The organism is Stenotrophomonas sp. YJH_SMC_133 (assembly GCF_059370655.1).
In genome coordinates this window covers 57,040-112,287 of record NZ_JCAFTW010000011.1, presented here as the reverse complement: position 1 = coordinate 112,287, position 55,248 = coordinate 57,040, and the positions used below count along the sequence as shown (strand labels likewise).

General features: G+C 67.6%; 54 protein-coding genes (2 of these 54 cut by a window edge). 25 read left to right on the top strand and 29 right to left on the bottom strand.

Going from position 1 to position 55,248, the window contains the following annotated elements; genetic code table 11:
• The 3 genes from olsF to AC5P78_RS16430 form a co-directional block, all read left to right on the top strand.
• Positions 1–725, top strand: partial view of a bifunctional ornithine lipid synthase OlsF gene (gene olsF / locus AC5P78_RS16440; RefSeq protein WP_049459460.1) — the 3' portion only. 991 nt of this gene lie to the left of the window's left edge; the window shows 725 of its 1,716 coding nt (coding positions 992–1,716); its start codon lies off the left edge, out of view; it ends in the stop codon at positions 723–725.
• A complete protein-coding gene (locus AC5P78_RS16435) occupies positions 722–1,522 on the top strand; it encodes a UDP-2,3-diacylglucosamine diphosphatase (protein WP_049459459.1) in 801 nt (266 codons plus the stop codon). The genes olsF and AC5P78_RS16435 overlap by 4 nt, the downstream gene beginning before the upstream one ends.
• Positions 1,523–1,672: 150 nt before the next feature.
• Positions 1,673–2,731, top strand: a complete 1,059-nt coding sequence (locus AC5P78_RS16430; RefSeq protein WP_099524181.1) for a metal-dependent hydrolase — start codon at positions 1,673–1,675, stop codon at positions 2,729–2,731.
• A 50-nt stretch (positions 2,732–2,781) separates the two neighbouring features.
• Here the strand turns inward: AC5P78_RS16430 and AC5P78_RS16425 are convergent, their stop codons facing one another.
• From AC5P78_RS16425 to AC5P78_RS16405, 5 genes are all read right to left on the bottom strand, one after another.
• Positions 2,782–3,792 (bottom strand): glycosyltransferase family 2 protein, encoded by a 1,011-nt coding sequence (locus AC5P78_RS16425; RefSeq protein WP_049459457.1) that lies wholly within the window; start codon positions 3,790–3,792, stop codon positions 2,782–2,784.
• A complete protein-coding gene (locus tag AC5P78_RS16420) occupies positions 3,789–5,522 on the bottom strand; it encodes a DUF3292 domain-containing protein (RefSeq protein ID WP_223846472.1) in 1,734 nt (577 codons plus the stop codon). Before AC5P78_RS16420 ends, AC5P78_RS16425 begins: the two co-directional genes overlap by 4 nt.
• A gap of 255 nt (positions 5,523–5,777) precedes the next feature.
• Positions 5,778–6,605 carry a class I SAM-dependent methyltransferase gene (locus AC5P78_RS16415; RefSeq protein ID WP_043035378.1) on the bottom strand — a complete coding sequence of 276 codons (828 nt, stop codon included), beginning with the start codon at positions 6,603–6,605 and terminating at the stop codon, positions 5,778–5,780.
• A gap of 57 nt (positions 6,606–6,662) precedes the next feature.
• The gene (gene dusB / locus AC5P78_RS16410; RefSeq protein ID WP_012479176.1) at positions 6,663–7,658 is read right to left on the bottom strand and encodes a tRNA dihydrouridine synthase DusB; all 996 of its coding nucleotides are present in this window, start codon (positions 7,656–7,658) and stop codon (positions 6,663–6,665) included.
• Positions 7,659–8,071: 413 nt separating this feature from the next.
• Positions 8,072–8,989 carry a LysR family transcriptional regulator gene (locus tag AC5P78_RS16405; RefSeq protein WP_043035379.1) on the bottom strand — a complete coding sequence of 306 codons (918 nt, stop codon included), beginning with the start codon at positions 8,987–8,989 and terminating at the stop codon, positions 8,072–8,074.
• 91 nt (positions 8,990–9,080) lie between these two features.
• Between AC5P78_RS16405 and AC5P78_RS16400 the strand changes: the two genes are divergently transcribed.
• A complete protein-coding gene (locus tag AC5P78_RS16400; RefSeq protein ID WP_043035380.1) occupies positions 9,081–10,301 on the top strand; it encodes an MFS transporter in 1,221 nt (406 codons plus the stop codon).
• 111 nt (positions 10,302–10,412) lie between these two features.
• Here AC5P78_RS16400 and AC5P78_RS16395 read toward each other — a convergent pair whose 3' ends face one another.
• Positions 10,413–11,378 carry a ribokinase gene (locus AC5P78_RS16395; RefSeq protein ID WP_043035381.1) on the bottom strand — a complete coding sequence of 322 codons (966 nt, stop codon included), beginning with the start codon at positions 11,376–11,378 and terminating at the stop codon, positions 10,413–10,415.
• A gap of 25 nt (positions 11,379–11,403) precedes the next feature.
• Positions 11,404–12,702, bottom strand: a complete 1,299-nt coding sequence (locus AC5P78_RS16390) for a NupC/NupG family nucleoside CNT transporter (protein ID WP_005408115.1) — start codon at positions 12,700–12,702, stop codon at positions 11,404–11,406.
• 193 nt (positions 12,703–12,895) lie between these two features.
• On the opposite strand from AC5P78_RS16390, the gene AC5P78_RS16385 reads away from it, so the two are divergent.
• From AC5P78_RS16385 to AC5P78_RS16365, 5 genes are all read left to right on the top strand, one after another.
• Complete coding sequence (locus AC5P78_RS16385; protein ID WP_323157296.1) at positions 12,896–13,867, top strand: aldo/keto reductase; 972 nt, start codon at positions 12,896–12,898, stop codon at positions 13,865–13,867.
• A 304-nt stretch (positions 13,868–14,171) separates the two neighbouring features.
• Positions 14,172–14,366, top strand: a complete 195-nt coding sequence (hemP, locus tag AC5P78_RS16380) for a hemin uptake protein HemP (protein WP_005412278.1) — start codon at positions 14,172–14,174, stop codon at positions 14,364–14,366.
• 153 nt (positions 14,367–14,519) lie between these two features.
• Complete coding sequence (locus tag AC5P78_RS16375; protein ID WP_414498580.1) at positions 14,520–16,763, top strand: TonB-dependent hemoglobin/transferrin/lactoferrin family receptor; 2,244 nt, start codon at positions 14,520–14,522, stop codon at positions 16,761–16,763.
• A gap of 4 nt (positions 16,764–16,767) precedes the next feature.
• On the top strand, positions 16,768–17,367 hold the full coding sequence (locus tag AC5P78_RS16370) for a ChuX/HutX family heme-like substrate-binding protein (RefSeq protein ID WP_005408118.1): 600 nt from the start codon (positions 16,768–16,770) through the stop codon (positions 17,365–17,367).
• A gap of 73 nt (positions 17,368–17,440) precedes the next feature.
• Positions 17,441–18,367, top strand: a complete 927-nt coding sequence (locus AC5P78_RS16365) for a DUF6607 family protein (RefSeq protein WP_111151159.1) — start codon at positions 17,441–17,443, stop codon at positions 18,365–18,367.
• A gap of 107 nt (positions 18,368–18,474) precedes the next feature.
• Here AC5P78_RS16365 and AC5P78_RS16360 read toward each other — a convergent pair whose 3' ends face one another.
• Both AC5P78_RS16360 and AC5P78_RS16355 read right to left on the bottom strand, forming a co-directional pair.
• A complete protein-coding gene (locus AC5P78_RS16360; RefSeq protein WP_099526900.1) occupies positions 18,475–20,991 on the bottom strand; it encodes an ABC transporter permease in 2,517 nt (838 codons plus the stop codon).
• Positions 20,988–21,635, bottom strand: a complete 648-nt coding sequence (locus tag AC5P78_RS16355; RefSeq protein ID WP_024957309.1) for an ABC transporter ATP-binding protein — start codon at positions 21,633–21,635, stop codon at positions 20,988–20,990. The genes AC5P78_RS16360 and AC5P78_RS16355 overlap by 4 nt, the downstream gene beginning before the upstream one ends.
• 75 nt (positions 21,636–21,710) lie before the next feature.
• Here AC5P78_RS16355 and AC5P78_RS16350 point away from each other — a divergent pair, with 75 nt between their 5' ends.
• The 3 genes from AC5P78_RS16350 to AC5P78_RS16340 all read left to right on the top strand — a co-directional run bounded on the left by AC5P78_RS16350 (position 21,711) and on the right by AC5P78_RS16340 (position 24,584).
• On the top strand, positions 21,711–22,355 hold the full coding sequence (locus AC5P78_RS16350; protein WP_012479183.1) for an arylesterase: 645 nt from the start codon (positions 21,711–21,713) through the stop codon (positions 22,353–22,355).
• A gap of 87 nt (positions 22,356–22,442) precedes the next feature.
• Positions 22,443–23,156: a response regulator transcription factor gene (locus tag AC5P78_RS16345; protein ID WP_002811889.1), complete on the top strand. Its 714-nt coding sequence runs from the start codon at positions 22,443–22,445 to the stop codon at positions 23,154–23,156.
• A gap of 156 nt (positions 23,157–23,312) precedes the next feature.
• Entirely contained in the window at positions 23,313–24,584 is a 1,272-nt protein-coding gene (locus tag AC5P78_RS16340) for a sensor histidine kinase (protein WP_495217300.1), read from the top strand.
• Positions 24,585–24,895: 311 nt separating this feature from the next.
• Here AC5P78_RS16340 and AC5P78_RS16335 read toward each other — a convergent pair whose 3' ends face one another.
• Entirely contained in the window at positions 24,896–25,597 is a 702-nt protein-coding gene (locus AC5P78_RS16335; RefSeq protein ID WP_114619022.1) for an SGNH/GDSL hydrolase family protein, read from the bottom strand.
• A gap of 212 nt (positions 25,598–25,809) precedes the next feature.
• Here AC5P78_RS16335 and AC5P78_RS16330 point away from each other — a divergent pair, with 212 nt between their 5' ends.
• From AC5P78_RS16330 to AC5P78_RS16290, 9 genes are all read left to right on the top strand, one after another.
• Positions 25,810–26,205 (top strand): diacylglycerol kinase, encoded by a 396-nt coding sequence (locus tag AC5P78_RS16330; RefSeq protein WP_049418807.1) that lies wholly within the window; start codon positions 25,810–25,812, stop codon positions 26,203–26,205.
• Positions 26,206–26,234: 29 nt separating this feature from the next.
• Positions 26,235–26,984, top strand: a complete 750-nt coding sequence (locus AC5P78_RS16325) for a TerC family protein (protein WP_049418805.1) — start codon at positions 26,235–26,237, stop codon at positions 26,982–26,984.
• A gap of 222 nt (positions 26,985–27,206) precedes the next feature.
• Positions 27,207–28,367, top strand: coding sequence for an MFS transporter (locus tag AC5P78_RS16320; RefSeq protein WP_005408128.1), 1,161 nt, complete (start codon positions 27,207–27,209; stop codon positions 28,365–28,367).
• A 539-nt stretch (positions 28,368–28,906) separates the two neighbouring features.
• Positions 28,907–29,527 (top strand): LemA family protein, encoded by a 621-nt coding sequence (locus AC5P78_RS16315; protein ID WP_012479189.1) that lies wholly within the window; start codon positions 28,907–28,909, stop codon positions 29,525–29,527.
• A 3-nt stretch (positions 29,528–29,530) separates the two neighbouring features.
• Complete coding sequence (locus tag AC5P78_RS16310) at positions 29,531–30,418, top strand: TPM domain-containing protein (protein ID WP_043035668.1); 888 nt, start codon at positions 29,531–29,533, stop codon at positions 30,416–30,418.
• Positions 30,418–30,912, top strand: a complete 495-nt coding sequence (locus AC5P78_RS16305; RefSeq protein WP_060380614.1) for a TPM domain-containing protein — start codon at positions 30,418–30,420, stop codon at positions 30,910–30,912. The genes AC5P78_RS16310 and AC5P78_RS16305 overlap by 1 nt, the downstream gene beginning before the upstream one ends.
• 51 nt (positions 30,913–30,963) lie before the next feature.
• Positions 30,964–31,851, top strand: coding sequence for a prolipoprotein diacylglyceryl transferase (gene lgt, locus AC5P78_RS16300; RefSeq protein ID WP_012479192.1), 888 nt, complete (start codon positions 30,964–30,966; stop codon positions 31,849–31,851).
• Positions 31,848–32,642 carry a thymidylate synthase gene (locus AC5P78_RS16295; protein ID WP_057498746.1) on the top strand — a complete coding sequence of 265 codons (795 nt, stop codon included), beginning with the start codon at positions 31,848–31,850 and terminating at the stop codon, positions 32,640–32,642. The genes lgt and AC5P78_RS16295 overlap by 4 nt, the downstream gene beginning before the upstream one ends.
• Positions 32,643–32,647: 5 nt before the next feature.
• Positions 32,648–33,139 carry a dihydrofolate reductase gene (locus tag AC5P78_RS16290; RefSeq protein ID WP_414498528.1) on the top strand — a complete coding sequence of 164 codons (492 nt, stop codon included), beginning with the start codon at positions 32,648–32,650 and terminating at the stop codon, positions 33,137–33,139.
• A 125-nt stretch (positions 33,140–33,264) separates the two neighbouring features.
• Here the strand turns inward: AC5P78_RS16290 and AC5P78_RS16285 are convergent, their stop codons facing one another.
• The 10 genes from AC5P78_RS16285 to AC5P78_RS16240 form a co-directional block, all read right to left on the bottom strand.
• Positions 33,265–33,927, bottom strand: coding sequence for a DUF1287 domain-containing protein (locus tag AC5P78_RS16285; RefSeq protein ID WP_062607764.1), 663 nt, complete (start codon positions 33,925–33,927; stop codon positions 33,265–33,267).
• Entirely contained in the window at positions 33,924–34,949 is a 1,026-nt protein-coding gene (locus tag AC5P78_RS16280) for a symmetrical bis(5'-nucleosyl)-tetraphosphatase (protein WP_005412296.1), read from the bottom strand. The genes AC5P78_RS16285 and AC5P78_RS16280 overlap by 4 nt, the downstream gene beginning before the upstream one ends.
• A 15-nt stretch (positions 34,950–34,964) precedes the next feature.
• Positions 34,965–35,348, bottom strand: a complete 384-nt coding sequence (gene apaG, locus AC5P78_RS16275; protein WP_005412297.1) for a Co2+/Mg2+ efflux facilitator ApaG/CorD — start codon at positions 35,346–35,348, stop codon at positions 34,965–34,967.
• A gap of 13 nt (positions 35,349–35,361) precedes the next feature.
• Positions 35,362–36,165, bottom strand: a complete 804-nt coding sequence (gene rsmA, locus AC5P78_RS16270) for a 16S rRNA (adenine(1518)-N(6)/adenine(1519)-N(6))-dimethyltransferase RsmA (protein ID WP_005408139.1) — start codon at positions 36,163–36,165, stop codon at positions 35,362–35,364.
• The gene (gene pdxA, locus AC5P78_RS16265) at positions 36,162–37,142 is read right to left on the bottom strand and encodes a 4-hydroxythreonine-4-phosphate dehydrogenase PdxA (protein WP_099498191.1); all 981 of its coding nucleotides are present in this window, start codon (positions 37,140–37,142) and stop codon (positions 36,162–36,164) included. Before pdxA ends, rsmA begins: the two co-directional genes overlap by 4 nt.
• 3 nt (positions 37,143–37,145) lie before the next feature.
• On the bottom strand, positions 37,146–38,489 hold the full coding sequence (locus AC5P78_RS16260; RefSeq protein WP_005408141.1) for a peptidylprolyl isomerase: 1,344 nt from the start codon (positions 38,487–38,489) through the stop codon (positions 37,146–37,148).
• Positions 38,486–40,987, bottom strand: a complete 2,502-nt coding sequence (gene lptD / locus AC5P78_RS16255; RefSeq protein ID WP_080334831.1) for an LPS-assembly protein LptD — start codon at positions 40,985–40,987, stop codon at positions 38,486–38,488. The genes AC5P78_RS16260 and lptD overlap by 4 nt, the downstream gene beginning before the upstream one ends.
• 89 nt (positions 40,988–41,076) lie before the next feature.
• Entirely contained in the window at positions 41,077–42,015 is a 939-nt protein-coding gene (locus AC5P78_RS16250) for a histone deacetylase family protein (RefSeq protein WP_138969801.1), read from the bottom strand.
• Positions 42,016–42,024: 9 nt separating this feature from the next.
• A complete protein-coding gene (locus AC5P78_RS16245; RefSeq protein ID WP_005408144.1) occupies positions 42,025–42,579 on the bottom strand; it encodes a cob(I)yrinic acid a,c-diamide adenosyltransferase in 555 nt (184 codons plus the stop codon).
• Positions 42,580–42,587: 8 nt separating this feature from the next.
• The gene (locus tag AC5P78_RS16240; protein WP_005408145.1) at positions 42,588–43,172 is read right to left on the bottom strand and encodes a hypothetical protein; all 585 of its coding nucleotides are present in this window, start codon (positions 43,170–43,172) and stop codon (positions 42,588–42,590) included.
• Positions 43,173–43,278: 106 nt separating this feature from the next.
• On the opposite strand from AC5P78_RS16240, the gene ubiH reads away from it, so the two are divergent.
• Together ubiH and AC5P78_RS16230 are read left to right on the top strand one after the other, a co-directional pair.
• Entirely contained in the window at positions 43,279–44,487 is a 1,209-nt protein-coding gene (gene ubiH, locus AC5P78_RS16235; RefSeq protein WP_005412303.1) for a 2-octaprenyl-6-methoxyphenyl hydroxylase, read from the top strand.
• The gene (locus AC5P78_RS16230; protein WP_005412304.1) at positions 44,484–45,665 is read left to right on the top strand and encodes a UbiH/UbiF family hydroxylase; all 1,182 of its coding nucleotides are present in this window, start codon (positions 44,484–44,486) and stop codon (positions 45,663–45,665) included. Before ubiH ends, AC5P78_RS16230 begins: the two co-directional genes overlap by 4 nt.
• A gap of 143 nt (positions 45,666–45,808) precedes the next feature.
• On the opposite strand, the gene AC5P78_RS16225 is transcribed toward AC5P78_RS16230, so the two are convergent.
• The 6 genes from AC5P78_RS16225 to AC5P78_RS16200 form a co-directional block, all read right to left on the bottom strand.
• Entirely contained in the window at positions 45,809–46,204 is a 396-nt protein-coding gene (locus tag AC5P78_RS16225; RefSeq protein ID WP_005408148.1) for an EF-hand domain-containing protein, read from the bottom strand.
• A 51-nt stretch (positions 46,205–46,255) separates the two neighbouring features.
• Entirely contained in the window at positions 46,256–47,323 is a 1,068-nt protein-coding gene (rlmM, locus tag AC5P78_RS16220) for a 23S rRNA (cytidine(2498)-2'-O)-methyltransferase RlmM (protein WP_005408149.1), read from the bottom strand.
• Positions 47,307–47,867, bottom strand: coding sequence for a nucleoside deaminase (locus AC5P78_RS16215; RefSeq protein ID WP_004154307.1), 561 nt, complete (start codon positions 47,865–47,867; stop codon positions 47,307–47,309). The genes rlmM and AC5P78_RS16215 overlap by 17 nt, the downstream gene beginning before the upstream one ends.
• Before the next feature lie 97 nt (positions 47,868–47,964).
• Positions 47,965–48,687, bottom strand: coding sequence for a DUF6348 family protein (locus tag AC5P78_RS16210; protein WP_043035678.1), 723 nt, complete (start codon positions 48,685–48,687; stop codon positions 47,965–47,967).
• 51 nt (positions 48,688–48,738) lie between these two features.
• Positions 48,739–49,392: a hypothetical protein gene (locus AC5P78_RS16205; protein ID WP_183153782.1), complete on the bottom strand. Its 654-nt coding sequence runs from the start codon at positions 49,390–49,392 to the stop codon at positions 48,739–48,741.
• Between the two features lie 43 nt (positions 49,393–49,435).
• Complete coding sequence (locus AC5P78_RS16200; RefSeq protein WP_049450144.1) at positions 49,436–51,184, bottom strand: glutamine--tRNA ligase/YqeY domain fusion protein; 1,749 nt, start codon at positions 51,182–51,184, stop codon at positions 49,436–49,438.
• Between the two features lie 259 nt (positions 51,185–51,443).
• Here AC5P78_RS16200 and AC5P78_RS16195 point away from each other — a divergent pair, with 259 nt between their 5' ends.
• Entirely contained in the window at positions 51,444–51,707 is a 264-nt protein-coding gene (locus AC5P78_RS16195) for a putative signal transducing protein (RefSeq protein ID WP_005408153.1), read from the top strand.
• Positions 51,708–51,737: 30 nt separating this feature from the next.
• Positions 51,738–52,403: a peptide-methionine (S)-S-oxide reductase MsrA gene (gene msrA, locus AC5P78_RS16190; RefSeq protein WP_049395825.1), complete on the top strand. Its 666-nt coding sequence runs from the start codon at positions 51,738–51,740 to the stop codon at positions 52,401–52,403.
• Positions 52,404–53,139: 736 nt separating this feature from the next.
• Here the strand turns inward: msrA and AC5P78_RS16185 are convergent.
• The 3 genes from AC5P78_RS16185 to AC5P78_RS16175 all read right to left on the bottom strand — a co-directional run.
• The gene (locus AC5P78_RS16185) at positions 53,140–54,096 is read right to left on the bottom strand and encodes a transaldolase (protein WP_005408155.1); all 957 of its coding nucleotides are present in this window, start codon (positions 54,094–54,096) and stop codon (positions 53,140–53,142) included.
• A gap of 50 nt (positions 54,097–54,146) precedes the next feature.
• Entirely contained in the window at positions 54,147–54,551 is a 405-nt protein-coding gene (rnk, locus tag AC5P78_RS16180) for a nucleoside diphosphate kinase regulator (RefSeq protein ID WP_005408156.1), read from the bottom strand.
• A gap of 123 nt (positions 54,552–54,674) precedes the next feature.
• Positions 54,675–55,248 carry the 3' portion of a LysR substrate-binding domain-containing protein gene (locus AC5P78_RS16175; protein WP_005412310.1) on the bottom strand. The gene runs 389 nt beyond the window's last position, so the window shows 574 of its 963 coding nt (coding positions 390–963); its start codon lies beyond the right edge, outside the window; it ends in the stop codon at positions 54,675–54,677.

Here is a 55,248-nt window from a genome sequence, read left to right as displayed (position 1 = left end):
TCCGCCAGGTGGGCGAGGGCACCGGGCGCAGCCGGGACCTGGACGATTACGACCCGCAGTACGAGCACATCGTGATCTGGGACGCGGCCGCGCAGCGCATCGCCGGCGCGTACCGGATCATGCGCGGCGCCCATGCGCTGGCCCGGCACGGACTGTCCGGGCTCTACAGCGCGTCGCTGTTCCGCTATTCCGACGATGCCATCACCCACATCGCCGAAGGCCTGGAACTGGGCCGCAGCTTCGTGGTGCCCGACTACTGGGGCAGCCGCAGCCTGGACTACCTGTGGCAGGGCATCGGTGCCTACCTGCAGTGCCGGCCGGGTATCCGCTACCTGTTCGGCGCCGTGTCGATCAGCGCGGCGCTGCCACGCGATGCGCGCGAGCAGCTGGTGGCGTACTACCAGCGCTATTACGGCGGTACCGCCGGCCTGGCCGAATCGAACCGCCCGTTCCAGTACTTCGCCGCGCCGCCGAGTTTTGGCGAGCTGGATGCAGGCGCCGCGTTCGACGTGCTCAAGGCCAACCTGGCCGCACTCGGCACCGGCGTGCCGACGCTGTATCGCCAGTACACCGATCTGTGCGAACCCGGTGGCGCGCGCTTCCTCGCCTTCGGTGTCGACCCGGACTTCAGCGATTCGATCGACGGCCTGATCGAAGTGGACCTGTGCGCGATCCGGCCGAACAAGCGCAAACGCTACCTGCGCGATGCGGGGATGCCGGCATGAGCGTGCTGGCGAACCTGTCGCCGCACCGGCGCGCAGTGTTCGTCTCCGACGTGCACCTGGGTTCACGTCATTGCCATGCCACCGAACTGGCACGTTTTCTCTCGCAGCTGCGCTGTGAGCGTCTGTACCTGGTCGGTGACATCATCGACCTGTGGTGGATGGCCCATCGCCGTGCCAACTGGCGGCAGTCGCACAGCGAGGTCATCCAGGCCCTGCACGCGCTGCGCCGTGCCGGCACCGAGATCATCTACATTCCCGGCAACCACGATGCCTCGCTGCGCCAGGTGTGCGGGCTGATGCTGCCGGCGATGCAGGTGCGCCGCCGCGCCATCCACGTGACCGCCGATGGCCGCCGGCTGCTGGTCGCGCATGGCGACGACTACGACGGCGTGACCCACTTCGGCGGCCTGCAGGAAAAGTTCGGTGACTGGCTGTACTACCGCATCCTCACCGGCAACCAGGCGCTGAATGCAGTGCGGCGCCGGCTGGGCATGCGCTACTGGTCGCTGTCGGAGTTCCTGAAAAAGCGCAGTGGTGCGGCCGAACGCTACATCGAGCGCTTCGTGCAGGCCGGGCTGGACGACGTGCGCCGGCGTGGCCTGGATGGCATCGTCTGTGGCCATATCCACCGCGCCGCGCTGGTCGAACGCGACGGCCTGGTCTATGCGAACGATGGTGACTGGGTGGAAAGCCTGACCGCGCTGGTCGAAGACCACGACGGCGCGCTGCGCCTGCTGGACCACAACGGGCAGACCTTGGTGGAGCTACCGGGCGCGCGCTTGTCACAGGCGGCGTAACCCGTTTCCGTAGAGTCGACTGTTAGTCGACTATCGCGCGCAGCGCGCGGTGTCCGCAGCCTGATGGAAGAGCAGTCGACTAACAGTCGACTCTACAGAAACGGTGTCCGGGAGTGAGACGGCACGCCCGTAAGCCGTTAGCATCGGCCCATGGATTCCCTGACCCAGATCGTACTTGGTGGCGCCGTCGCCGCTGCCATTGCTCCGCCCGGCCATCGCCGTGCGGCACTGCTGGCCGGTGCCGCGCTCGGTACTCTGCCGGACCTCGACGCGCTGTGGCTCGGCTTCACCGCCACCGACCCGGTAGCGAACATGGTCGAGCACCGCAGCTTCAGCCATTCGTTGCTGGTGCTGCCGTGGGTGGCGGCGCTGATCTGGTGGTTGTTCAAGCGCTTTGGAAATGGCCGGGTCGCGCAGTCACCGGTGCGCTGGTTCTGGGCGATCCAGCTGGCGCTGGTGACCCACCCGGTGCTGGATGCGTTCACTGTCTATGGCACCCAGTTGTGGTGGCCGCTGCGGCCACATCCAACCATGGGCTCCAGCGTCTTCATCATCGACCCTGCATACACTGTGTGGCTGCTGCTGGGCTGCGTAGTGGCCTGGTTCGGTCGTGCGCGCCCCTGGGTCGGCAAGGTGCTGGGCGTGTCACTGCTGGTCAGCAGCGCATACCTGGGCTGGGGCCTGATCGCCAAGGCGCAGGTCGACCGCGTCGCGCAGCAGAGCCTGGCCGCGATGGGCCTGGCCGATGCGCCGCGCTTCTCGGTACCGATGCCGTTCAACACGCTGCTATGGCGGGTAGTGGCGATGACGCCCAATGGCTACGTGGTCGGAGACCGCTCGCTGGTCGCCGATCATGGGCCGATGCAGTTCGAAGGCCATCCCTCCAACGTGCAGGCACTGCGCGAGGCGCAGGCGATTCCGGCGGTGCAGCGACTGCAGTGGTTCAACCGCGGCTTCATGCGTGCGCAGGTCGTTGACGGGCGCCTGGTGCTGAGTGATCTGCGCATGGGCCTGGAACCGGATTACACCTTCAACTTCGCCGTGGCCGAACAGGTGGGCGGGCAGTGGCGGCCGATCGTGCCCGAACAGCTGCGCGTGGACTACAGCAGCCCGGCAGCACGCGCCGACGCCGGGCGCCGGCTGGCCGCGATGTGGCAACGCATCTGGCACGAGCCGGCAGCATCCGCGACCGGCGCTGCGCACCCGTAGATCCACGCCATGCGTGGATGGCGCGAACAACAGCCACGCAGGGCGTGGCTCTACTGCGGCTGGCGGTTGAGCTTGATCGAACGGTTCAGCACCTGGCGCGGCACGTTGGCGATGTCAAAGCCAACGAACGCCAGCAGGAACTGCAGCCCGGAGATCAGCGCGACCATGGCGATCATGATGGTACCCACCGGCGTGGCGACATCGGCCTGGGCCGACCGTACCCAGTGGTACAGCCCGAACAGCCCCCCGAAGGCGAGCAGGCTGCTGCCGGCGATCAGCTCCAGCGACGCGATGCTGAGGTCGCGCAGGAAATAGTTGTAGGCAATGCGCTTGAGCGTGTTGCGCAGGTGCTTGAAGGTGAACTCACCCAGGATGCGACCAATGCGCAGGTTGCTGGTTTCGTCGCCGTAGTGGGCATCCATTGCCACATCCTGCACGACCGCGCGCACGGTGTTCAGTCGGAACAGCATGTCGGTCTCGAAGAAATAGCGGTCGCTGACCGCCTCGAGTTTCAGGTGGCTGGCGACCTTGGCATGGATGGCGGTGTAGCCGTTGGTCGGATCGAACACCTGCCAGTACCCGGACGAAGCCTTGGTCATGAAGGACAGCAGCAGGTTGCCCAGGCGCCGCACCGGGGGCATGCGGCGGATGTGGGTCAGGTTCCAGAATCGGTTGCCCTTGGTGTAGTCGGCATGGCCGTCGGCGATCGGCGCGACGAAGTCCATCAGCAGCGCCGGGTCCATCTGCCCATCGCCATCGACCTTGACCAGAATGTCCATGCCATCGGCGATGGCCGCGCGGTACCCGGTCTTGATCGCGCCGCCGACGCCGAGGTTGTGCTGATGGAACAGCACGGTGATGCGCGGGTCGTTGGCTTCGGCCTGGATCAGGCGGCCGCTGCCGTCGGGGCACGCATCGTCCACGCAGTAGATCGCCGTTACCGCATCATCGATCGCCGCCAGCACGGACAGCACGTGGCGGGTCACTTTGTAGCAGGGGATGATCACGGCGATCCGAGCCGGCGTGGATGCGGAGGGCGAAGTGGTGGTCATCGGATTCATGGGGCTGGGTGGGCCAGCAGGGGTTTTGCCGGCAGTTCCACCAGATCCCCCTGCAGCACCCGTGGTGCGTCGCCCTCAGGCGCTACGGTGATGTGGTGGTAGCGGTTGAAGGTGAAGTCGAACTGCTCGTCGGGCAGGGATGGGAAGTAGCGGCGGAAGTAATCCATCTGTGGCAGGTACAGCACATGGTTCACGGCGGGAATGCCAACACCCGGCAGGAGGGCCCCGAACCCACCGGGAGCCACCAGCGCGCCTTCGGTCGTGGTGGCTGAGCCGCGGGCCTGCAGGGAGTGCAGGACGGCAGTGCGGTCCATTGCGAAGATCGGGCCGGCCGGCTGCACGGGATTGAACAGGCCGTTGCCCAGCAGGTTGGCCAGCGCGGCCGTGGCCAGCACCAGGCTCGCGGCGTGAACCGACAACTGCGGGCGCCGCGCGGCGACGGCGAGTGCGGCCAGGCACAGGTAGGGAATGGCATCGGCAGCGCTGTGCAGGCGACTGAACTGGCCTTCACCGAACAGGAACTTGGCCAGGCTGCCGACCATCAGCAACGCCGCCAGAAGCAGCAGGCGCCAGCGCTGCAGGCGCACGCCGCAGTGCACCAGGATCATCGCGCAGGCGATGTTGAGCAACAGGCCGAAGGCCAGCAGTGCGCGAGCGGGGGGCACCATCGACAGGGTGGTCAGTTTGCCAACCACGGCAGGCACAGGCAGGAAGATCCAGCAGGCGATGAACAGCAGGCCGGCGGCGAGGATCAGCAGGGAGCTGCGATGGCTTTTCGCCCATTCACGCAGCCGTGCGCCATCGGCCAGCACCAGCGTGAACAGTGGCAGCAGGCTGCCCAGCACCGCGATTTCGCAATCGTTGGATGCCTTGAACAACGGCAGCGGTGCGAACCGGTAGGTCATCAGGTTCGGGAAGAGGTGCGCGAGCAGGCTGGTCAGGCCGACACCGCCACCGGCGCTCTGGCGCTGGCCGGGGTACACCGTGTTGCGCACGATCGGGATGATGTCGTGGAAGTAGCCGACGAACACCGCCAGTGCGATCGCGCCTGCGATGGCGGCATCGACCAGACGTACAACGGTGATGGCATCGCGCCGGACCGCCAGCACCAGCACCGCCAGGGCCAGCACCGAGGAAATGATGAAAGGTGGGTAGGACACCGCGATCAGCCATGCCGCCAGTGCATAGGCGCAGGCCACGATGCGCAGCGCGCGATGGCCGATGCCCAGCCATGCCACCGCAGCCCAGGGTGCCAGCGCGAAGGCACCGGCATTACTGGTCCACCAGACCTGCACGAACGGCGCGAAGAACAGCGTGGTCGAAACCAGTACTGCGGCTAGTGCCGGCATCCGCAGTTGGCGCAGGAGCAGGGCCCATCCGCTCAGGAAGGCCATGGCCATGAACATGAAGAAGAATGAATAGGCGTTCGCTGCAGGCAGCATGAAGAACGCCCAGTGGTACGGCTTGAACAGCAGCCCCCAGTCCTGCAGCGGCAGCGCCTGGAAGGTGCGCAGTGACTCGTGGTATGCCGAGTGCGCATTGAACTGCCCGAAGTCGTTGTTGACCGCGATCTGGATGTACGGCGTGAACACCATCCATTCGTCGGTGCGGATGTAGCGGGCGGTACCGAGCAGCGGCTGCTGCGGGGTCAGGCCGAGGTACTCGTAGGCCAGCGAGTAGGAAGAAGGCGTCAGTGCGAGCGCGACATACAGGATGCACAGCAGCGCCATGATCCCGGCAAGCAGGCGAACCTGGCCAGGGCGAAGTCCGCCCGTCTGGCCCGGGTCCTGGGCAGGGAAAGGCGTTCGGCCGCTGTCACTCATCATGCGCTCGCAGGTAAGGTCCATCCATGCGCGACGTACCCGCACACCGATGCCTGAGGGCAATAGAGGGGGATCCCGGCACGCGCCGTTCCGAGGCCGGGACTGCGGGATTCTAGCCGGTTGCCGCCGGAGCCGCAGGCCATCCTGTGGCGAGGATAGGCCTCAATACACCGTCGCGCGGCCCTGCACGAACGAGTAGAAGAACACCGCGTTCGGGTCGTTCTGCACCAGGCGGAACTCGCGGCGCATGCCTTCCACGGTTTCCTCGTCCACCGAGCCGGCCTGCAGCAGCTGGTCGGCGGCCGACAGCAGCAGCTGTTCCCAGAACGCGATCATCGTCTTGCGACGCGCCGGCTCGCGGTTGTCCAGGTGGATGGTCTTGATCTCGGTGTGCACGTCGCGGAAGCCGCCGGCCAGCAGCAGGTTGCCCAGCTTGGCGCCGACGAACGGGTCGCCCCCGTGGTCGTACTGGAAATCGTTGAAGGCCATCCAGTAGCGCCAGATGTGCGGCGAATACGGATCGAGCAAGAACGAGGCATTCATCACTTCGGTGATGTACACCGGCGAACCCGGTGCCAGCACCCGGCGCACTTCGCTCAGCACACGTGCGGGTGACGGCACGTGCTCCAGCACCCAGCACAGGAACGCCGCGTCGAAGCTGCGTGCCTCGAACGGCAGCTCACTGGCATCGGCCTGCTGCAGGGTATAGCGGTCGCTGCACCACGGCGTGCGCGCCAGGTTCTCGCGCGCGGTGGCCAGCTGCGTTTCGCTCAGGTCCACGCCGGTCACGTGCAGCTCGGGGAAGCGGCGCAGCAGGATCTCGGTCTGTGCGCCCACGCCGCTGCCGACTTCCAGCAGGCGCCGCGCGCCGCTGTAGTCGATCTGGCCGAAGATGCTCGATTCCAGCAGCCGGGCCTGGGTCATCAGGCGCTGCTGCTCGGTGCCGGAAAACCCGTGCAGATAGGTCGGGGAGGAAATCGGCGGGGTCATGGTGGGCTCTTGTAGCGTCGAGCTGGCTCGACTGTTCGCAAACGCGGGGCTGGTGGCTCAGGCCGCCGAAGGCAGCGCCGGTTCCCCGGCGATCAGGCGGTCGAAGTATTCGGTGGTCAATGCGATCTGGCTGGCCGGATCCTCGGCACGGTTGACCACCGCGCGGAAAGCGGCATTCTCCGGCCGGTCCTTGGCATACCAGCCCAGGTGCTTGCGCGCGATGCGCACGCCCTGCGGCTCGCCATAGAACGCATGCAGCGCGTGCAGGTGGCCAAGCAGGATGTCGCGCACTTCCGCCAGTGATGGCGGTGGCAGTTCCTCGCCGGTGGCCAGGTAGTGCGCCACTTCGCGGAAGATCCACGGCCGGCCCTGCGCCGAGCGACCGATCATCACCGCATCCACGCCGGTTTCCTTCAGGACGTAGGCGGCCTTCTGCGGCGAATCGATATCGCCGTTGGCGATCACCGGAATGCGCAGCGCGGCCTTGATCTCGCCGATCGTGGCGTACTCCGCCTGGCCGGTGTAGTGCTGGTCGCGGGTACGGCCGTGCACCGCCAGTGCCGCGATACCGCTGTCCTCGGCGATGCGTGCGATCAGCGGGCCATTGCGATGGTCGCAGTCCCAACCGGTGCGGATCTTCAGCGTGACCGGCACGTCCACCGCGTTGACCACGGCCTCGAGGATGCGCGCCACCAGCTGCTCGTCGCGCATCAGTGCCGAACCGGCCCAGGCGTTGCAGACCTTCTTGGCCGGGCAGCCCATGTTGATGTCGATGATCTGCGCGCCGTGGTCGACGTTGTAGCGTGCGGCCTCGGCCAGCTGCTGCGGCTCGGTGCCGGCGATCTGCACGCTGATCGGGGCCGGTTCGCCGTCATGGTCCATGCGGTGGATCGACTTGCGCGTGTTCCAGAAGCGCGGATCACTGATGGTCATTTCCGAGGCGGCCAGACCCGCGCCCAGCCGTTTGCACAGCAGGCGGAAGGGCTTGTCGGTGACGCCGGCCATGGGCGCCAGCACGACGTTGGGGGCAATGGTGTACGGGCCGATCTGCATGCGCCCATTGTAGGGCGCGGGCGGCGGCACGGTTGTGTCGGCGGCCTCCGGGTTCAGGCCGATCGGCACCGACCTCATGCCGTACCGGCATCAGCAGATGCTTGATGGTTGCTTCCACCGCCCCCAAGGGCGGGTGATGGTGGGGTGCTTGGTGAAGGCCAATGCCGCCGGGCTGGGGATGTGGCGAGACGGGGTAGAGTCGACTGTCAGTCGACTATCGCGCGAAGCGCGGGGTTTCCGCGGCCTGGCCGGAAAGCAGTCGACTACCAGTCGACTCTACCCGGTCGCGCTGCCCCCGGCTGCCAGGCCCGGCGTTGCCCAGGCTTGGGAATGCCTCCAGCCTAGGGAGAATCGATTATCAGTCGACCAGGCTGCGATGGCACTGCCTGCGGTCGTCCCTGATGGCCCCGCGCTCAGCGCGGCGGATCGATCTGCAACCCGGCGCCGAGACGGTCCAATGCCACATCCACGCGCGGCAACAGCTGCCGGCCCTGTGGCCACAACAGGCGCAAGGGCAGGCCGCGGCAGTCCAGCGTTGGCAGGATCGAAACCAGGCTGCCGCGTGCCAGCGCGTCATCGACCAGCCAGGTGGCCAGCTGGGCGATGCCAAAGCCGGCCTCGACCGCCGCCACCTGCGCTTCGGCACTACCGACCACCAGGCGTGCGCGGGCCTGCAGCCATGCGCTGCGATTCCCGGCGTCAGCCACCTGCCACGGCCCGATGCTGCCGTCGGCGCGGCCGAACATCACGCCGTCGTGGTCGGCCAGTTCGGAGGTCGAACGGGGCAGGCCGTGCCGTTCCAGATAGGCCGGCGACGCGCAGAAGCACAGGCGCTCGTAGCCGAGCAGGCGGCTGCCCAGGGTCGCTGGCAGCGGCTCGGGGCCACCGATGCGCACAGCCAGATCGATGCCGTCCTCGGCCAGGTCGATGAAGCGGTCGCCGAAGGTCACCTGCGGCCGCAGGTGCGGGAACGCATCGGCCAGCTGCAGCAGCAACGGCCAGACTTTGAGGCGCCCGAAGGTGGCCGGCGCATCCACGCGCAGACGCCCCACGGGCGCCCCGCCATGTGCGGCCAGCACTGATTCGGCATCAGCCAGTTCGGCCAGCACCCGCACGCAGGTGCGATGGAATCCTTCACCGGCTTCGGTCAGGCGCAATCGCCGGGTGCTGCGTTCGAACAATCTGGCTCCCAGCCGTGCCTCGAGCCGTGCGATGGTCTTGCCGACCGCCGAACTGGTTACATGCAGGCGCTCGGCGGCAGCGGTGAAGCTGCCGGCGTCAGCGGTGGCGACAAAGGCCTCGATGCCACGCAGGCGTTCGGTGGGGAGCATGGGAAATTTTGTCTTGAATAGGTGGAAAATATAGCAGTAATCGGAACTACGGGAATAAATAGTCTGGCGGCTCCAGTTCTGGTGCTCCTCCATGTCCTCCCCCGATTCTCCCGTGGCCGCTGGCCACGCCAATGTGCGCCGACAGCTTTCGGTCGCCCTGCTGGCGGTGTCCGCTTTCGTCATCGTTACCACCGAGTTCCTGATCGTCGGCCTGCTGCCGGCACTGGCCCACGACCTTGGCCTGGGCATTGCCCGTGCCGGGCAACTGGTCACCCTGTTTGCGTTCACCGTGATGCTGGCCGGGCCACCGTTGACCGCGCTGCTCGCGCACGTCGACCGACGCCGCCTGTTCGTGGCCATCCTGCTGCTGTTCGCCGGCTCCAACGCGCTGGCCGCGATGTCCACGCAGCCATGGCTGCTGGCGCTGGCACGGGTGCTGCCGGCGCTGGCCCTGCCGGTGTTCTGGGGCACGGCCAGCGAGACTGCTGCACTGCTGGCACCTGCGGAGCAGGGGGGGCGTGCGGTGGCACGGGTCTATCTGGGCATCACCGCCGCGATGCTGTTCGGCATTCCGCTGGGCACGTTGGCTGCCGATGCCATCGGTTGGCGCGGCAGCTTCTGGTTGCTGGCAGCGTTGTCACTGCTGATGGCCGCTGCATTAGCGTTGTGGATGCCCGATACGGTTGCCGGGCCGCGGCGCGCGCTGCGCGAACAGGCACGCGTGCTGCGCCAGCCCTGGCTGCAGGGCAATGTGCTGTTGTCGGTGCTGGTGTTCACCGCCATGTTCGCTGCCTATACCTATCTGGCCGATGTACTCGAACGGCTGCTGTGGGTTCCTGCCGCACAGGTGGGGTGGTGGCTGATGGGCTTCGGTGCGGTTGGATTGATCGGCAACGCGTTGGGCGGCCGCTGGGTGGATCGCGCGCCACTGGGTGCGACCTTGGCGTTCTGTGGCGTATTGGCGCTGGGCGTGCTGGGCAGCGTCGGGCTGGCCGGGCAGGGAGCATTCGCGCTCATCGCGCTGGCGGTCTGGGGCGTGGCCCACACCGCGCTGTTTCCGCTGTGCCAGGTGCGGGTGATGCGTGCAGCGCCGCAGGCACAGGCGCTGGCCGGAACCTTGAATGTCTCGGCGGCCAATGCAGGCATCGGCCTGGGGGCGCTGTTGGGAGGCGGCGCCATCGAACGCTTCGGCCTGGCATCGCTGGGTGCGGTGGGCGCGGCCGTTGCGTTGCTGGCGATTGCCGCAGGCCTGTTGCTGCGATGGCTTGCCCGGTCTCGTGCATCCACGCATGGCGTGGATCTACCCCATTGAACGTGCCGCCGTGGTGCTTGCAGTAGATCCACGCCATGCGTGGATGGAAGACCCACAAAAAAGCCCGGGCATCTGCATGCCCGGGCTTCTTCATCCACGCACGGCGTGGATTTACTTTGCTTCGGAATCGGCCGGGGTGAAGCGCGGCATTGCTGCAGCGGCGCCTTCCTTCTCGGTCGAACGGCCGGCGAACTGGTTGGCGAAGCGCACATGGCGGGCAAACGGGGCGTCGGCCACCTGCGCCAGCGACGCGGCCAGCGCACCGTTGAAGGCGTCACCGGCACCGGTGGTGTCGATGGCCTGTACCTGTTCGGCGCCCACGCGGTAGTACGGCTGGGTATCGCCGCGCAGGTTCTCGTCGGCATGCGACACGAACACGCCCACCGAGCCCAGGGTGACCACCACGGTACCGTTGCCGACCAGCTTGCGGCACAGCGCGTGCAGGCTGGCGCCATCCAGCGCGGCGACGTCGTTGGCATCCACGCGCTCACCGACATGGCGGCCGAGCAGGGCAGCGAACTCGGTCTCGTTCGGGGTGATCACATCGGCCAGCTTGAGCAGGCCGATGGTCGAGGGGGCATCGGCCGGTGCGGTGTTGAGCACGGTGGTGACGCCGGCCTCGCGGGCCGTGGCCAGTGCCGCTTCGATGGTCTGCACCGGCGATTCCAGCTGCACCAGCACCACCCTGGCGCCGGTCAGCAGGGCCTGCTGCTGTTGCAGGAAGTCGGTGCTCAGCGCAGCGTTGGCACCCGGGCCGATCACGATGGTGTTGCGGCCACGGGCATCGACGTAGATGCCGGCGGTGCCGGTCGGTTCGCTGCTGGCTTCGGCGATGAGGCCGAAACCATCCTGCGCCGCCAGTTCGCGCGCGGTGGCGCCACCGGCGTCGTCGCCCAGCGCGCACACGAAGTGCGTCTCGGCACCGGCGCGGCAGGCCGCCACGGCCTGGTTGAAGCCCTTGCCACCGGGGCCGGTGCTGTAGCGGCCGGCAATGGTCGCGCCCGGTGCCGGCAGCGACTCGCACCGCCACACGTGATCGACATTGAAGGAACCGACGACAACGACACTGCTGCTCATAGGGAATCTTTTCTCAACCAAGGGTTCAACTGAAGTGCGTCAGCACGCCGGCGATGGTCGCCGTCATGAAGGTGGCAATGGTACCGCCCAGCACCGCGCGCAGGCCGAACTTGGCCAGGTCGTGGCGACGTTCCGGAGCCAGGCCACCGATGCCGCCGATCTGGATCGCGATCGAGCTGAAGTTGGCGAAGCCGCACAGCGCGTAGGTCGCGATCAGGCGACCTTCGCTGGACAGGCTGACGCCAGCCACCTGGCCGTTCACGATCTGCGACAACTCGGTGTAGGCCACGAACTCGTTGATCACGACCTTCTGGCCGATCAGCGAACCGACGGTGGTGGCATCGGCCCACGGCGTACCGATCACCCAGGCGATCGGGGCCAGCAGGTAGCCGAAGATGGTCGACAGGTTGGTCGGCTTGCCGATCTGCGCAGCCAGGCCGGTCACTTCACCGATCCAGGTCAGCGGGGCGTTCAGCAGCGCGATCAGGGCGATGAAGGCCAGCAGCATCGCGCCGATGTTCAGCGCCAGCTTCAGGCCGTCGCCGGCGCCGGCCGCAGCCGCGTCGATGATGTTGCTGGAGGTCTTTTCGACTTCCATCTTCACCGTGCCGCGGGTGAGCGGGGTGCCGGTTTCCGGGATCAGCAGCTTGGCCACGACCAAGGTGGCCGGCGCGGCCATGATGCTGGCCGCCAGCAGATGCTTGGCGTAGAAGGCCTGCTGCGCTGGGTCGCCGCCGCCAAGCATGCCCACGTAGGCCGCCAGCACGCCGCCGGCGATGTGTGCCATGCCGCCGATCATCATGGTCAGCAGCTCGGACTGGGTCATCCTGGCGATGTACGGGCGCACGGTCAGCGGCGCCTCGGTCTGGCCGATGAAGACGCTGGCGCAGACGCTGGTGGTTTCCGCACCGGACACACGCATGACCTTGGTGATCGCCCACGCCATCACGCGCACGATCGCCTGCATGATGTTCAGGTGGTACATCACCCCCATCAGCGCCGAGAAGAAGATGATGGTCGGCAGCACCTGGAAGGCGAAGATGAAGCCGTAATTCTTGGTGTCCATCAACGAGCCGAAGATGAAACCGGAACCCTCGTTGACGAAGCTCAGCACCTTGACGAAGCCGTGGCCCAGCGCGTCGAACACGTCGCGCCCGCCCGGCACCAGGATCACCAGCGCCGCGAAGGCGATCTGCAGGGTGATACCGGTGGCAACCAGCTTCCAGTCAACCGCGCGCTTGTTATTGGAAAACAACCAGGTGATGCCGATCAGCACCGCCAACCCGAACAGGCCGAAGCCGATCCTGCCCAAACCTTCGACCATGTGAGTGACTCCCCTGGGGCGTCGCGAAAAACGGGAAGCCTAGTGCAGGGCAGGGGCCGGGGCAAGAAAAAGCAGCGTGCGCGCGGCCAACGGTACCGATCAGGCCAGCAACGGCAAGGGCTTGCGGCTGGCGGCGGCAGGTAGAATGGGGGTCGATCCCGGCCCGGATGCGGGCCCGCAGCAGGAGATTCGCATGCAATACCGTCGCCTGGGCTCCACCGGCCTGCCGATTTCCGCCCTTTCCTTCGGCGCCTGGGTGACCTTCGGTGACCAGATCCCGCGTGATGAGGCGCGCAACCTGATGGCCGCCGCCTGGGATCATGGTGTCAACTTCTTCGACAACGCCGAGGGCTATGCCAACGGCCGTGCCGAACAGGTCATGGGTGACGTGATCGCCGACCTGCGCCTGCCGCGCGACGGTTTCTGCGTGTCCAGCAAGGTGTTTTTTGGCAGCGCCAAGGACCCGCGGCCGACCCAGCGCGGGCTGTCGCGCAAGCACGTGACCGACGCCTGCCACGCTGCACTCAAGCGCCTGCGGGTGGACTACCTGGACCTTTACTACTGCCACCGCCCGGATCCGGACGCGCCGATCGCCGAGACCGTGCATGCGATGGACACCCTGGTGCGGCAGGGCAAGATCCTCTACTGGGGCACCTCGGAGTGGTCGGCGGTGCAGATCCAGCAGGCGCTGGACATCGCCGAGGCGCGCAACCTGCAGGGCCCGTCGATGGAGCAGCCGCAGTACAACCTGCTGCACCGCGAGCGGGTCGAGGTCGAGTACGCGCCGCTGTATGCCGGTGCCGGCCTGGGTACCACCATCTTCTCGCCGCTGGCGTCGGGCCTGCTCACCGGCAAGTACGACCAGGGCATTCCGGCCGATGCACGGCTGGGGCGGGAAGGCATGGAGTGGTTGCAGGACCTGGTGCTGGGGGCCGACGCCGGGGCCCGCCTGGGCCAGGTGCGGCGCTTCAGCGAGGTGGCACGCGCGCTGGGCCACGCCCCGGCCACGCTGGCCATCGCCTGGTGCCTGCGCAACCCGAACGTTTCCAGCGTGATCCTCGGCGCCAGCCGGGTCAGCCAGCTGCTGCAGAACCTGAAGGCACTGGACGTGCTGGAGCAGGTCGACGCGGCCGGCTGGGCGCAGGTCGAAGCCGTCTTCGCCTGAACCCCGGGGCCGGCCGGGCCTCGGGGGCCTCGCTCGGGCCGGTTCGGCCGAGGGAACGGGACGGGAACGGGAACGGGAACGGTAGAGTCGACTGTCAGTCGACTGCTTCGAATAACCGACTGCTTCGAGCAACAGCAGTCGACCAACAGTCGACTCTACACACCTGCGTCGCCATTTAATTGATGCGATCTATCGGATTACGGAATTCGATCATTAATCCCATCAATCAAATTGAGAATGGTTGTTGATTGTCAACTGAGAATCATTATCATTTAACTCGTCCCTCGCACGAGTCCAGATGCTCATGAATGCTCAACCTGTACTGCTGCGCCCCGAAACACTGACCCTCCGCGATCGTCCGGTCCGCGTCGTTCCGCCGGAAGAGGTCATCGACAGCGAAGCCCTGCTCAAGGGCCGTCGTGAAATCCTGATCCAGCACGGCGACCGCTTCTATCGCCTGCGGCACACCAGCAACGACAAGCTGATCCTGACCAAGTAATCGCGGTCTGGTCGCCCGCCTCCCTCCCTCCTGCCGGCAGCGCCGACAGGGTGGGCGACCCGTCCGCTCCCGCTCTCTCCCCCTCGGTCTACCGCGTGCACCTTCCGGGTGTGCCGGTAACCGGGGGTTCCCCTGCCTGACCGAACGAACCCGATGACCCGCCATACCGCCCTTTGCCTTGCTGTCTGGATGGCGCTGCCGCTGTCCGCCCACGCTGCTGCCACTGCTGCCCCCGATGCGCGCGAATTCGATCGGGTGCAGGTCACTGCCACCCGCACCGAGCGGGCGGTGAGCGACGTGGCGGCAACGGTGGATGTCATCGACCGTGAGCAGATGGACCGGCACCTGGTGCAGGACATCAAGGATCTGGTGCGCTACGAGCCGGGCCTGTCGGTCACCCGCAGCGCGACCCGCTTCGGCCTGGATGGTTTCCGCATCCGTGGCCTGGACGGCAACCGCGTGCGCATCCAGACCGACGGCATCGTCATGCCGACCCGGTTCGACATCGGTTCGTTCGCCAGTTCCAACCGCAACTTCACCGACCTCGATACGCTCAAGCGCGTCGAGATCGTGCGTGGACCGGCCAGCTCGCTGTACGGCTCCGACGCACTCGGTGGCGTGGTCGCGTTCGTGACCAAAGACCCGGCCGACTATCTCAAGGACGGCAAGAACAGCTACTTCGGCCTGAAGTTCGGCTACGACGGTGAGTGGAAGGGCCTGCTCGGCGGTGCCACCGCCGCCTTCGGTGGCGACCACTGGAGCGGCCTGGTCAACGTCAACCACCATCAGGGCCAGGAAACGGACAACAAGGGCACGGTACGCAGCGACAACGACACCCGCACCGCGGCCAATCCGCAGGATCGCGACGGCCGCAGCCTGCTCAGCAAGCTGGTCTATGCACCCAGCGAGGACCAGCGCTTCCGCCTGACCGTGGAAGGCAACGAAGACACCACCGATACCAATGTGTTGTCGGCGATTGCCAGCGTTGCACCGCGCCCCGGCGCGATGCCTGTGGCCACTGGCATGAAGTCCCACGACACTCAGAAGCGCAACCGCGTGTCCTTCGCCCACGAGATGGATGCGCTGGACCAGCCGTTCGCCGACAGCCTGCATTGGCAGGTGTACGCGCAGAACAGCGAAACCCGGCAGCAGACCGACGAGACCCGCACCGACGGCACCCGCCGCCACCGCGTGTTCTCCTTCGACCAGCATGCCTATGGCCTGCAGGCGCAGTTCAACAAGGCGTTCACCACCGGCAGCGTCGAGCACGCATTGACCTACGGTTTCGAAGGCACCCGTACCGAGATCCGCCAGAAGCGCGACGGCTATCAGGTCAGCAAGGCTGGCGTGGTCAGCAACACGGTGCTGCCGGACACCTTCCCGGTGCGTGACTTCCCGATCAGCAAGACCACCGAGCTGGGCCTGTATGCACAGGATGAGATGCGCTTTGCCGATGGCAGGCTGTCGCTGGTGCCGGGCGTGCGCGTGGACCGCTACGAGCTGAAGCCGGAAGTGGACGGCATCTTCGCCGAAGACAACCCGACCACGGCCGTGGCGCAGCTGAAGAAGACCAGCGTGTCGCCGAAGCTGGGCATGGTCTGGCGCTTCACCGACGAATGGTCGCTGTTCGCCGGCTATGCACGTGGCTTCCGTTCGCCGCCGTACAACGACGTCAACATCGGCCTGACCAACGTCGCCTTCCGCTATACCGCCATCGCCAATCCGGATCTGAAGCCGGAAACCAGCGACGGCTACGAACTGGGCCTGCGCTTCATTGCGCCGGCGGCGTACGTCAGCGTCAGCGGCTACTACAACGACTACAAGGATTTCATCCAGTCCAACGTCGATACCGGTCGCAACGCACAGGGTCTGACCGTGTTCCAGTCGCAGAACATCGCCGACGCGCGCATCTATGGCGCGGAAATGAAGGCCGGCATCGAATTCGGCGAACTCAGCCCGGCGCTGAAGGGCTGGGCGCTGCGCAGTGCGTTGGCATGGTCGCGTGGTGACAACCGGACCGATGACGAACCGCTGGCCTCGGTCGATCCGCTGCGTGGCACGCTGGGCCTGATGTACGACACCGATACCTGGGGCGTCGAACTGGCCGGTACCTTCGTGCAGCGCAAGAAGCGCCTGCCGCCGCCTGCGGCGCAGACCAATCCGAACGCACCGGCGCCGTTCGTCTACCAGCCGGCCGGCTACGGCGTGCTGGACCTGATGGCGCACTGGAACTTCGCGCCGGGTGCCACCTTCAATGTCGGCGTGTTCAACCTGGCCGACAAGCGCTACATCGAATGGTCGTCGATCACCCCGAGCCTGATCACCGATCGCGCACTGAGCGATCGTTTCAGCAGCCCGGGCCGCACCTTCTCCGCCAGCCTTGCCGTTTCCTGGTGATCTCATGAGCCGAGCCTTGTCCGCACGCAGGAATGACTCCATCGCCGCGCCGAACAGCGCGGCCTGGCCGACCCCGGCACAGCTGGCCACGCTCGGCACCGTGTTGTGCCTGTACCACGCCGACGGCAACGAGCTGGGCGGCTGGCGCCAGGCCGTACGCGTACACGCCTGCCAGGGCGTGGACAGCGAGGGCCTGCGCGAAAGCCTGTGCTTCCTTGATGGACGCGGCCGCTGCGTGTGGCGCCTGTACCTGCTGCCCGACAGCGATTTCCTGGCCTGGGACCGTCTGGTCGCGGCGCTGCCGCCGGGACCGGAACACGACAGCGAGGCGAGCGTTGGCGAACGCCTGTGGCGGCGCCTGGCCGGCCATCTTGGCGGCCAGCGCTGGCGCCTGTGCGCGCTGCGCTTGCATGCCGCCGACGACGGACGCACGCTGGCCGCCAGTCTGTCGACCCTGTCCTCGCTGGGCGCGGCCACCGCGCGCCGCATCGCACGCCTGGAAGGTGCTGAAGGCGAGCTGGCGATCGACGACTGCTGCTGTGCCGACGCCGCCCGGCGTCCGGCGCCCCAGATTCCCGGCGACCTGCCGCTGATCCGCCTGTGACCCTCTCCTGATGGAACGCCCGTTGGCCACGGATGGCCCCTCAATGAATCTGCAACCCCGAAGGAAGACCCCGATGAAGCTCCAGACAGCCAGCGCCATGCTGCTGCTCGCCGCCAGCGGCGTGGCCAGCGCGCAGCCCTCCGATATCGCCCGCGACCACGACAGCATCCTCGCCATGCAGGGTGAGTACACCGTGGACTTCGCCTTCGACGAGACCGTGCTGCTGAAGCCGGGCTACGAGCGTGCACCGGCGATGCGCAGCGGCGGCAGTGAAGTGGTCATCGTGGTCGAGAACACCCCGAAGCGCATCGTGCTGCAGCACCTGCTGCTGGATGAAAAGAGCGGCCACATCACCAAGCACTGGCGCCAGGACTGGGTGTACGAAGCACCGAACCGTTTCGAGTTCAGCGCCGACCAGACCTGGAAGGTGCGCAGTATTCCGTCGGCGGTGAACCAGGGCGCCTGGACCCAGTGCGTGTACGAAGTGAGCGACGCACCGCGCTACTGCGGCACCGGCACCTGGACCTACACCAACAACGTGCCGAGCTGGACCAGCGATCTGAGCTGGCGCCCGCTGCCGCGCCGTGAGTACACCAAGCGCAGCGACTACAACGCGCTGGCTGTGGTCAACCGCCATACGCTGACCCCGAACGGCTGGACCCACGAACAGTTCAACACCAAGGTGCAGCGCAACGCCGATGGCAGCCAGGTGGAGATCGCACGCGAGTTCGGCTTCAACGACTACGTGAAGACCACCGAGGTCGACTTCACCCCGGCGCGCAACTACTGGAAGGCCACCGCCGGCTACTGGGCCAAGGTGCGCCAGCGCTGGGATGGTTTCCTGACCCAGGCCCCGGGCGTGCACCTGAAGACCAGGATCGACGGCATGGCGATGATCATTCCGCTGTTCACCCAGGCCGAAGAGATCCAGGCCGGCAAGAAGGTGAAGGACAAGCAGATTGACGACGTGTTCGCCAAGTACGTGGAAAAGGCCCAGTAGATCCACGCCATGCGTGGATGCGCTTGTTCCTTGAACACTGGCAGCGCCGTCCTGGGCTCTTGGTAGGTGCCGAGCTTGCTCGGCACGCGCCCCGGTTCGGCGCCGCCTCAGGCCTCGCGCAGCGCCAATGCCGGTGGCGTATGCAGGATCGCCCGCGTACCCCACCAGCCCGCCAGCAGGCTCAGCCCGATGCCGACCACGCCGCCGACCAGCAGGCCCGGCCACGGCGGCAGCAACGGCAGCTCGAACACCTTCTGCGAGACCGCCACGCCGATCGCAGCCGCGGCGCCCACCGCCAGCAACGCGGCCAGCGTGCCCAGCGCGCCGAATTCCACCAGTACCGCGCCACGCAGCTGGCGCCGGGTCGCGCCCAGCGTGCGCAGCACCGCGCTGTCGTAGCGGCGCTCGCCCGCCGTGGCCTGCAGTGCGGCCAGCAGCACCAGCACGCCGGCCAGCAGGCTGAACACCATCACCAGCTGCACCGCCTGTGCCACCCGCTCCATCACATCGCGCACCTGCGAGATCACCGCGTCCACGTCCAGCAGCGACAGGTTGGGCTGCGCGCGTATCAGCTCGCCCAGTCCGGCTGCCTTGCCGGCCGACAGGTGGAATGCCGACAGCAGGTTGTGCGGGGTGTCGCCCACCGCATTCGGATTCAGCAGCACGAAGAAGTTCGGCCGGAAGGTGTTCCAGTCGGCCTTGCGCACACTGGTCACGGTGAACTCGCGCTCCTGCTCGCCAACTGCAATGGTGATGCGGTCGCCCGGATACACGCCGTAGCGCTTGGCCCAGCCGATTTCAACCGACGCCTCCGCCGCCGTGCTGTCGGGCGTCCAGAAGGTGCCGTTCATCAGCGTGTTGGCCGGCGGGAAGCTGCTGCGCCAGCTGAAGTTCAACGGCCGGTTCTCGTCGTCGTCATCGCGCTGGGCTTCGCCTGACGCCGGCTGCCCGCTCTGGTCCGGCGAGCGATCCACGCGCAGCGGCGGCTTGCCGTTGATCGCGATCAGGCGGCCGGTGGCCATCGGTTCGATGCTGGCGTCGTTGGCGCCCAGTCCACGCAGCGCGGCCAGCACGCTGTCGCGCTGTTCGGGCTGGATGTTGATCAGGAAGTAGTTCGGCGTGTCCGCAGGCAGTCGCTCGCGCCACTGCTGCAGCAGGCCGGGGCCGGTCACCGCCAGCAGCAACAGCGCGCACAGCGACAGCGACAGCCCGACCAGCTGCATCACCGCCAGCATCCGGCGCCGGGTCAGCGCCGCCAGGCCCAGCCGCCAGTGGCCGTGCAGACGGTGCTGCAGGCCGCGCAGCAGCTGCAGCAGCACGAAACCGACCACGCCGGCCGCCACCGCCAACGCGGCCAGGCCGCCCAGCACCCACAGCGCCAGCTTGAGATCACCGGTCACCTGCACCGCCAGCAGCAGGCTCGCCGCCAGCGCTGCTACGTAGGCCAGCAGCGAGGCCGGGGGCAGGGCGGCGAAGGAGCGGTTGAGCACGCGCATCGGCGGCACCCCGCGCAGGCGCAGCAGCGGCGGCAGGCCGAAGCCGAACAGCAGCAACAGGCCGATGCCGGCGCCGGTCAGCGCCGGCATCGCTTCCGGCAGCGGCAGGCGCTGCGGCACCAGGCTGCCCAGTACCTGCACCAGGCCTTCCTGCGCGGCCATGCCCAGGCCGATGCCGAGCGCACAGGCCGGCACCGCCAGCATCAGCAGCTGCAGCGCCAGGCCAAGCAGGATGTCGCGCTGGCGCGCGCCCAGGCAGCGCAGGATCGCCACCTGGTCGATGCGGCGCAGGGCAAAACGGTTGGCCGCCAGCGCGGTCGCCACGCCGGCCAGCAATACCGCCAGCAGCGCGCTCAGGCCGAGGAAGCGCCCGGCAAGATCAAAGGCCTGGCGCACGCCGCGCTGGGTGTCGTCCACGCTCAGCAGGCGAAGGCCTTTCACCTGTGGCAGCAGCCACTGGCGCAACGCGGCAACCTGGTCGGCGGAGCCGGCGAACATGAGCCGGTAGTTGATGCGGCTGCCGGGGCCAAGCAGGCCTGTGCCTTCCACATCGGCGCGGTTGACCAGCAGCGTGGGGGAGAGCGTCAGCAGGTCGCCGCCGGCATCCGGCTCGGCCTCGATGATGCCGGCGATGCGCAGCGTGCCGGCGCCGAATTCGAGATCATCGCCGGCCTTCAGTCCCAGCCCCTGCAGCAGGCGCGGGTCGGCATAGGCCTGGCCCTTGGGCGGCATGCCGGCGTTGGCGATCAGCGCGCCACCGGGCGTGCTGCGCACCCGCAGCGTGCCACGCAGCGGATAGCCCGCCTGCACCGCCTTGATGCTGGCCATCTGGCTGGCATCACCGTTGAACAGCACGCTGCCGAAGCTGGCGATGCGGGTGAAGGCCAGTCCACGCCGCTGCGCCTCGTCGGCGAATGCCTGCGGCGGGTCATCGCGCCCGGCGATGCCGAGGTCGCCGCCGAGCATCTCCGCCGCGCTGCCGGTCAGTGCCAGGTTGACCCGGTTCACCAGCGTGCCGACCGCGGTCATCACCGCCACGCCCAGCACCAGTGCGGCGAACACGGTCAGCAGGTCGCCGGCCAGCGCCTCGCGGCGCAGTGCGCGCCACGCATGCCGCAGCAGGTTCATGCCTGCGCCCCACGCTCGACCGGCAGCAGGCGGCCGTTGTCGATGCGGTGGATGTACTGGCAACGCTGGGCCAGGCGCAGGTCGTGGGTGACCAGCACCAGGGTGGTGCCGCTGCCGGCGTTGAGTTCGAACAGCAGGTCGCTGATGTGCTGGCCGGTGGCGTGGTCCAGCGAGCCGGTCGGTTCGTCGGCGAACAGGATGCGCGGGCGGGTGACGAACGCACGTGCCAATGCCACGCGTTGCTGCTCGCCGCCCGACAACTGGCGCGGATAGTGGCGGGCGCGATGGGCCAGCCCGACCTGGGCCAGCACTTCATCGACCCGCGCCCGGTCTTCGCGTCCGGCCAGTTCCAGCGGCAGCGCGACATTCTCGGCGGCGGTCAGCGCCGGCAGCAGGTGGAAACTCTGGAACACGAAGCCGACCTCACGCGCGCGCAGCTGGGCGCGGGCCTCCTCGTCCAGCGCCGACAGGTCCTGGCCAGCCAGCGCGATGCGGCCGCGACTGGGCAGGTCCAGCCCGGCCAGCAGGCCGAGCAGGGTGGTCTTGCCGGAACCGGAGGCGCCGACGATGGCCACGCTGGTGCCTTCATGGACCGTCAGGGTGATGTTGTCCAGTATGTGGACTTCACCCTCCGGGCCCTGCACGGACTTGCCGACCTGGTCGACGGCGATGGCGACGGGCGCGCTGCGGGGGGACAGGCTGTCGATGAGGAGACTCCAATGCGCAAGACGGGATGGAGCCGGCGAGCCGGCGCGATGATGGTGCTGCTGCTAGGGTTCCTGCTGCTGCCCGGGCTGGCCTGTGCCAAAGGTCCGGCCGGCACCGTGCTGGTGCTCGGCGACAGCCTCAGTGCTGCCCACAATATCCCTGCCGACGCCGGCTGGGTCAGCCTGCTGCAGCAGCGGGTCAGGCAGCAGTCGAAAACCCCGGCGCGCATCGTCAACGCCAGCATGAGCGGCGAGACCACCGCCGGCGCACTCACCCGCCTGCCGGCCCTGCTGGCGAAGGAAAAGCCGACCGTGGTAGTGATCGCCCTTGGCGGCAATGACGCACTGCGCGGGCTGACCCCGGCGCAGGTGCAGGGCAACCTGGGAAAGATGGTGCAGGCCAGCCAGAAGGCGGGCGCGAAGGTGCTGCTGCTGGGCATCGACGTGCCGCCCAACTACGGGCCGGCCTATCGCCAGCGCCTGGCGGCGGCCTACAGGGCGCTGGCCACGCAGTACAAGGTGCCGCTGCTGCCCTTCCTGCTGGAGGGTGTCGCCCTGCAGCCGGGCATGATGCAGGCCGACGGCCTGCACCCGACCGCACAGGCGCAGCCAAAGGTGCTGGACAACGTCTGGCCGCTGCTGAGGCCGCTGCTCTGAACCGTTTGTGTACCCCTTGACGGAACTTCACATCGCGTCCACCGTCGATCCGGCATGTTTCACAAAGCTGAAGTTAGAGGGAATCACATGCGTCAGACGAAGGAGACCTCCGGCTTGGTGCTGGTGGTCGAAGACAACCGCAACATCTCCGAGATGATCGGGGAATACCTGGAAGGTCGCGGCTTCGAAGTCGACTATGCACAGGACGGCCTGGATGGCTACCGCCTTGCGGCGGAGAACAGCTATGACGTCGTGGTGCTCGACTTGATGTTGCCGCGCCTGGATGGCATCGAAGTGTGCCGTCGCCTGCGCAACGATGCGCGCAAGTCCACCCCGGTGCTGATGCTCACGGCACGCGACACGCTGGACGACAAGCTCACCGGCCTGGGTTTCGGTGCCGATGACTACCTGACCAAGCCGTTCGCGATCCAGGAGCTGGAAGCCCGCCTGCGCGCGCTGATCCGTCGCGAACGTCGCCAGGTCGGTTCGGAAGTGCTGAAGGTGGCCGACCTGGTGCTCGATCCGGTCAGCATGCGTGCGACCCGTGCCGGCACCGAGCTGCAGCTTTCGCCGATCGGCCTGCGCCTGCTGACCATCCTGATGCGCGAATCGCCGCGCGTGGTCACCCGCCAGGAGATCGAGCGCGAGATCTGGGGCAATGGCCTGCCGGATTCGGACACCCTGCGCAGCCACCTGTACAACCTGCGCAAGATCATCGACAAGCCGTTCGACCGTCCGCTGCTGCACACCGTGCAGAGTGCCGGCTACCGCATTGCCGACATCGCCCAGCCGATGGCCTGAGCAGGATACTCGCCGGTGCAGCAGCAGGCCCGGCCGGGTTGTGGCCACGTACGAGGGCAGGGCATGACCGGTCTGCACTGCCGCCGGTCATCGCCCATGCACCCGCACGGCGTGGCGCGCTGCCTATAATCGCAGCGCTCTGACCGGGACTCCGCAATGCCGCACGGCCTGCCGCGCAAGATCCGTATCGCCTTCATCCTGCAGGCAGTGCTGGCCAGCCTGGGCATCCTGCTGGGTGCGTGGCTGGTCTCGCTGGTGATCAAGCACAGCCTGGTGGGCGCTGCCCTGCGCGAGGAGGCGGCGTACTACTGGACGCTGCACGAAGCGTCCCCGGTGCAGCCACCGCCCAATACCCAGAACATCCGCGGCTACCTGCTGGAAAGCGGGCAGTCGGCACTGTCGTTGCCGGCCAACCTGCGCAACCTGGAGCCCGGCTTCCACGAACTGCCCAAGGACGACCAGCTGGTGCTGGTTGATGTGCGCCCGGCTGGCCGCCTGTATCTGGTGTTCCTGCGCTCGCGGGCAGAGATGCTGGCGTTCTGGTTCGGCATCGTGCCGGTGCTGCTGACCCTGCTGGCGGTGTATGGCGCCAGCTGGGTGACCTACTGCGCGTCCAAGCGCCTGGTGTCGCCGGTGAACTGGCTGGCTCGGCGCGTCTCGCGCTGGGACCCGGGGCATCCGGAAGCGGCCGACCTGGAGCCCAACAAGCTGCCGGCGGACATGCAGGGCGAGACCCGGCAGCTGGCGGCCGCGTTGCACTCGCTGGCCAACCGGGTCAGCGCGCACGTGGCACGCGAGCGCAACTTCACCCGCGATGCCAGCCATGAACTGCGCACGCCGCTGACCGTCATCCGCGTTGCCAGCGACATGGCACTGGGCGATGAAAGCCTGCAGCCGCGCCTGCGCCGCAGCCTGCAGCGCATCCAGCGGGCTGGCCGCGACATGGAAGCGGTGATCGATGCGTTCCTGATCCTGGCCCGCGAGGCAGACGTCGAACCGCAGATCGAGCTGTTCGACGTCAACGACATCGTCCGCTATGAAGTGGACAACGCCAACGAACTGCTGGGGGCTCGCCCGGTGTCGGTGCACCTGCACAGCGATGGCCCGGTGCAGCTGCATGCGCCGCCGCGGGTGCTGCAGGTGGTGGTCAGCAACCTGGTGCGCAATGCATGCAGCTACACCGACGAGGGGCGCATCGACGTGCATGTGCACAACGATCGGGTGGTGGTGCACGATACCGGCATCGGCATGTCCCCCGAGGCGCTGTCACGGGCGTTCGAACCGTTCTATCGCGCCGAACCCAGCCGGCCGCAGGGTACCGGCCTGGGCCTGTCGATCGTACGCAGGCTGTGTGATCGCTTCGGCTGGAAGGTCAGCCTGGCCAGCGAGCCGGGTCAGGGCACCGAGGCAACGGTGATCTTCCGGTAGAGGGATTTTGCCGGGCTGCGCCCGGCACCCGCCGAGGCAACATCAACATCAAAAGCGGGCATTCCGTGGAATGGCGGGGCGGTGTGGGTTTGCAGGACACGCCGTAAACCCCCCTCCGGGGTCCGGCCCAGCCGCTGGCGGCTGTGCGTTCGGGCGCTTGCGAAGCAGTGCTTCGCAAGCAAAGCGCCCTCACCCATGGGGGCTCGATGGCGCCATCCATGGCGCCAACGGTCCTGCAAACCCACACCGCCCCGCCTTCGACAGTTTCCCGCGATCCGCAGTACATCCACGCCATGCGTGGATGGGGTTGCTCAGTTGCAGTTGACCTTCGGCGCCAGCGCCTTGGTCCAGATGTCATACCCGGCCGGGGTCATGTGCAGCATGTCTTCGCGGAACAGCTTCGCATCCGGCTGGCCATCCGCGCCCAGCATCGGCGTGTAGATATCGGTGAAGCCGGTGTTGGGCAGCTTGGCCAGCGCGGCCTTGATCAGCGTGTTGGCCTCGTTGATCGCCGGCAGCAGGTGCGCACGCGACGGGCTCGGCTTGATCGACAGGTACTCGACCTTGGTCTTCGGCAGGTCGCGATGCACGCGCTGCACGAAGGCGACCACGTCGTCGCGCACCTGGGTCGCGGTGCGGCCGCTGTTGAGGTCGTTGTCACCGGCGTAGAAGAACACCTTGCACGGCGCATACGGCACCACGATCTGGCCGGCATACCAGGTGCTGTCACGCACTTCCGAGCCGCCGAAACCGCGGTTGAATACAGGCTGGCCGGGGAAGTCGGTGGCCAGGCTCTCCCAGAAGCGGATGGAGGAGCTGCCGATGAACTCGATGCCACCGCGGGGCGGCGGGTTGGCCTGGTCGGCGCTGGCGAACCGGGCCATGTCGCCGGCCCAGGCCACGTTGGAGACCTGTTCGGGTACCCGGGGCGACGTGGTCGGGCCCAAGGCCTGGGCCAGCGGTGCGGCGGTCAGCAGGCCCAGCATCAGCAGGCAGGTACGGCGACGGGACATCAGGCGCTCCAGCAGGGAAGGGAACGCCATCATAGAAGCTGGGGCGGGCCGGGGCTTGCCCCTGGCGGTCCATTCACCGGGCCGGTGCCGGGATGCGGCTGGCGGCCTTGTGGCAAAATGGCGGCCATCTGCCTATTCCTGTGCACCCATGATTCCCTGCCGTGCGTCTGAGCGGTCGCTGCGCCGCGCCCCTGTTGCTGGATGTTCCACCCGTGGCTGATCAGTTCGGCCATCTGCCGCGCGGCCCGCGCCGCATCTTCCAGGCCGCCCGCTGGTCCTGGCAGGGCCTGCGCGCCGCCTGGCTGCACGAATCGTCGTTCCGGCTGGAGGTCTACCTGCTGATCCTGCTGGCGCCGGTCGCGGTCTGGCTGGGGCAGACGCCGGTCGAGCGTGCGCTGATGATCGGTTCGATGCTGCTGGTGCTGGCGATGGAACTGGCCAACTCGGCCATCGAAGCGGTGATCGAACGTTACGGCAGCGAGATCCACGAGCTGGCCGGCCGCGCCAAGGACATGGGCTCGGCGGCGGTCTTCGTGCTGATGATGAACGTGCTTCTGTGCTGGGCGCTGGTCGTGGTCCCGCATGCAATGGCCGGCAATTACGGCTGATCCCCATTCCCCCTTGTTGAAGACTTCCCATGTCCCTTGAGTTTCTTGCCGATCCGAATGTCTGGTTGACCCTGTTCACGCTGAGCGCGCTGGAAATCGTGCTCGGCATCGACAACCTGGTGTTCATCTCCATCGCCGTCAGCAAGCTGCCAGAGCACCGCCGCCCGTTCGCGCGCCGGCTCGGCATCGCGGTGGCCTGTATCACCCGTATCGGTCTGCTGGTGTCGCTGGCGTATCTGGCGCACATGGCGGCCAACCTGTTCACGGTGGCCGGCATGGGCATCTCCATCCGTGACCTGGTGCTGATCGTCGGTGGCCTGTTCCTGATCATCAAGGGCTGCATGGAGATCAAGGAACTGATCAGCGGCGGCGAGGATGAAGATCCGAGCACCACCAAGGCCTCGGCCGTGTTCGGCTACGTGATCGCGCAGATCGCGGTGATCGACATCGTGTTCTCGCTGGACTCGGTGATCACCGCGGTTGGCATCGCCGACCACATCCCGGTCATGGTCGCCGCCATTCTGCTGTCGGTGTTGGTGATGCTGCTGGCCGCCAACCCGCTGGGCCGTTTCATCGACGCCAACCCGACCGTGAAGATGCTGGCGCTGGCCTTCATCCTTATGATCGGTGCGGTGCTGATCCTGGACGGCCTGGACGTGCACGTGCCCAAGCCCTACATCTACGCCGCGATGGGCTTCTCGGTGCTGGTGGAATGGCTGAACCTGCTGATGCGCCGTCGCGCGCGCGAGCACAACGTGCCGGGCGCTGGTAACTGGTAAGCGCCTCTGGCATGTAAGTCCCTCAGAACCCTCGGCCCGGCCGGGGGTTCTGCGTTTGTGGGGGCACGGCTCTGCTACGGCGCTGCGGTTTTTGCACTTGCAGCGGGTTTCCGTGCCTCACTTGTGACCCAGGATCAACAGTGTTTTCCCGGGACGAGGCTTAATCCGCCACAGCAAAGCGCGCAGGCTACGCACTCCCGAATCCCTCCCCCAGGCCCCCCCATGAATTCCAGAGCCGCCTTGCTGGCGCTTGCCGTCGGCGCCTTCGCCATCGGAACCACCGAGTTTGCGCCGATGGGCCTGTTGCCGGTCATCGCCGACGGCGTGGGCGTGGGCATTCCCACTGCCGGCATGCTGATCACCGCTTACGCCGTGGGCGTGATGCTGGGCGCACCGGTGATGACCCTGCTGATGGGACGGTTCGGCAAGCGCACTGCGCTGATGCTGCTGATGTCGATCTTCGTGGTCGGCAACCTGCTCTCGGCACTGGCCCCGAACTACGGCCTGCTGTTGCTGTCGCGCCTGGTCACCAGCCTCAACCACGGCGCCTTCTTCGGCATCGGTGCTGTGGTTGCCGCCAGCCTGGTGCCGAAGGACAAGCAGGCCGCCGCCGTGGCCACCATGTTCATGGGCCTGACCATCGCCAATATCGGCGGCGTGCCGCTGGCGACCTGGGTGGGCCAGCAACTGGGCTGGCGCCTGTCCTTCGCCGGTACTGCAGTGCTGGGCCTGATTGCGATCACCGCGCTCGGCTTCGCGCTGCCGGCATCTGCACCGGGGCCGCGCCCGGACGTGCGCCGCGAACTGAAGGCCATCCTGCAGCCGCAGGTACTGCTGGCGATGGGCACCACGGTGCTCGGCGCGGGTGCGATGTTCACTCTGTACACCTACGTGGCGCCGGTGCTGACCGAACTGACCGGCGCCTCCAACACCTTCATCGCGATGTCGCTGGCCCTGATCGGTATCGGCTTCACGTTTGGCAATGGCATCGGTGGGCGCATGGCCGACTGGTCGCTTGATGGCGCGACCCGCATCCTGCTGGCGGTCCTGGCCGTGCTGATGTTCGTGCTGCCGCTGGCGTTCATGCACCACGCCACTGCGGCGCTGGGCGTGCTGCTGTTCGGCGCGGCGACCTTCGCCATCGTGCCGCCGCTGCAGATCCGGGTGATGCAGGCGGCGAGCGAGGCGCCGGGCCTGGCGTCGTCGATCAACGTGGGTGCGTTCAACCTCGGCAACGCGGTGGGTGCCGCGCTGGGTGGTGCGGTGATCAGCTTGGGTTTGGGTTACGCGGCGATTCCGGTGGCCGGTGGCCTGCTGGCGGCATCGGGGCTGCTGCTGGCGTGGCTGGGGCGTCCCCGCACTGCGGTGGCTGAGGCCTGCTGAGGGGAGAGGGTTTCCGGCAGGGCTTGCAGCCCTGCACCCGCTGCAATCAACGTCAACGTCAAAAGCTGGTTATCCGTGGGGTGGCGGGGTGGGTCCGGTGGCGGGGGACGCCGTAAACCCGTCCCTGGGGGCTTGGCCGCGGCATCCATGCCGCGGACACCCCCGCCACCGGACCCACCCCGCCTTCGACAATTTCCCGCGGTCTGCCGGAACGGCGTTCCGCTCCGGTAGGTGTCGACCTTGGTCGACACGAATGCCTGAAGAACCGCGTTTTGCTTTTGATTTTTCTTTTGATCTTCCCGCGGTGCGCAGGAAATTGTCCGTGGCCGGGAGGGTGGGTTGGCTGGGGGCGTGAGCCGCATGGATGCGGCGATCGAGCTTACATGGACGTACTTGCAGCGCCCCCCAGCCAACCCACCCTCCCGGCCGACCCCGATAACGCTTCCTCGCCAACCACCGCGGAGGGGGCGGCGCCCGATGGCCGGTCTTTCACCCGAACCGTGGCATGCTCGGTGCCCAGTCCACCCGGAACCTCCGCCATGCGCCTGTTCACCCGTGTCCTGCCCCTGATGCTGCTGGCCTCCCTGCTGTCCGGCTGCGGCTACAACGCCATCCAGCAGAAGGATGAAGCGGTCAAGGCCAGCTGGTCCGAAGTGCTCAACCAGTACAAGCGCCGCGCCGATCTGGTGCCCAACCTGGTGCAGACCGTGAAGGGCTTCGCCAGCCAGGAAGAGCGCGTGCTGACCGAAGTGACCAACGCCCGCTCGCGTGTTGGCCAGATCAACGTCAACGCCGACGACGAAGCCTCGCTCAAGCAGTTCCAGCAGGCCCAGGGTGAACTCGGCAGCGCACTGTCGCGGCTGCTGGTGGTCACCGAGAACTACCCGGTGCTGAAGTCGGACCAGAACTTCCGCGACCTGCAGGCCCAGCTGGAAGGCACTGAAAACCGCATCACCGTCGCCCGCGGCCGCTACATCCAGCAGGTGCAGGACTACAACACCTACATCCGCTCGTTCCCGCAGGTGATCACCGCCAAGATCTTCGGTTACAAGACCAAGCCGAACTTCACCGTGGAAAACGAAGCGCAGATCTCCAACGCGCCGGCGGTCGATTTCGGCAGCGCGCCGCAGCAGCAGCCGGCACCGCAGCCGGGCCACTGACCCATGCGCCTGGCCACTGCGCTCCTGGCCCTGCTGCTATGGCTGCCGCTGGCATCGCACGCCCAGCAGCTGGCGCCGATTCCGGCGCTGGATTCGCCGGTGGTCGACGCCACCGGCACGCTGGATGCCGCGCAGAAGCAGGCGCTGGTACAGCAGGCGCTGGACCTTCAGCAGCGCAAGGGCAGCCAGCTGCAGGTGCTGGTGGTAGCCACGACCCAGCCGGAAGACATCGCGCAGTACACCACGCGGGTCTTCGACCAGTGGCAGATCGGCCGCAAGGGCGTGGACGACGGGGTGCTGCTGGTGGTGGCCAAGGACGACCGGCGCGTGCGCATTGAACCCGGTTATGGTCTGGAGGGAGCGATTCCCGATGCCATCGCCAACCGGGTCATCCAGGAATACCTGGTGCCGCGCTTCCGCAGCGGCGACTACGCCGGTGGCATCACCGACGCCACGGCGGTGCTGGTCAAGCTGATCGACGGGGAAGCGCTGCCGGCACCGGTCAGCGGCCATCGCGGGCGTGAGCCCAGTGGTGGTGGCGATACCTGGTTCCTGGCGCTGTTCATCGGTGTGTTCGCCGGCAGCATCCTGCGCGGGATCTTCTCGCGCGTGCCGCGTCCGCTGCGTGGCCTGCTCGGCGGTGCCGGCGCGGCGCTGGCGGCATTCCTGTTCACCTCCACACTGCTCGCCAGTGGCCTGGCTGGCGTCGTGGGCCTCATTGTTGCCATGCTCTCCGGTCACCCGGGCCGCTTTGCCGGTGGCGGTGGCTGGGGTGGTGGCAGCTGGGGCGGCGGAGGCGGCTTCGGCGGGGGCGGTGGATTCGGCGGCGGCGGCGGTTGGGGCGGCGGCGGTGGCCGCTCCGGCGGTGGCGGTGCTTCGGGGGGCTGGTGATGATCCAACGGCTGTGTCGTCATGTGTTTTCGCCGTCGGTACGGCGCGCATTCCCGCCGGCCACGCTGCAGGCGATCACCGAGGCCATCGCGGCCGGTGAGCAGCGCCACGGTGGCCAGGTGATGTTCGCGGTGGAAGCGGACCTGCCGCTGGCCGCGCTGTGGCACAGGGTCACCCCGCGGCAGGCCGCCGAGCATGCGTTTGCGCGCCTGCGCACCTGGGATACCACCCACAACAATGGCGTGCTGATCTACCTGCTGCTGGCCGACCACGCCATCGAGATCGTCGCCGACCGTGGCCTGCAGGGCCGGGTCAGCCCGGCACAATGGCAGCGGGTCTGCACCCACCTGCGGGAGGGCCTGCGTGGCTCCCATCCGGTGGAAGCGCTGCAGGATGCCATCGACGAGGTTTCCAGCCTGATCGAAGGGCACTTTCCGGCCTCGACCCGGTCGAACGATGACGCGTTGCCGAACTCGCCCCAGCTCCTTGGTTGAGCCGGGGCGGCACTGGCCCGAGAATAGGCGTTCAACCGCAAGGCACCTTCCATGATCTATTTCCACGACATCGACCCCATCGCCCTCTCGCTGGGGCCGATCAAGGTGCATTGGTACGGCATCATGTACCTGCTGGGCTTCACCGCCGCCTGGCTGCTGGGACGCAAGCGCATCGCCGCCGGCCGCCTGCCGGGCGTCGACGCCAATGGTTTCTCCGACCTGCTGTTCTACGCCATGCTCGGCGTGGTGCTGGGCGGGCGCATCGGCTACATGCTGTTCTACGCGCTGGGCGATTTCCTGCACAACCCGCTGCTGCTGTTCAAGGTGTGGGATGGCGGCATGAGTTTCCACGGCGGCCTGCTGGGGGTGCTGGGCGCTTGCTGGTGGTGGTCGCGCAAGCACAAGCTGCATTTCTTCGACACCATGGATTTCATGGCGCCGCTGGTGCCGCTGGGCCTGGGCTTCGGCCGCATCGGCAACTTCATCGGCGCCGAGCTGTGGGGCAAGTACACCGACGGCACGTGGGGCGTGGTGTTCCCGTCCGGCCTGCCGGCGCCGCTGAACCAGCTGGACCACGCGACCCTGCAGGCGCAGTTCGCCACCGGCGCGCTGAACCAGTTCGCGCGCCATCCGTCGCAGCTGTATGAAGCCTTCCTGGAAGGCCTGGTGATGTTCGTGGTGCTGTGGGCCGTGTCAGCCAAGCCGCGCCATCGCTATCTGGTCGGCGGCCTGTTCGCGCTGATGTACGGACTGTTCCGCTTCGCGGTGGAGTTCGTGCGCATGCCCGACAACGGCGTCTACGTGGCCTTCGACTGGCTGACCCGTGGCCAGATCCTCAGCCTGCCGCTGATTGCCTTCGGCCTGGTGCTGCTGGTGATGTCGCGCCGTGCGCCGGTACTGCAGCCGCAGCTGCCGGTGACTGCCGGGGGCAAGGCATGAAGGCTTACCTGGACCTGCTCTCGCATGTGCTCGAGCACGGCGCCGAGAAGAGCGACCGCACCGGCACCGGCACCCGCAGCGTGTTTGGCTGGCAGATGCGTTTCAACCTGGCCGAAGGCTTCCCGCTGGTCACCACCAAGAAACTGCACCTGCGCTCGATCATCCATGAGCTGCTGTGGTTCCTGAAGGGCGACACCAACATCGGCTACCTGAAGGACAACCAGGTACGGATCTGGGACGAGTGGGCCGACGAGAACGGCGATCTCGGCCCGGTGTACGGCAAGCAGTGGCGCAGCTGGGCCACCGCCGATGGCCGTGAGATCGATCAGATGCAGTGGCTGGTCGACGAGATCAAGCGCAACCCCGATTCGCGGCGGCTGGTGGTCAGCGCCTGGAACGTGGGCGAGCTTTCGCAGATGGCGCTGATGCCGTGCCACAACCTGTTCCAGTTCTACGTGGTGGACGGCAAGCTCAGCTGCCAGCTGTACCAGCGCAGCGGCGACATCTTCCTCGGCGTGCCGTTCAACATCGCCAGCTACGCGCTGCTGACCCACATGGTGGCGCAGGCCACCGGCCTGGGCGTGGGCGATTTCGTGCATACGCTGGGCGACGCGCACCTGTATTCGAACCACTTCGAGCAGGCGCGCGAGCAGCTGTCGCGTGAACCGCGCGCGCTGCCCAAGCTGTGGTTGAACCCGGAGGTGACCGATCTGTTCGGCTTCCAGTTCGACGACATCCGCATCGACGGCTACGATCCGCACCCGGCCATCAAGGCGCCGGTGGCGGTATGAGCGCGATGAAGCTGTCGATGATCGTGGCGCTGGATCGCAACCGTGGCATCGGTCAGGGCAATGCCATGCCCTGGCACCTGCCGGATGATTTCAAGCACTTCAAGGCGCTCACCCTGGGCAAGCCGATCCTGATGGGCCGCAAGACGGCCGAATCGATCGGCCGCGTGCTGCCGGGACGGACCAACCTGGTGCTGACCCGCAGCGGCCAGGTGCCGTTCGAGGACATGCGCGCGGTGGCGTCGCTGGACGAGGCGAAGGCGATTGCCGAAGGCGAGGGCGCCAGCGAGCTGTGCATCATCGGCGGCGGCGAGATCTTCCACCAGCTGCTGGACCAGGCCAGTGACCTGTACCTGACCTGGGTGGATGCCGAAATCCCCGCTGATACCCATTTCCCCGAAGTCGACATGCAGGACTGGCGGGAAGTGAGCAGCGAGCCGCACCCGGCCGACGAACGCCATGCCTACGCGTTCCGCTTCGCGCACTACGTGCGCCGCTGATCGCGCAAATACCAACGAAAACACCGACGGGGATGTCGACGGGGTAGAGTCGACTGTTAGTCGACTGCTCTCGGCGGTCACCCGAAAAACCCGCGCTGCGCGTGATAGTCGACTGACAGTCGACTCTACCTGGGCTGTCGCTGCGGCATCCGGTAATGCCCGATGATGGCGTGCTGGAACAACAGGTTCTCTTCGCGCGTGCCGCGCGCGATGTTGTGCAGCACCAGCGGCGTGCCATTGGCCAGCCGCCGGTCGGAGACGATGCCCACGTGCAGCAGGCCGTTGCCGTTGAGCTTCCAGGCGACGATGTCGCCGGCCGCATAGTCGGTGGCGGCGGCCGTGATCGGTTGCTGCCAGCCCTGCCGTTCGAACCAGCGCATCAGGTTCGGCACACGGCGATGATCGATGTTGCGGTCCGGCCGTGACAGGCCCCAGATCGCGGGATAGGCACTGAAATTGCCGCGCATGTCTTCATGCACGCGCGCCTGCAGGTCCAGGCCCTGGCTGCGCAGGGCACGCACCACCACGTCGGTGCACACGCCGCGATCAACCGGAACGTCGCCGCCGGGATAGGCCAGCACCTGATAGGTAGGGTCGTAGCGGGTGGTGACGCCGACCTGTGCGCGCGCCGCTGCCACCAGCGGCGGCGAAGGCGCCTGCGGCTGCGATGGCGTGAGGCCGGCGTTTCCGCCGTCGGCGGGGGCCGGGGCCGAAGGGGGCTGGCAGCCGCTGGCCAGGGCCACCGTCAGCAGCAGCACCGTCCATGGTGCCCCACCGCGCCGCGTCATGCCTGCGGCGGGGGACTGTTGCTGCCGGGGCCCGCAGAGCCACCACCCGCGCCGCCGCCACGGCGACGACGACGGCGTGGGCCGCGGTTGCCCGGGGTGGCGGCCGGGGTGTTGCCGCCGCCCTGTTCCTTGCCCTGCGCCGATGCCGCCGGACGCTCGTGCGCCGGTCGCGCTGGCGGGCGTGCGTTGGGCACGGGTGCGGGGACATCGCGGCCCGGCACCTGCACCACGCGCAGTTCATCGGTATCGAGCTGGATCGCGGTCAGCTTGCCGCCCCAGACTGCGCCGGTGTCGATGGCATGCACGCCCTGGGTGATGGTCAGGCCCAGCGCCGACCAGTGGCCGCAGACGATCTTCAGGTCGCGCTCGACCCGGCCCGGCACTTCGAACCAGGGGTACAGTCCCTGTTCCTGCGTGCCCGGCGTGCCCTTGTCCTCGATGCCGATGCGCCCGCGCGGGGTGCAGTAGCGCATGCGGGTGAGCACATTGATGATCGCGCGTGAACGGTCGTAGCCGGACAGGTTCGGTGCCCAGCTCGGCTTGTCGCCGTACATGTTGCGGAACAGCTTGCGGTAGCCGGCACCGTGCAGTTGCGCCTCGACCTCGGCGGCATGCTTTTCGGCCATCTGCGTGGTCCACTTCGGCGCCAGGCCGGCGTGCACCATCATCCAGCCCAGTTCGCGGTCCACGTGCACCAGCTTCTGCAGGCGGAGCCAGTCCAGCAGTTCGTCGCGGTCCTCGGCCTGCACGATGCGCAGCAGGTCCGGGTTGACCTTGCGCTGTTCCTCTTCGGTGCGTGCACCGACGGCCAGCAGCGAAAGGTCATGGTTGCCCAGCACCACCACGCTGTGCTCGCGCAGCGAATGCACCAGCCGCAGCGTTTCCAGCGACTGGCCACCGCGGTTGACCAGGTCGCCGCAGAACCACAGGGTGTCCTGCGCCGGGTCGAAGCGGATCTTCTCCAGCAGCCGCTGGGTGACGTCATAGCAGCCCTGCAGGTCGCCGATCGCCCACACACTCATCGTCCGGCCTCCGTGTCAGTGCAGGGTACGCGGGATGGCCAGCACGAAAGGTGCGACCGGCGCGGCAAATTCGGTGCCGTCGTCGGCGACCATGTCGTAGTGGCCCTGCATGGTCCCGTGATCGGTCCCCAGCATGACACCGGACGTGTAATGGAAGTCTTCACCGGGACGCAGGCGTGGCTGCTCGCCGATCACCCCGTCGCCATCGACATGCTCGACGCGGCCGTTGGCATCGGTGATGCGCCAGTGGCGTGCGACCAGGCGCGCGGCAACACGCCCCTGGTTGTGGATGCGGATCGTGTAGGCGAACGCATAGCGTCCGTCTTCCGGCGCGGATTGATCGTCGAGGAAGCGCGGTGCGACTTCGACGGAGATGGCGTAAACGTCAGCGTCTTCCATACCGGCAGTGTAATCAGGAGGCATTGGCCAAAGCGATGAATTCGGCCACGTCCAGCTGTTCGGCGCGGGCATCGGGACGCACGCCGGCGGCAACGAACTGTTCGGCGGACACCACGTTGTTCAGGGCGTTGCGCAGGGTCTTGCGGCGCTGCCCGAAGGCGGCCTTGACCACCTCGGCGAAACGCTTGTGGTCGTTGATGTTGATCGTGGCCGGGTCACGCGGCACCAGCCGCACCACGGCCGAATCGACTTTCGGCGGCGGCCGGAACGCGCCCGGCGGCACCACGAACAGCGAGGTCACCTGGCAGTAGGCCTGCAGCATCACGCTGAGCCGGCCGTACACCTTGCTGCCGGGGCCGGCGGCCATGCGGTCGACCACTTCCTTCTGCAGCATGAAATGCATGTCGCGGATCACCGCGGCATGTTCCAGTGCATGGAACAGGATCGGCGAGGAGATGTTGTAGGGCAGGTTGCCGACCAGGCGGATCGGCTGGCCGGCGGCCAGCTCGGTGAAGTCCACGCGCAGCACGTCGCGGTGGACGATGGTCAGCTCGCCCAGCGGCTCGGCGGCGGCGGTCAGCGGCGCGATCAGGTCACGGTCGAACTCGATCACCGTCAGTTTCGGATGCACGCGCAGCAGCGGCAGCGTGATCGCGCCCTGGCCGGGACCGATCTCGACCAGGCGGTCACCGTCTTTCGGGTTGACCGCCATCACGATCTTGTCGATGTAGTGGCGGTCGGCCAGGAAATGCTGGCCAAGCTGCTTCTTGGCCGGGGCGGTGAACACCGGGCCGGAGGGGGAATGCGGGGAATTCATGCGCTCAGTGTACGTTGCCGCGCAAGCTGCGCACACAACGTCGTTGCCGCCTGCAGGCTGGAAGGATCGGCAACGCCACGGCCGGCAAGGTCCAGCGCGGTGCCGTGGTCCACTGCAACGCGTGGGTAGGGCAGGCCCAGGGTCAGGTTCACCGCCTGCTCGAAGCCCGAGTACTTCAGCACCGGCAGGCCCTGGTCGTGGTACATCGCCAGCACGGTGTCGAAGCCGGCCAGCTTGGCCGGCAGGAAGGCGGTATCGGCTGGCAGCGGCCCGATCAGGTCCATGCCCTCCGCGCGCAGGCGCTGCAGCAGCGGAATGATCCGGTCCAGTTCCTCGCGGCCCAGATGGCCGTCTTCGCCGGCGTGCGGGTTCAGGCCGAGCACGGCGATGCGTGGCGCGGGCAGGCCGAACTCGCGGCGCAGCGCGGCGTGCACGGTGCGAAGGGTGTGTTCCAGGCTGGGCGCGGTAATCGCGTCGGCCACCTCGCGCAGTGGCAGGTGGGTGGTGGCCAGGGCCACGCGCACGATGTGGTTGGCCAGCATCATCACCACCTTCACCCCAGCCTGGTCGGCCAGCAGTTCGGTGGTGCCGCTGTAGGCGATGCCGCCTTCGTTGATGACGGCCTTGTGCACCGGGCCGGTCACCACGCCGTGCAGTTCGCCTGACAGGCAGGCCTGGCCGGCACCGAGCAGGGCGCCGATGACCGCGCCGGCATTGGCCGGATCGGCCTGGCCGAAACGGCTCGGGGTGGCATTGGCAACCACGCGCAGGCGCAGGTCGCCGGGGACGCGCGCTTCGGCACCCTCGGGCAACAGTTGCAGCGGCAGGTTCAGCGCGGCCGCGGCCGCGCGCAGGGTGTCCGGGTCGGCGAAGGCCAGCAGCCGGCAATCTTCACGCGGCTGCTGGACGAGGCGGACGCACAGCTCCGGGCCGATCCCGGCGGGCTCGCCCGGTACCAGAGCGAGCTCGGGGCGCATCGATCAGGACTGCGGCGGCGTGGCGGTGTTTTCCGCGCGGTCGCCACTGCGGAAGCTGACGTAGGCTTCGCCGCGCAGTTCCTGCAGGAAGCGGTTGTACTCGTCTTCCAGCTTGCGGCGGCCAATGGTCTCGCGGACCTGGGCACGCTGGTTGTCGTTGGTCACGTCGGTCTGGCGAGTGGCCACGCGCTGCAGGATGTGCCAACCGGCATCGGTGCGGAACGGCTGGCTGACGCCGCCGTCCTGGATGGCGGCCACCTGCTGGCCAAAGGCCGGACCGAACGCATCGGCCGGGAACCAGCCCAGATCGCCGCCCTGGCCCTTGCTGTTGTTGTCCTCGGAGGACTCCTTGGCCACGGTTTCGAAGTCCGCGCCACCGGCAATGCGGGCACGCAGGGTATCGATCTTGGCTTTGGCGGCCGCGTCGGTCTGATGATCGTCCACGCGCACCAGGATGTGGCGACCGTGGTACTCGGTGACGGTGCTGGCGCCAGCGGTGGCGCTGGCATCACGCACTTCCACCAGCTTCAACAGCTGGAAGCCGCTGGGGCCGCGGATCGGGCCGACCACTTCGCCGGGCTTCATCTTTTCCATCATCTGCGCGAAGGCCTGCGGGATTTCATCCAGGCTGCGCCAGCCCAGGTCGCCGCCTTCCAGCGCATTGGGGCTGTCGGAATAGCGCACGGCCGCCGCGTTGAAGTCCAGCTCGCCCTTGTCCAGCAGGGCCTTGACGCCATCGGCCTTCTTCTGGCCGGTGGCGATCTGGTCGGCGTTGGCGCCGTCCGGCAACGCGACCAGGATGTGCGCCAGGTGGTACTGGTTGCCTACCGTGGCCTGCTGCTTCAGCGCGGCATCGACTTCACCCTCGCTGACGCTGATGCGGCTCTGCGCGAAGCTCTGGCGCAGGCGCTGCACGGTGATCTCATCACGCACCGATGCGCGGAAATCGTTGAAATCGATGCCGTCGTGGGCCAGGCGCTGGCGCAGGGCGTCCAGGTTCGAACCGTTCTGCTGGGCGATGGAGTTCATCGCCTGGTTCAGCTCCTGGTCGCTGACACGGATGCCGCTGCCCTGGGCGCGGGCCACCTGCAGCTTGACCAGCACCAGGCGCTCGAGCACCTGGCGGCTGAGCACGTCTTCCGGCGGCAGCTGGTTCTCCCGTCCGGCGTACTGCGCCTTGATGTTGGCGATCGCACGCTGGAGCTCGCTCTGCAGGATCACGTCCTCATCGACGACGGCGGCGATGCGGTCGAGCGGCTGCGCCTCCTGGGCAAGCACCTGCAGGGGGGCGGACACGCTGGACACCGCCAGCAGCGAGGCGAGTAGAACGGGGAAGCGCTTGGTCATGGGATCAGATTCGGATCGTAGTCATCGCGGGTCGCCCCGGTGTTGCTGGGCGGCACGAGATAGAGGTCGTCGCGGTTGTAGCCGAGGATAGCACGGCGCAGAGTGCGGTCCGTGTCCTGGCCGATGGAGCTCAGGCCCTTCAGGACGAACTCCACCTGGATGGAGTTGTTCATCTCGCCTTCGCGATTGCGGACATAGCGGCGGCCGACCACACGCACGGCCAGGCAGCAGCTGTCCCACTGGACACCGCCGATGATTTCCAGCGGCTCCTTGTCCTGCAGCGAGTAGTAATAGCGGCCGACCAGGCTCCAACGCGCATTCAGCGGGTACAGGAACGACAGGTCGGCCTGCTCCAGCAGGGTGCGGTCATGCTTGTTGGCACCGGGCAGAGCACCGGCATTGATGCGGTAGCGGTAGCTCAGGTTGACCACGCCGTCGTTGGGCATCAGGTAGCGGGCACGGACGCTGGCCAGATCCTCGCGCTTGTACTTCGGGTCCCACTGGTAGGTGGCGCCCAGGGTCCAGCGGTCGTTGATCATGTAGTTGCCGTCGGCGATCCAGGCTGACTTGCCCTTTTCCACCGGGGCGCCGCCGGGGGTGGTGGTCACCCGCGACTCATCGAAGTACTGGATCTGGCCGATCGAGGCCGAGAAACGTTCCTTGCCGGTGGTCTGGTCGATGAACCGGGTGCTCACCGCCAGGGTCAGCTGGTTGGCGTCGTTCTGGCGGTCGGCGCCGGTGTAGCGCGAGTCGCGGAACAGCTGGCCCCAGCTGAAGGTGAAGTCACGGGTGTCGAAGATCGGCAGCTCGTCCTGGTTGCGGTACGGCGTGCGCAGGTAGAACAGGCGCGGTTCCAGGGTCTGCAGGAACGACTTGCCGCGGATGCTGGTTTCGCGATCGAAGAACAGGCCGGCGTCGATGCTGCCGATCGGCAGGCTGCGGCTGGGCGAGGTATTGCCGCGCAGCTGCTCGGGCGTGGCCGTGTTCGGGTCGATGCCCTGCGAACGCAGGATCTGGGCCTGGATGCCTCTCACACCATCCACCAGACCTCGGTCCAGCTGATAGGCGGTGTAGCGGTAGGCCAGGGTCGGGGTCACGTACCAGGCCGCGCCGCTGATCGGGAACGACACATACGGCTTCACGTCCAATCGCGAACCACCGCTGACACCGACGCCGTCGGTCCACTGCACTCCGTTGCGGGTGTACTGCAGATCCTTACCGGTGCCGACGGCGTTTTTGAAGTTGATGTCGTCGTGGGTGAAGCGCACCGCTTCGGCGTAGATGCCGGCTTCCAGCCAGGGCCGGACCGGCTTGTCCCAGTTGAAGTACAGGCGCGGCTGGCGGTTGTAGGGCAGGGCGCGCTCGTCGAGCGTGTAGTCGGTCAGCTGCCAGCGGTCGGCCATGATGCCGGCCGTCCAGTTCGTGCCGGTGCCATACAGGCCCACCGTGCTCTGCAGGTTGGAGGCGGTCACCCCCACCAGGCGGTTGGCGAAATCCTCGACATAGCGCTCGTCGCTGACCCAGGCCAGGTTGGCGCGGGCCTGCCAGTGGCTGTCCACGTTGTGGTAGCCGGTGAACATCACCCGGCCGCGGTCACGGTCACGCAGGCGGTCGTTGGGCATGAACGAGGTCAACACCTCGCCGCGGCCGCCGTTGTAGAGGTAGCGGAACTCGTTGTCGAGCAGCAGGCCGCGCCGGCTCATGTAGCGCGGGGTCAGCGTGTCGTCGTAGTTCGGCGCCAGGTTGAAGTAGATCGGCTGGGCGTAGTCGAAGCCGTTGCGCCCGGACATGCCCAGCTGCGGGAACAGCAGGCCGGTCTTGCGGCGGTCATCGATCGGGAACTTGAAGTACGGCGCCCACAGCACCGGCACCTTGCCGATGCGCAGCACGGCGTTGCGCGCGGTGCCGAAGCCCTCGTCGTTGTCCACTTCGATCTGCGGCGCCGACAGCTTCCACACCGGCTGCGAGGGGTCGCAGGTGGTGTAGGTGGAGCGGTGCATCTGGCCGACCGCACCCTGCAGGTCGACCGACTCGGCATCGCCGTTGCCCCGGCGCGACACCAGCTGGTACTTGATGTCGGAGATCTTGTGGGTATCGCTTTCCTGGTTGCCTTCGGCACGCTTGGCGACCATCCGGATCGACCCGTCCTGGTAGCGGACATTGCCGTCGGCGATGTAGTTGCCGGTCTCGGTGTCGAAGCTGAGCTTGTCGGTACCGACGAACTGGTCACCCCGGCGCAGCGCCACGTTGCCCTCGTACTGCGGCACGGTGGTGGTGCCCAGCAGCTGGTCACCCTCGATGTCGGTCGGCTGCTGCTCGCGGGCGGCCGCGGCGGCAGCCTTGTCCTGGGCCGGAACCGGGGTGGGGGCGTCAGTGAACGCGGGAATGACGTCGGTGGCCGGGCACAGGCCCCAGTTGAGCGGCTTTTCATCGGCCATCGCCGGCAGGCTGATGGCGATGCTCAGAGGCAGGGGAAGCAGGCGGAGGGCTCGGCGCACGCGGTTCGGATTCGGGCGAAAACGGACGGTAGCTTGCCCCATCCCTTGCATAGGGGCAATGAAGGACGCCGGAGCCTGCCGGTTCGGGTTCATCCGGCGGAGGTGCCCACGGACGGCGTGAGCAGGGTCTGGACATGGGCCACGCTGCACTCGGCCAGGGCCTGCAGGTCGTAGCCACCCTCCAGCATCGAGACCATCCGGCCGGCCGCGTGACGGCGTGCCAGCGCGTGCAGTTCACCGGTGATCCAGGCGAAATCGTCGGTCTCCAGCATCAGGTCCGCCTGCGGATCACGCAGGTGGGCGTCGAAGCCGGCCGAGATCAGCAGCAGCTGCGGGCGGAAGTCGTCGATGGCCGGCAGCATCTCGTCGGCCCAGACATTGCGGAAGCGGAAGCCACCGCTGCCCGGCGGCAGCAGGATGTTCATCAGGTTGCCGGCACCGCGGTCACGGCGCAGGCCGGAATTGGGGAACAGCCCGGCCTGGTGGGTGCTGTAGTACGAGACCCGGGCGTCGTGCTGGAAGATGTCCTGGGTGCCGTTGCCGTGGTGGACGTCGAAGTCGACCACCGCGATCCGTTCCAGGCCGTGGCGGTCGCGGGCATAGGCGGCGGCGATGGCGATGTTGTTGAGCAGGCAGAAGCCCATCGCCGTGCTGCTGGTGGCGTGGTGGCCCGGCGGGCGTACCGCGCAGAAGGCCAGCGGGTCGTCGCCCAGCATCACCGCATCGACCGCGGCCACGCCGGCACCGGCGGCGTGCACGGCGGCGCTGGCCGAGCCGGGTGAGGTCCAGGTGTCCATGTCCAGCTGGCGCAGCGGTGCGGTCTGCGGTTGCAGCACGAAGTCGAGCAGGGCGCTGTCGTGGACCCGGGTCAGTTCACCGAACTTGGCCGGTGGCGCTTCGCGCCACTCCAGCTGGCCGGGGAACGCGGTGTGCAGCGCGTCCAGCACATGCTGCAGGCGTTGCGGGCACTCGGGATGGCCCGGACCGGGGTCGTGCAGCAGGCAGGACGGATGGGTGTAGACCAGCATCGTGCAGGCTCAGCGCTGGCGCTGCTGTGGTTGCCACAGCGCTTCGCCCTGGCCGTCGGCGCGGGCCAGCACCCGGGCCAGCACGAACAACAGGTCCGACAACCGGTTCAGGTACTGCAACGCCTCGCTGCGCACGGCCTCGTGGCGGGCCAGGGTGACCGTTTCGCGCTCGGCGCGGCGGACGATGGTGCGGGCCAGATGGCAGCGCGCGGCGGCTTCGCCGCCGGCCGGCAGGATGAATTCCTTCAGCATCGGCAGGTCGGCGTTGTAATGGTCCAGCTGCTGTTCCAGGGCGGAGACATCGGCGGCGTGGATCGCGGCGTGGCCGGGGATGCACAGTTCGGCGCCCAGGTCGAACAACTGGTGCTGCAGATGCACCACCAGCGCGCGCACATCCTCGGGCAGGGGCACGGCCAGCAGCAGGCCGAGCGCGGCATTGGCCTCGTCGACGGTGCCGTAGGACGCCACCCGGGCGTCATCCTTGGGCACGCGCTGGCCGTCACCGAGGCCGGTACTGCCGTCGTCGCCGGTGCGGGTGTAGATGCGCGAGAGGCGATGACCCATGTCGCGGCTCAGTGGCGGATGTCGCGGCGGGCCTGCTGGAGCTTCAACACCTGCTCCACGGCCAGCTGCAGGGCGGCGGCCAGCGCCACGTAGATCGCCGTGGTGCGCAGGTAGGGGCCGAACCACTGCGCGTAGTTCTGTGCCCAGCCAGCCAGGGTCGGCTCGGCCACGTTGCTGCTGGTCCAGTAGAAGCCGCCCTGCGCCAGCAGGTGGCAGACCGCCACCGAGGCGACCAGCAGCAGCGCGCCCTTGGCCAGTACCGGCCAGCGCGCGCTCTGGTAGTTGCGGCCCAGCAGCATGCCGCCGGCCCACAGCGAGAAATAGGCCGGCAGCAGCAGCCAGTAGCCCGGCGACACGCAGTAGTGCTGCCAGAAGTCCAGGCCGCTGCTGCGGATCACGATCCAGTCCACCAGCACCGCGAACACCATCAGCAGCGGGAACGCCCAGCGCGTCCAGCGGGCCAGGTAGAAGCCACCGATGAAGAACACCGCCCATGAGGCATCGGGGATCGCCGCGAAGTGATTGACACGGGTCGCTGCCAGCACCAGAACGAGCACGGACAGGACGAAGGCGCGGTTGGCAGTGTCGGACATGGTGGCGGGCCCGGAGCGGATTCAGGTTTCATTCTAGCCCGCCGCGCGGATTGGCGCAGGACCGGCCGTTCGGCGTACAGACGGGGCGAGCGCGTATCATGAACGCATGAGTGAACGACATGACGTGCTGATTGTCGGTGGTGGCCTGGTCGGCGCCAGCCTGGCCATTGCCCTGGACCGCCTCGGCCGCGACGTGGGCCTGCTCGAGGCCAGCCCGGCCGGCGAGCTGCCGGCGGTGTTCGACCAGCGCAATCTCAGTTTCGCCGCTGCCACCGTCAATGCGCTGACCGCGCTGGGGGTGATGCAGAAGCTGGCGATGGCACCGGGCCCGATCCGGCGCATCCACGTCAGCCGTGCCGGCGATTTCGGCCGTGTGCAGCTGGAAGCGGCCGATTACGACCGGCCTTGGTTCGGCCAGGTGGTGGTCGCCCGCGACTTCGGCCAGGCGCTGGAAGCGCGGCTTCAGGAGCTGCCGCGGCTGCGCCGTTACCGGCCGATGCGGTTCCTGGGCCTGGGTGAAGTGGTCGACGGCTACCGCCAGGTGCGGGTCGCCGATGAGGCCGGCGAGCGCGTATTGCTGGCACGGCTGGTGGTGGGTGCCGACGGTACGACCAGTGGCGTGCGTGGTGCACTGGGCATCGAGGTCGACCGCCATGATTTCCAGCAGACCCTGTTCGTGGCCCGTGTACGCAGCCAGCGCGCGCCGGATGGCACCGCGTGGGAGCGTTTCACCGATACCGGCCCGACGGCCCTGCTGCCGCGCGGCGATCGTCACTTCGGCACCGTGCATGGTGTTGCGCGCGACCAGGCCGATGCGGTGATGGCACTGGACGATGCCGCCTGGCTGCAACGCCTGCAGAACGCGATCGGCTGGCGTGCCGGCCGCCTGCTCGAGTCCGGCCCGCGCAGCGCCTACCCGCTCATCCAGGTGCTGGCGCGCGCGCTGGCCGGTGAGCGCACGGTGCTGCTGGGCAATGCCGCGCAGACCATTCATCCGCTGGGTGCACAGGGCTTCAACCTGGGCCTGCGCGATGCGCTGACCCTGGCCGAGCTGCTGGAGGATGCGCATGAAGATGCCGGCAGTGATGCACTGCTGCAGGCCTATGTCGCGCGCCGCGAGGAAGATCGCCGCCAGACGGTGGCGTTCTCCGGCGGCCTGGCGCGCCTGACCAGCAACCCGGCGCCGCTGATGCGGCCGCTGCGCAGCCTCGGCCTGGTGGCCGCGCAACGCGCATCGGTGCAGTCGATGCTGGTCGGTGGCGCGATGGGCTTCCGCGGCGAAGTGCCGCGCCTGTGCCGCGGAGAAGCCGCATGAGCCGGCGCATGCGCCTTGATGTGGCCATCGTCGGTGGTGGCGTGGTCGGTGCCGCGTGCGCGCTGGCGCTGGCCGATGCCGGCCTGTCGGTTGCGCTGGTGGAAGGTCGTGAGCCCGCGCCGTGGCAGGCCGCACAGCCTGACCTGCGCGTGTTCGCCTTCGCTGCTGACAACGTACAACTGTTGAACCGCCTGGGCGTGTGGCCGGCGATCGTGCAGGCCCGCGCCTGGCCCTACCGGCGCATGCAGGTGTGGGATGCGGCCGGTGGCGAAGATCTGCTGTTCGATGCCGATCGCTTCGGCCGTCGTGAACTGGGCTACATCGTCGAGAACGGCCTGCTGCAGGATCGGCTGTGGGCGGCGTTGCCGGCGGCGGGCGTGCAGCTGCACTGCCCGGCGCGGGTGGAAGCGCTGGAGCAGGACGACGACGGCGTGCGCCTGCGCCTGGATGACGGTCGTCGCCTGGAAGCGGCGTTGGCGGTGGCCGCCGACGGCGCCGAATCGACCCTGCGCCAACTGGCCGGGATCGAGGTTGAAAAGCATGACTACCACCAGCGTGGCGTGGTGGCCTACGTGGACAGCGATCTTCCCAACCAGGCCACCGCCTGGCAGCGTTTCCTGCCGAGCGGGCCGCTGGCGCTGCTGCCGGTGGCCGAGCGCCGCAGCTCGATCGTCTGGACCCTGCCCGAGGACGAGGCGGCGCGCGTGCTGGCGCTGGACGAAGACAGCTTCAACCGCGAACTGACCCGCGCCTTCGCGGCGCGGTTGGGTGAGCTGCGGCTGGCATCACCGCGCGCAGCCTTCCCGCTGCGCCGCCAGCTGGCCCGTCACTACGTGGCCGGCCGCGTGCTGGCATTGGGTGATGCCGCGCACGTGGTGCATCCGCTGGCCGGGCAGGGCGTGAACCTGGGCCTGCGCGATGTGGCCGCCCTGCAGCAGTGGCTGGCGCCGTCGGCCGAGCGCCGTGGCCAGCCGCGGCTGTCGCCGCAGCGCCTGCAGCGCTGGGCACGCGAACGGCGCAGCGACAACCACATCGCCGCCTACAGCTTCGATGCGATCAACCGCCTGTTCTCCAACGACGAAATGCACCTGACCCTGGCCCGCGGCCGGGCGCTGGGCTGCGTCGGCAAATGGCCACCGCTGGTGCAGGCATTCTGGAAGCGCGCCGCCGGGGTGTAGCAGAATGCAAACCGCTCTGGTGGGTGCCCGACGTCAGTAGATCCACGCCATGCGTGGATGAAGATCGCGCTGGATCAAAAAAGGGGACGGAGGGGATTAAGTCGTTTGTGCCACAAACGACTTAATCCCCTCCGTCCCCTTTTTCAGTCGACCAGCCAGCCGGCCAGGTCGGCACGATCCAGCTTGCCGCGACGCTTCACGTCCAACGCATTGAACTCATCGGCCAGCGCCGGATTCGCCTGCGCTTCCTCGCGGCTGATGAAACCATCGCCGTTCACATCCAGCGCAGCGAAGTGGATGCGGTACTGGCCAACCACGCTGCTCGGTTCCAGCGAACGCACGGTCACCTGCGCCTCGCCGGCCGGCTGCGGAATCTCGACGCTGCCGCTGACCCGGCCCGCATCCAGCGGTTGCTGGCGGATCGCGCCGCCGGTGGGGCCCAACGGCTGGCTTTGTGCCGGGGTGTGCGGCAATTGCTGGGCCACCGCTGGTGCGGCGGCCAGCAGGGTGATCAGCAGCGGAATCGTTCGATGTCGCATGGATGCTCCTCCCTCTGCAGCGCCGGGGTATGCCCGGCGGACGTGATGGCCTCAGCGCAGTGGCGACGCCAGTACGGTGATCTCCTCACGGTCGTGATAGAGCTGCTTGGCACGCACCACCAGCGGCTTGCCGGCCTGGTCCTGGAACAGGTCCAGGCACAGGCGGGTTTCGTCCCAGCGCTTCTTCATCGGCAGCTTCAGGTTGAAGATCGCGTGCCGGCACCAGCCTTCGCGGAACCAGGTGGCCATGCGTTCGGCCACGCGGCGCGGCTGCTCGACCATGTCGCAGACCATCCAGTCCAGCGGCTGTTCCGGATGCCAGTGGAAGCCATCGGCGCGCAGGTGCTCGACCAGGCCGGTGTCCAGCACGTGCTGGCGCAGCGGGCCGTTGTCGATGCTCAACACGTGCATGTGCTGGCGGGTCAGCACCCAGGTCCAGCCGCCGGGGGCGGCACCCAGGTCGGCCGCACGCATGCCGGGCTTGGCCAGTGCTTCGCGTTCTTCCGGCGTCAGCAGGGTCAGCAGTGCTTCGTCCAGCTTCAGTGCCGAACGCGAAGGCGCTTCGGGCAGCAGCTTCAGGCGCGGGATGCCCAGTGCCCACGGCGCGCTGTCGGCCGGGTCGGCCACGCAGACGAAGGCGTGGGTGCCGTCGACGAACACCACGTGCAGGCGCGGCAGGCGGTTGTTCGGCTTGTCAGTCAGCTTGCCGGCCTTGCGCAGCGCCGGGCGCAGTGCGTTGCCGAAGGCGCGGGCCAACCCGGACAGCGGCTTGCCGGCGTCCGAGTCCGGGTGTTCCACCCACAGGTCGCCGAAGCGTGGCGCATCGGCCAGCACGTCGAGCATCGGGGTAATGCGGTCGGCCGGGTCCAGCTGCGGCAGCTCGGCCAGCACCACCAGCTTCTGCCGCGCGAAGATCAGCTCGCGCCAGCGCAGGCGCGGCGCCAGCGCGGCGGCTTCGTCGCACATGAAAAGCACGTAGCCGTCATTGCGCTGGGTACGCGCATAACCTGCGAACCCGGCTTCGCCGGCGCGGAACTGCAGCTCGCCGGCCAGCTCGGGCTCGAAGCCCTGCCGGCACAGGCACAGCAGGCCGATGCCAGTTTCAGTAACGGGCGCCATCGCTTTCCCCATAGGCGCGCAGCACGCTGCGCGCGGCGTCGCGGTTCAGGCCCTGCACCACTTCGATGCCACGCTTGTTGAGCTCGCCGACCCAGTCGGCCGGCAGCGGGCCTTCATCGAACGGGGTCAGTTCCTCGACGTCGGCCGAGTTGGCACCGATCAGCAGGCGGTCGATGCCCGCCCACACGGTAGCGCCATAGCACTGGCAGCACGGCTGCGAACTGGTGGCCAGGGTGACCGGCGACAGCACCGCGTTCAGGCGCGGGGTCTGCAGGCGCTGCTGGGCCAGCATGTAGGCCATGTTCTCGGCGTGCGCCAGCGAGGTCGCGTGCGGCATCACCCGGTTCACGCCGGCGGCGATGACCTTGTCGTCCGGTCCGAACACCACGGCACCGAACGGACCGCCACTGGCGTGCTCGACGTTCAGCCGCGACAGCTCGATCGCCAGCGCGACCTTGGCCTCATCGCCCGGATATCGACGATCCAGGTCGATCTGGTCGTGGATCCAGGCGGGAAGGGTCAGGTGGACTTGCGCGTACAGCATCGCGGGGGTGCCTCGTGTGGGATGGGAAAAAGTGCGGTTGCTTGGGGAACCGGCGCGCAGTGTAGCCGCACGGGCCTGTATCGGGTGTGGGCGTGGGTCAGCCTGGCGAGCCGGTGCGGATCACCACGTACTGCTTGCGGAACTCCAGCCCGGCCTGCGGCCAGCTGGCCGCGTAGGCGCGCAGCAGGGGCAGGGCGGCGGCGAAGTCGTGGCCGTTGACCCGGCAATCGGCCTCGCACAGGCCGTCGGCATCGCGCGAGGCGAACAGGCGGATGGCGAGGAATTGGCGGGCTTTCAGCAGCTCGTCGAAGGCCTCCATGCTGCGGGTGAACAGGCAGCAGGGGCAGGAGCCATGATCGTCTTCGCTGCAGGTGGAGGCATCCACTTCCTGTGCACGGTAGTGCGCCAACGGCCCCAGCACCACGGTGCGTTCGTGTTCCTCGCCATCGTCACCGGCCGGATAGGTCAGGCCCATCATCGGCAGGCCCTGTGCATCTTCGGCGCCGATCGCAGTCTGCAGGGTCGCCAGGTCTACCCGCACCCAGGTCTGGAAGCCGGACAACAGCGATGCCTGCTCATCGGCACCATTTGCGTGCTGGTACTCGAACAGGCCATCGGCGAACAACCGCGGATGCTGGCTTTCGATGACGGTGGAGGTCTGCCAACCACCGTTGTCGCGCGCGTGTGCGGCCATTGCATGCGGGGTCAGGCGCAGGCCGCTGTCCAGCAGCAGCGCGTTGCCGTCGACGTGGCTGGCGACGCCCGCGTCCTGAAGGACCTGCTGCAGCAGCGGGAGGAGAGCGGCGGAGGTCGTGGTCATGTCAGGCCTGTGGGGTGGATGGGGTGGAACATCCAGGCAGGGCCTGGGCATCTAGCGGTCGAGCGCGTCGAGTTCGGCGCGATATCGCTGCGCGTCGGATTGCTGCTGTGGATCGTTGCCGTGGTCGCGCAGCCAGCTTTCCAGCTCGCGGCGATAGTCCGCGCGGAACTCGGCATTGCCCGGGCTGAAATGCAGCTTGCGTGCCGCCACCTCCACCCGCTCGCGCGCGCTGGCCCGGGCCTGGGCGACGCCGTGCAGGGATTCATTGGTGAGGATGACGAAGTTGCGTGGGAAGCCCGGCGTGTACTTGACCACGAACGGCTGGTCGCGCGCCGGGATACGGATGGCGTTTTCCAGCGGCCACAGCGAAGCGGTGTTGGTGTGGAACACCACGTCCACGTCGCGGCCCTCGGCGGTACGCAGCACCCCTTCGTAGCGCCAGATGTACTGTTCGTTGAGCGTGGAGCTGGTTCGCTCGGCCTTGACGATCACCGCTTCACCACGCTCGCCCACCACGTTGAGGAAGGTGGCGTTGAGGAAGTGGCCGAGGAACATGTTGAGCATCGCCAGCGGGAACACCACGATGGCGTAGCCCGGAAAGCGCCGCCACCACGAGACCAGCCCGGCCAGCACCATCGCTGCAAAGAACGTCAGCAGCGGATGCTGCGAGATGAACCAGAACAGGACGGAGAGGGCGGTGATCATTGTCGATGGCGGGCGGGCGCCGTGCTGGCGCCCGCGCAGGTCCTCAGGCCGACCAGGTATCGCGCAGGGTCACGCTGCGGTTGAACACCGGCTTGGCTTCGGTGTGGTCGCGGCGGTCGGCGACGAAGTAGCCGGTACGTTCGAACTGGAACGACTGCTCCGGCGCGGCGCTGGCCGCGGCCGGCTCGACATAGCCGGTGACGGTGCGGCGCGATTCCGGATTGAGATAATCGCGGTAGGTCTTGCCTTCCGATTCATCATCCGGGTTCGGCACCGAGAACAGGCGGTCGTACAGGCGGATCTCGGCCGGCACGCCATGCACGGCGCTGACCCAGTGGATGGTGCCCTTGACCTTGCGGTTGGCGCCTTCCATGCCCGGACGCGATTCCGGATCCAGCCAGCCGCGCAGCTCGGTGATGGTGCCGCCGGCATCCTTGATCACTTCGTCGCAGCGGATGATGCCGGCGCCGCGCAGGCGCACTTCGCCACCCGGCACCAGACGCTTCCAGCCCTTCGGCGGCACTTCGGCGAAGTCCTCGCGGTCGATCCACACTTCACGTGCGAACGGCACTTCGCGGCTGCCGAAGCTCTCGTCCTTCGGGTGGTTGCTGAAGGTCAGCTGTTCTTCATGGCCCTCAGGCAGATTGGTCAGCACCAGCTTGACCGGATCGACCACTGCCATGCGGCGCGGCGCGGCGCTGTCCAGGTCTTCGCGCAGCGCGCCTTCCAGCACGCTGAAGTCGATCAGCGAATTCTGCTTGCTGATGCCCACGCGCTCGGCGAACAGGCGCATCGCGGCCGGGGTGTAGCCACGGCGACGCAGGCCCTGCAGGGTCGGCATGCGCGGGTCTTCCCAGCCGTCCACCAGCTGCTCGGTGACCAGCGCCATCAGCTTGCGCTTGCTCATCACCGTGTAGTTGATGTTCAGACGCGAGAACTCGATCTGGCGCGGCTTGGCGGCTTCGCGCGGCAGGCCGGCATCGACCAGCGGCTGGGTCAGCGCATCGTCATGGGCGAAATCGACGTTGTCCACGCACCAGTCGTACAGCGGGCGGTGGTCTTCGAACTCCAGCGTGCACAGCGAGTGGGTGATGCCCTCGATCGAATCACCCAGCGCGTGGGCGAAGTCGTACATCGGGTAGATCGGCCACGCGTTGCCGGTGTTCTGGTGCTCGACGTGCTTGATGCGGTACAGCGCCGGATCGCGCAGGTTGATGTTGCCGCTGGCCATGTCGATCTTCGCGCGCAGGGTGCGCGCGCCATCCGGGAACTCACCGGCACGCATGCGGCGGAACAGATCGAGGTTTTCCTCGACGCTGCGGTCGCGCCACGGCGACGGGCGGCCCGGTTCGGTCAGGGTGCCGCGGTAGGCGCGCACTTCCTCGGCCGACAGGTCGCAGACATAGGCCTTGCCCTGTTCGATCAGCTTCTCGGCGGCCAGGTAATAGGCCTGGAAGTAGTCCGAAGCATGGCGCAGCTCGTTCCACTCGAAGCCCAGCCAGCGCACGTCGTCCTGGATCGCGGCCACGTATTCCGGGTCTTCCTTGGCCGGGTTGGTGTCGTCGAAGCGCAGGTTGCAGACGCCGCTGAATTCGCCGGCGATGCCGAAGTTCAGGCAGATCGACTTGGCATGGCCGATGTGCAGGTAGCCGTTCGGCTCCGGCGGGAAGCGGGTCTTGATCGCCTGGTGCTTTCCGCTGGCCAGGTCCTCGCGCACGATCTGGCGGATGAAATCGCGCTTCTCGTGGCTGTCGGCGGGGGTCTCGGGGCTGGCGGGGGTGTGCTCGGACATGAGTCTGGGGCGAAAAAGGGCAGAAAGACCAACAGTCTAGCGCGTACGGGGCAGGGCTGCCCGGTGGGGTGTGGGGATGCCGGCCAGCGGCCGGCACTACCCAACTGCACGGCGATCCACATTCCGCCGGCCCGCTGCCGGCGCTACCGGAAGGTGGATGGGTAGTGCCGGCCGCTGGCCGGCAGAACGGTCATGCGCCGTCACCACCACCATTCAGCTTCCGGGCGTATGCTGGAACCCTGTCCCACGGAGCCGCCGCATGCACATCGTGTACAAGGCCGACAACCTGTTCGACGCCCACCTGGTCAAGCACGCGCTGGAAGATGCCGGCATCCCGGCCTTCGTGTTTGGCGAGCAGCTGCTGGGCGGCATGGGCGAGCTGCCGCTGTTCGGTGTGCTGCGGGTGGGAATCCCCGATGCGGCACGCCCGCAGGCCGAGGACATCGTGGCGGCGCTGGACTTGGGCCACGCGCCGGACGCCCCCATTTCAGATGCAGACGACATAGCCGGACTTCCGGCGTAGGAGCGCATCATGTTGGGAATTGGCCAGGGCATCCTCGGCATCGGCGCCTTCAAGCAGCGCCTGCCACGCCCGGAAGAGGCGCTGCCGGGGCGTGACCAGCCGCTGCCGCTGCACAGCAACCAGCACTTCGTGAACAGCCATCCGCTGAAGGACCGTTTTGCCGGCCTGCAGCAGATCCGTTTCGCGCTGGGCTGCTTCTGGGGCGCCGAGCGCAAGTTCTGGAGCGAACCGGGCGTGTACAGCACCTCGGTGGGCTATGCCGGGGGCATCACCCCGAACCCGACCTATGAAGAGGTCTGTTCGGGCCTGACCGGCCACACCGAAGTGGTGCAGGTGGTGTTCGACCCGGCGGTGGTGAGCCTGGAGCGCTTGTTGCAGCTGTTCTGGGAGAGCCACGACCCGACCCAGGGCATGCGCCAGGGCAACGACACCGGCACCCAGTACCGCTCGGCGATCCACACCACCGACGAAGCCCAGTACAAGGCCGCGCTGGCCAGCCGCGAGGCCTACCAGGCGCAGCTGGATGCGGCCGGCTACGCCCCGATCACCACCGAGATCGTGTACCCGGCACCGGCGTACTACTACGCCGAGGACTATCACCAGCAGTACCTGGCGAAGAATCCGAACGGCTACTGCGGCATCGGCGGCACCGGCGTGAGCTGCCCGATCGGGTTGGATGTGGAGGCGCCGCGCTGACGCGCGGTGGTCCGCCTGCGGCGGGCAACGTCAACGGCTGAAAGCCAAGGCCAAAGCCAAAGCCAAAGCCAAAGCCAAAGCCAAAGCCAAAGCCAAAGCCAAAGCCAAAGCCAAAGCCAAAGCCAAAGCCAAGCGGCTCTGGTTTGCTGTGAGTTTGGCGGGACGGGTGCAGATGGCGGGACACGCCGTAAACCCGTCCTTGGGGGCTCGGCCACGGCATCCATGCCGTGGACGGTCCCGCCATCTGCACCCGTCCCACCTTCGACAGTTTTCCGGTGACGGTGGGCGAGAGCATTGGTTACTGACGAACTGAAGAAAAACAAAAAGGACGCGGCGTTCGCCGCGTCCTTTTTGTTTGATCCTGCAGTGCTTTCTGTAGAGCTGAAGGCAGCGGCAGGAGCCGCTGCCAACGTCGCTTGCGCGACGGCCCGGAGGGTGCCGGTCAGGACGACCGGCATAGCCATGCTCGGCTCCGAGCAAGCGAAGCGCGCGACCCACTGTTGCTCTTCTTTCTTTCTTCCGTGGCGGGCGGCCGCAGGAAATTGTCAGAGGGCGGGCGGGTTGGGTTCGCGGGGGTGTCCGCGGCATGGATGCCGCGGCCAAGCCCCCATGGACGGGTTCACGGCGTCCCCCGCGAACCCAACCCGCCCGACCCAGCGCGGCTTTTGCTCTAGCAGTCAGTCGAGCAAGCTCGACTCTACCGACCCGCCACGAGGGGCTCAGCCGTTGGCCGGAATCACAGTGCCGCGCGGATCCGCTCGCGCAGTGCTTCCAGATCCTTGGCAAACGCCTCGATGCCGGTCGCCAGCTTCTCGGTGGCCATCGGATCGGCCGCCAGGTCCGCCGCGAACTTCGCCGCATCGATCGGGGTCACCGCCGCGCCGTCCGCTGCACCGGCCACCAGCTTGCGCGGCAGCTCGCCGTGGTCAGCGTCCAGCTTCTCCAGCAGGTCCGGAGAAATCGTCAGGCGGTCGCAGCCGGCCAGCGCTTCGATCTGCGCGGTCGAACGGAACGAGGCACCCATCACCACCGTCGGCGAACCGCGGCGCTTGAATTCGGCATACACGCCACGCACGAACTTCACGCCCGGGTCTTCGTCGATGGTGGCCGGGGTCTGGCCGTTGGCCACGTACCAATCGAGGATACGACCGACGAACGGCGAGATCAGGAACGCGCCGGCTTCGCTGCAGGCCAGCGCCTGGGTCGGGTTGAAGATCAGGGTCAGGTTGCAGTCGATGCCCTCGGCCTGCAGGATGCGCGCGGCTTCCACGCCTTCCCAGGTCGCGGCGATCTTGATCAGGATCTTCTCGCGCGGCACGCCGGCATCGGCGTACATCTGGATGAACTGGCGGGCCTTGGCCACGGTGGCGGCGGTGTCGTGGGCCTGGTCGGCGTCCACTTCGGTGGACACGCGGCCCGGCACCAGCGTGCTCAGCAGCGCGCCGACGCCGATGGTCAGGCGGTCGGCCACGGCGTGCACCACGGCTTCGCGGTCGCCACTCTGCTGGCGGCCCCAGGCCAGTTCGCGTTCGATCAGCTCGGCGTAGACCGGCAGGTCCAGCGCCTTCTTTACCAGGGTCGGATTGGTGGTGCAGTCCACCGGCTGCAGGCGCTTGATCGCCTCGTAGTCACCGGTATCGGCAACGACCACGGACAGTTCGCGCAGCTGGGACAGTTTGGACGGGGTACTCATTACGGCTCCTGGTGCAGGGGGATCGAATCGCGCGCGGTGCGCAGCGGTAATCAGGGGCGGTCGTTGTGGACCGCGGTCACGCGCAGGCGCAGCTTGCGGCCGCCGGGCGCGTTCCAGTCGATGCTCTGGCCGATCGAAAGGCCGAGCAGGGCACTGCCGACCGGGGCCAGCACGGAAACCTTGCCTTCATCGACGTTGGCTTCGCGGGGGAAGACCAGGGTCAGGACGTGCTTCTCGCCCGACACTTCATCTTCGCACTCCACGCGCGAATGCATCATGACGATGCCTTCGGGAATCTGGTCCGGTGCCAGCACGGTGGCCCGGTTGAGTTCTTCAGCAAGCGCGAGCGCGGCAGGCGTCTGGCTCAGCGCAGGGGATTCGAGCATGGCGTCCAGGCGGTCCATGTCGAAGGTGGAAACGGTGATCGACGGCGGCAGGCCGCTGGCGGTACTCATGGTGAAGCTCCTTGGTTGAAAGCCATGCAAAAGGCGGCACCTGCTGGCGCCGCCTGTCTGTATTGTGGGGACAAATGCGGCCGGAATCGACTCCTGCCGATTCCAGGCCGGTGCTGTGGGGGTTCAGCCGTTCAGGGCGGGGCCGGGCAGAGCAGTCGCTTCGCCGGTGGCATTCACCGCATCAAGGGTGAACAGCGCCTGCGGCAGGCGCTTGAACTGGTCGGCCAGTTCCATCAGGAAGTCGTTCATGGCCGAGCTGCGGCGCCAGATCATGGCGATGCGACGGCTGGGACGGCCCTCGCCGGTGAAGTCGAGCAGGCGGATGTTGTTCGATCGCGGCACCGGCGGCTGCACCGACAGGCTGGGCAGCAGGGTGATGCCGACGTCGGCGGCAACCATCTGCCGCAGCGTCTCCAGGCTGGTGGCGCGGAACTCGGACTTCTCGTTGGCGCCGAACAGGCGGCACACTTCCAGCGCCTGGTCGCGCAGGCAGTGGCCATCTTCCAGCAGCAGCAGCTTCTGCGTGGCCAGTTCCTGCACATCCAGGTGTTCGCGGCGGGCCAGCGGGTGGCGCCCGGACACCGCCAGCAGGAACGGTTCCTCGAACAGGAACTCGGCGTGCAGCTGGTCGTCGATTACCGGCAGCGCCAGCAGCGCGGCGTCCAGCTTGCCTTCGCGCAGGCGGTCCAGCAGCACA

Excerpts from the sequence above, each read along its gene's own strand:
- AC5P78_RS16310 (WP_043035668.1), top strand. The coding sequence starts at position 29,531 with ATGCGCCTGGCCACTGCGCTCCTGGCCCTGCTGCTATGGCTGCCGCTG.
- pdxA (WP_099498191.1), bottom strand. The coding sequence starts at position 37,142 with ATGCGCCCCGAGCTCGCTCTGGTACCGGGCGAGCCCGCCGGGATCGGC.
- apaG (WP_005412297.1), bottom strand. The coding sequence starts at position 35,348 with ATGGAAGACGCTGACGTTTACGCCATCTCCGTCGAAGTCGCACCGCGC.
- AC5P78_RS16305 (WP_060380614.1), top strand. The coding sequence starts at position 30,418 with ATGATCCAACGGCTGTGTCGTCATGTGTTTTCGCCGTCGGTACGGCGC.
- dusB (WP_012479176.1), bottom strand. The coding sequence starts at position 7,658 with ATGCAGATCGGCCCGTACACCATTGCCCCCAACGTCGTGCTGGCGCCC.
- AC5P78_RS16340 (WP_495217300.1), top strand. The coding sequence starts at position 23,313 with ATGCCGCACGGCCTGCCGCGCAAGATCCGTATCGCCTTCATCCTGCAG.
- AC5P78_RS16420 (WP_223846472.1), bottom strand. The coding sequence starts at position 5,522 with ATGGCGCTGCTGTGCATCCTGTATGTCGCGCTCGCACTGACGCCTTCT.
- AC5P78_RS16315 (WP_012479189.1), top strand. The coding sequence starts at position 28,907 with ATGCGCCTGTTCACCCGTGTCCTGCCCCTGATGCTGCTGGCCTCCCTG.
- AC5P78_RS16365 (WP_111151159.1), top strand. The coding sequence starts at position 17,441 with ATGAAGCTCCAGACAGCCAGCGCCATGCTGCTGCTCGCCGCCAGCGGC.
- AC5P78_RS16295 (WP_057498746.1), top strand. The coding sequence starts at position 31,848 with ATGAAGGCTTACCTGGACCTGCTCTCGCATGTGCTCGAGCACGGCGCC.
- AC5P78_RS16260 (WP_005408141.1), bottom strand. The coding sequence starts at position 38,489 with ATGACCAAGCGCTTCCCCGTTCTACTCGCCTCGCTGCTGGCGGTGTCC.
- ubiH (WP_005412303.1), top strand. The coding sequence starts at position 43,279 with ATGAGTGAACGACATGACGTGCTGATTGTCGGTGGTGGCCTGGTCGGC.
- AC5P78_RS16225 (WP_005408148.1), bottom strand. The coding sequence starts at position 46,204 with ATGCGACATCGAACGATTCCGCTGCTGATCACCCTGCTGGCCGCCGCA.
- AC5P78_RS16430 (WP_099524181.1), top strand. The coding sequence starts at position 1,673 with ATGGATTCCCTGACCCAGATCGTACTTGGTGGCGCCGTCGCCGCTGCC.
- AC5P78_RS16210 (WP_043035678.1), bottom strand. The coding sequence starts at position 48,687 with ATGACCACGACCTCCGCCGCTCTCCTCCCGCTGCTGCAGCAGGTCCTT.
- rsmA (WP_005408139.1), bottom strand. The coding sequence starts at position 36,165 with ATGAATTCCCCGCATTCCCCCTCCGGCCCGGTGTTCACCGCCCCGGCC.
- AC5P78_RS16250 (WP_138969801.1), bottom strand. The coding sequence starts at position 42,015 with ATGCTGGTCTACACCCATCCGTCCTGCCTGCTGCACGACCCCGGTCCG.
- AC5P78_RS16230 (WP_005412304.1), top strand. The coding sequence starts at position 44,484 with ATGAGCCGGCGCATGCGCCTTGATGTGGCCATCGTCGGTGGTGGCGTG.
- AC5P78_RS16280 (WP_005412296.1), bottom strand. The coding sequence starts at position 34,949 with ATGAGTGTGTGGGCGATCGGCGACCTGCAGGGCTGCTATGACGTCACC.
- AC5P78_RS16350 (WP_012479183.1), top strand. The coding sequence starts at position 21,711 with ATGCGCAAGACGGGATGGAGCCGGCGAGCCGGCGCGATGATGGTGCTG.
- hemP (WP_005412278.1), top strand. The coding sequence starts at position 14,172 with ATGAATGCTCAACCTGTACTGCTGCGCCCCGAAACACTGACCCTCCGC.
- AC5P78_RS16320 (WP_005408128.1), top strand. The coding sequence starts at position 27,207 with ATGAATTCCAGAGCCGCCTTGCTGGCGCTTGCCGTCGGCGCCTTCGCC.
- lgt (WP_012479192.1), top strand. The coding sequence starts at position 30,964 with ATGATCTATTTCCACGACATCGACCCCATCGCCCTCTCGCTGGGGCCG.
- AC5P78_RS16240 (WP_005408145.1), bottom strand. The coding sequence starts at position 43,172 with ATGTCCGACACTGCCAACCGCGCCTTCGTCCTGTCCGTGCTCGTTCTG.
- rlmM (WP_005408149.1), bottom strand. The coding sequence starts at position 47,323 with ATGGCGCCCGTTACTGAAACTGGCATCGGCCTGCTGTGCCTGTGCCGG.
- AC5P78_RS16285 (WP_062607764.1), bottom strand. The coding sequence starts at position 33,927 with ATGACGCGGCGCGGTGGGGCACCATGGACGGTGCTGCTGCTGACGGTG.
- AC5P78_RS16245 (WP_005408144.1), bottom strand. The coding sequence starts at position 42,579 with ATGGGTCATCGCCTCTCGCGCATCTACACCCGCACCGGCGACGACGGC.
- AC5P78_RS16200 (WP_049450144.1), bottom strand. The coding sequence starts at position 51,184 with ATGTCCGAGCACACCCCCGCCAGCCCCGAGACCCCCGCCGACAGCCAC.
- AC5P78_RS16215 (WP_004154307.1), bottom strand. The coding sequence starts at position 47,867 with ATGCTGTACGCGCAAGTCCACCTGACCCTTCCCGCCTGGATCCACGAC.
- AC5P78_RS16425 (WP_049459457.1), bottom strand. The coding sequence starts at position 3,792 with ATGAATCCGATGACCACCACTTCGCCCTCCGCATCCACGCCGGCTCGG.
- AC5P78_RS16195 (WP_005408153.1), top strand. The coding sequence starts at position 51,444 with ATGCACATCGTGTACAAGGCCGACAACCTGTTCGACGCCCACCTGGTC.
- rnk (WP_005408156.1), bottom strand. The coding sequence starts at position 54,551 with ATGAGTACCGCCAGCGGCCTGCCGCCGTCGATCACCGTTTCCACCTTC.
- AC5P78_RS16390 (WP_005408115.1), bottom strand. The coding sequence starts at position 12,702 with ATGGTCGAAGGTTTGGGCAGGATCGGCTTCGGCCTGTTCGGGTTGGCG.
- AC5P78_RS16435 (WP_049459459.1), top strand. The coding sequence starts at position 722 with ATGAGCGTGCTGGCGAACCTGTCGCCGCACCGGCGCGCAGTGTTCGTC.
- AC5P78_RS16290 (WP_414498528.1), top strand. The coding sequence starts at position 32,648 with ATGAAGCTGTCGATGATCGTGGCGCTGGATCGCAACCGTGGCATCGGT.
- AC5P78_RS16325 (WP_049418805.1), top strand. The coding sequence starts at position 26,235 with ATGTCCCTTGAGTTTCTTGCCGATCCGAATGTCTGGTTGACCCTGTTC.
- AC5P78_RS16415 (WP_043035378.1), bottom strand. The coding sequence starts at position 6,605 with ATGACCCCGCCGATTTCCTCCCCGACCTATCTGCACGGGTTTTCCGGC.
- AC5P78_RS16205 (WP_183153782.1), bottom strand. The coding sequence starts at position 49,392 with ATGATCACCGCCCTCTCCGTCCTGTTCTGGTTCATCTCGCAGCATCCG.
- AC5P78_RS16370 (WP_005408118.1), top strand. The coding sequence starts at position 16,768 with ATGAGCCGAGCCTTGTCCGCACGCAGGAATGACTCCATCGCCGCGCCG.
- AC5P78_RS16345 (WP_002811889.1), top strand. The coding sequence starts at position 22,443 with ATGCGTCAGACGAAGGAGACCTCCGGCTTGGTGCTGGTGGTCGAAGAC.
- AC5P78_RS16185 (WP_005408155.1), bottom strand. The coding sequence starts at position 54,096 with ATGAGTACCCCGTCCAAACTGTCCCAGCTGCGCGAACTGTCCGTGGTC.
- AC5P78_RS16400 (WP_043035380.1), top strand. The coding sequence starts at position 9,081 with ATGTCCTCCCCCGATTCTCCCGTGGCCGCTGGCCACGCCAATGTGCGC.
- AC5P78_RS16395 (WP_043035381.1), bottom strand. The coding sequence starts at position 11,378 with ATGAGCAGCAGTGTCGTTGTCGTCGGTTCCTTCAATGTCGATCACGTG.
- AC5P78_RS16360 (WP_099526900.1), bottom strand. The coding sequence starts at position 20,991 with ATGAACCTGCTGCGGCATGCGTGGCGCGCACTGCGCCGCGAGGCGCTG.
- AC5P78_RS16385 (WP_323157296.1), top strand. The coding sequence starts at position 12,896 with ATGCAATACCGTCGCCTGGGCTCCACCGGCCTGCCGATTTCCGCCCTT.
- AC5P78_RS16405 (WP_043035379.1), bottom strand. The coding sequence starts at position 8,989 with ATGCTCCCCACCGAACGCCTGCGTGGCATCGAGGCCTTTGTCGCCACC.
- AC5P78_RS16375 (WP_414498580.1), top strand. The coding sequence starts at position 14,520 with ATGACCCGCCATACCGCCCTTTGCCTTGCTGTCTGGATGGCGCTGCCG.
- AC5P78_RS16335 (WP_114619022.1), bottom strand. The coding sequence starts at position 25,597 with ATGTCCCGTCGCCGTACCTGCCTGCTGATGCTGGGCCTGCTGACCGCC.